41 protein-coding genes, 1 tRNA gene and 2 pseudogenes are annotated in these 43326 nt (G+C 65.2%); 7 read left to right on the top strand and 37 right to left on the bottom strand.

The features are described from left to right. Nucleotides 1-355: pseudogene (locus KHN96_RS21975) on the top strand (transposase); the annotation flags it as partial. A gap of 74 nt (nucleotides 356-429) precedes the next feature. Here the strand turns inward: KHN96_RS21975 and rpiA are convergent. Next, nucleotides 430-1116, bottom strand: a complete 687-nt coding sequence (gene rpiA / locus KHN96_RS21970; RefSeq protein ID WP_045786598.1) for a ribose-5-phosphate isomerase RpiA — start codon at nucleotides 1114-1116, stop codon at nucleotides 430-432. 155 nt (nucleotides 1117-1271) lie between these two features. On the opposite strand from rpiA, the gene tal reads away from it, so the two are divergent. Continuing rightward, complete coding sequence (gene tal / locus KHN96_RS21965) at nucleotides 1272-2231, top strand: transaldolase (protein WP_062739221.1); 960 nt, start codon at nucleotides 1272-1274, stop codon at nucleotides 2229-2231. A gap of 9 nt (nucleotides 2232-2240) precedes the next feature. Here tal and KHN96_RS21960 read toward each other — a convergent pair whose 3' ends face one another. From KHN96_RS21960 to rnr, 3 genes are read right to left on the bottom strand one after another with little or no spacing between them, the layout of a single operon-like run. Continuing rightward, complete coding sequence (locus tag KHN96_RS21960) at nucleotides 2241-2990, bottom strand: SIR2 family NAD-dependent protein deacylase (RefSeq protein ID WP_062739222.1); 750 nt, start codon at nucleotides 2988-2990, stop codon at nucleotides 2241-2243. After that, complete coding sequence (gene rlmB, locus KHN96_RS21955) at nucleotides 2990-3742, bottom strand: 23S rRNA (guanosine(2251)-2'-O)-methyltransferase RlmB (RefSeq protein ID WP_045786595.1); 753 nt, start codon at nucleotides 3740-3742, stop codon at nucleotides 2990-2992. The genes KHN96_RS21960 and rlmB overlap by 1 nt, the downstream gene beginning before the upstream one ends. Nucleotides 3743-3781: 39 nt before the next feature. After that, nucleotides 3782-6370 carry a ribonuclease R gene (gene rnr / locus KHN96_RS21950; protein ID WP_045786594.1) on the bottom strand — a complete coding sequence of 863 codons (2589 nt, stop codon included), beginning with the start codon at nucleotides 6368-6370 and terminating at the stop codon, nucleotides 3782-3784. Nucleotides 6371-6440: 70 nt separating this feature from the next. Between rnr and KHN96_RS21945 the strand changes: the two genes are divergently transcribed. Beyond that, nucleotides 6441-6525, top strand: a tRNA-Leu gene (locus KHN96_RS21945). Between the two features lie 368 nt (nucleotides 6526-6893). Here KHN96_RS21945 and KHN96_RS21940 read toward each other — a convergent pair. The 17 genes from KHN96_RS21940 to ndk all read right to left on the bottom strand — a co-directional run bounded on the left by KHN96_RS21940 (nucleotide 6894) and on the right by ndk (nucleotide 24371). Then, complete coding sequence (locus KHN96_RS21940) at nucleotides 6894-7466, bottom strand: phosphoribosyltransferase (RefSeq protein ID WP_062739223.1); 573 nt, start codon at nucleotides 7464-7466, stop codon at nucleotides 6894-6896. 129 nt (nucleotides 7467-7595) lie between these two features. Next, on the bottom strand, nucleotides 7596-8936 hold the full coding sequence (locus tag KHN96_RS21935; protein WP_062739224.1) for an adenylosuccinate synthase: 1341 nt from the start codon (nucleotides 8934-8936) through the stop codon (nucleotides 7596-7598). A 95-nt stretch (nucleotides 8937-9031) separates the two neighbouring features. Beyond that, nucleotides 9032-10195, bottom strand: a complete 1164-nt coding sequence (locus KHN96_RS21930) for an ATP phosphoribosyltransferase regulatory subunit (protein WP_045786591.1) — start codon at nucleotides 10193-10195, stop codon at nucleotides 9032-9034. 58 nt (nucleotides 10196-10253) lie between these two features. Then, a complete protein-coding gene (locus tag KHN96_RS21925) occupies nucleotides 10254-10454 on the bottom strand; it encodes a DUF2065 domain-containing protein (protein WP_045786590.1) in 201 nt (66 codons plus the stop codon). A 76-nt stretch (nucleotides 10455-10530) separates the two neighbouring features. After that, a complete protein-coding gene (hflC, locus tag KHN96_RS21920; protein WP_045786589.1) occupies nucleotides 10531-11442 on the bottom strand; it encodes a protease modulator HflC in 912 nt (303 codons plus the stop codon). 11 nt (nucleotides 11443-11453) lie between these two features. Then, nucleotides 11454-12824, bottom strand: a complete 1371-nt coding sequence (gene hflK / locus KHN96_RS21915; RefSeq protein WP_062739225.1) for an FtsH protease activity modulator HflK — start codon at nucleotides 12822-12824, stop codon at nucleotides 11454-11456. 55 nt (nucleotides 12825-12879) lie between these two features. After that, complete coding sequence (hflX, locus tag KHN96_RS21910; protein WP_062739226.1) at nucleotides 12880-14133, bottom strand: GTPase HflX; 1254 nt, start codon at nucleotides 14131-14133, stop codon at nucleotides 12880-12882. Nucleotides 14134-14208: 75 nt separating this feature from the next. After that, nucleotides 14209-14448, bottom strand: a complete 240-nt coding sequence (hfq, locus tag KHN96_RS21905) for an RNA chaperone Hfq (protein WP_003263868.1) — start codon at nucleotides 14446-14448, stop codon at nucleotides 14209-14211. A 286-nt stretch (nucleotides 14449-14734) separates the two neighbouring features. Further along, the gene (gene der, locus KHN96_RS21900; protein ID WP_045786586.1) at nucleotides 14735-16078 is read right to left on the bottom strand and encodes a ribosome biogenesis GTPase Der; all 1344 of its coding nucleotides are present in this window, start codon (nucleotides 16076-16078) and stop codon (nucleotides 14735-14737) included. 192 nt (nucleotides 16079-16270) lie between these two features. Further along, nucleotides 16271-17452: an outer membrane protein assembly factor BamB gene (gene bamB, locus KHN96_RS21895; RefSeq protein ID WP_062739227.1), complete on the bottom strand. Its 1182-nt coding sequence runs from the start codon at nucleotides 17450-17452 to the stop codon at nucleotides 16271-16273. 50 nt (nucleotides 17453-17502) lie between these two features. Beyond that, nucleotides 17503-18138, bottom strand: a complete 636-nt coding sequence (locus KHN96_RS21890; protein ID WP_062739228.1) for a YfgM family protein — start codon at nucleotides 18136-18138, stop codon at nucleotides 17503-17505. Between the two features lie 27 nt (nucleotides 18139-18165). Next, complete coding sequence (gene hisS, locus KHN96_RS21885) at nucleotides 18166-19488, bottom strand: histidine--tRNA ligase (RefSeq protein WP_062739229.1); 1323 nt, start codon at nucleotides 19486-19488, stop codon at nucleotides 18166-18168. A 60-nt stretch (nucleotides 19489-19548) separates the two neighbouring features. Continuing rightward, nucleotides 19549-20835, bottom strand: a complete 1287-nt coding sequence (gene ispG, locus KHN96_RS21880) for a flavodoxin-dependent (E)-4-hydroxy-3-methylbut-2-enyl-diphosphate synthase (RefSeq protein WP_045786582.1) — start codon at nucleotides 20833-20835, stop codon at nucleotides 19549-19551. 56 nt (nucleotides 20836-20891) lie between these two features. Further along, on the bottom strand, nucleotides 20892-21971 hold the full coding sequence (locus KHN96_RS21875; RefSeq protein WP_045786581.1) for a helix-turn-helix domain-containing protein: 1080 nt from the start codon (nucleotides 21969-21971) through the stop codon (nucleotides 20892-20894). Then, on the bottom strand, nucleotides 21964-22755 hold the full coding sequence (pilW, locus tag KHN96_RS21870; protein WP_045786580.1) for a type IV pilus biogenesis/stability protein PilW: 792 nt from the start codon (nucleotides 22753-22755) through the stop codon (nucleotides 21964-21966). The genes KHN96_RS21875 and pilW overlap by 8 nt, the downstream gene beginning before the upstream one ends. Continuing rightward, nucleotides 22752-23903 (bottom strand): dual-specificity RNA methyltransferase RlmN, encoded by a 1152-nt coding sequence (gene rlmN / locus KHN96_RS21865; RefSeq protein WP_062739230.1) that lies wholly within the window; start codon nucleotides 23901-23903, stop codon nucleotides 22752-22754. Before rlmN ends, pilW begins: the two co-directional genes overlap by 4 nt. A gap of 42 nt (nucleotides 23904-23945) precedes the next feature. Next, on the bottom strand, nucleotides 23946-24371 hold the full coding sequence (ndk, locus tag KHN96_RS21860) for a nucleoside-diphosphate kinase (RefSeq protein ID WP_045786578.1): 426 nt from the start codon (nucleotides 24369-24371) through the stop codon (nucleotides 23946-23948). Nucleotides 24372-24736: 365 nt separating this feature from the next. Between ndk and KHN96_RS21855 the strand changes: the two genes are divergently transcribed. Beyond that, nucleotides 24737-25438 (top strand): Bax inhibitor-1/YccA family protein, encoded by a 702-nt coding sequence (locus KHN96_RS21855; RefSeq protein WP_045786577.1) that lies wholly within the window; start codon nucleotides 24737-24739, stop codon nucleotides 25436-25438. A 72-nt stretch (nucleotides 25439-25510) separates the two neighbouring features. Here KHN96_RS21855 and rlmD read toward each other — a convergent pair whose 3' ends face one another. Further along, nucleotides 25511-26863 carry a 23S rRNA (uracil(1939)-C(5))-methyltransferase RlmD gene (gene rlmD / locus KHN96_RS21850; RefSeq protein WP_062739231.1) on the bottom strand — a complete coding sequence of 451 codons (1353 nt, stop codon included), beginning with the start codon at nucleotides 26861-26863 and terminating at the stop codon, nucleotides 25511-25513. Between the two features lie 151 nt (nucleotides 26864-27014). Between rlmD and KHN96_RS21845 the strand changes: the two genes are divergently transcribed. Beyond that, nucleotides 27015-27878 (top strand): endonuclease/exonuclease/phosphatase family protein, encoded by an 864-nt coding sequence (locus KHN96_RS21845; RefSeq protein ID WP_062739232.1) that lies wholly within the window; start codon nucleotides 27015-27017, stop codon nucleotides 27876-27878. 17 nt (nucleotides 27879-27895) lie between these two features. On the opposite strand, the gene rpoS is transcribed toward KHN96_RS21845, so the two are convergent. From rpoS to surE, 4 genes are read right to left on the bottom strand one after another with little or no spacing between them, the layout of a single operon-like run. Continuing rightward, complete coding sequence (rpoS, locus tag KHN96_RS21840) at nucleotides 27896-29029, bottom strand: RNA polymerase sigma factor RpoS (RefSeq protein WP_045786574.1); 1134 nt, start codon at nucleotides 29027-29029, stop codon at nucleotides 27896-27898. A gap of 8 nt (nucleotides 29030-29037) precedes the next feature. After that, nucleotides 29038-29865 (bottom strand): peptidoglycan DD-metalloendopeptidase family protein, encoded by an 828-nt coding sequence (locus KHN96_RS21835; protein WP_062739233.1) that lies wholly within the window; start codon nucleotides 29863-29865, stop codon nucleotides 29038-29040. 1 nt (nucleotide 29866) lies between these two features. Next, the gene (locus KHN96_RS21830; RefSeq protein WP_062739234.1) at nucleotides 29867-30817 is read right to left on the bottom strand and encodes a protein-L-isoaspartate(D-aspartate) O-methyltransferase; all 951 of its coding nucleotides are present in this window, start codon (nucleotides 30815-30817) and stop codon (nucleotides 29867-29869) included. A gap of 15 nt (nucleotides 30818-30832) precedes the next feature. Further along, nucleotides 30833-31588 carry a 5'/3'-nucleotidase SurE gene (gene surE / locus KHN96_RS21825; protein WP_045786571.1) on the bottom strand — a complete coding sequence of 252 codons (756 nt, stop codon included), beginning with the start codon at nucleotides 31586-31588 and terminating at the stop codon, nucleotides 30833-30835. Nucleotides 31589-31795: 207 nt separating this feature from the next. On the opposite strand from surE, the gene KHN96_RS21820 reads away from it, so the two are divergent. Further along, entirely contained in the window at nucleotides 31796-32770 is a 975-nt protein-coding gene (locus KHN96_RS21820) for an NADPH:quinone oxidoreductase family protein (RefSeq protein WP_045786570.1), read from the top strand. A 78-nt stretch (nucleotides 32771-32848) separates the two neighbouring features. Here KHN96_RS21820 and KHN96_RS21815 read toward each other — a convergent pair whose 3' ends face one another. The 7 genes from KHN96_RS21815 to KHN96_RS21785 all read right to left on the bottom strand — a co-directional run bounded on the left by KHN96_RS21815 (nucleotide 32849) and on the right by KHN96_RS21785 (nucleotide 39733). Then, nucleotides 32849-33955, bottom strand: a complete 1107-nt coding sequence (locus KHN96_RS21815; protein ID WP_062739235.1) for an alkene reductase — start codon at nucleotides 33953-33955, stop codon at nucleotides 32849-32851. Nucleotides 33956-34046: 91 nt separating this feature from the next. Continuing rightward, nucleotides 34047-34676, bottom strand: coding sequence for a TetR/AcrR family transcriptional regulator (locus KHN96_RS21810; protein ID WP_062739236.1), 630 nt, complete (start codon nucleotides 34674-34676; stop codon nucleotides 34047-34049). Nucleotides 34677-34754: 78 nt separating this feature from the next. Further along, nucleotides 34755-35546, bottom strand: coding sequence for an ABC transporter permease (locus tag KHN96_RS21805; RefSeq protein ID WP_045786567.1), 792 nt, complete (start codon nucleotides 35544-35546; stop codon nucleotides 34755-34757). A gap of 23 nt (nucleotides 35547-35569) precedes the next feature. Then, a complete protein-coding gene (locus KHN96_RS21800) occupies nucleotides 35570-36382 on the bottom strand; it encodes an ABC transporter ATP-binding protein (RefSeq protein WP_062739237.1) in 813 nt (270 codons plus the stop codon). Nucleotides 36383-36446: 64 nt separating this feature from the next. Further along, nucleotides 36447-37496: an ABC transporter substrate-binding protein gene (locus tag KHN96_RS21795; protein ID WP_062739238.1), complete on the bottom strand. Its 1050-nt coding sequence runs from the start codon at nucleotides 37494-37496 to the stop codon at nucleotides 36447-36449. An 89-nt stretch (nucleotides 37497-37585) separates the two neighbouring features. Beyond that, a complete protein-coding gene (locus KHN96_RS21790; protein WP_045786564.1) occupies nucleotides 37586-38794 on the bottom strand; it encodes a CaiB/BaiF CoA transferase family protein in 1209 nt (402 codons plus the stop codon). Nucleotides 38795-38818: 24 nt separating this feature from the next. Further along, complete coding sequence (locus KHN96_RS21785; RefSeq protein ID WP_062739239.1) at nucleotides 38819-39733, bottom strand: LysR substrate-binding domain-containing protein; 915 nt, start codon at nucleotides 39731-39733, stop codon at nucleotides 38819-38821. Between the two features lie 57 nt (nucleotides 39734-39790). Between KHN96_RS21785 and KHN96_RS21780 the strand changes: the two are divergent. Then, nucleotides 39791-41251 (top strand): annotated as a pseudogene (locus KHN96_RS21780) (carbohydrate porin). Nucleotides 41252-41266: 15 nt separating this feature from the next. On the opposite strand, the gene recR reads toward KHN96_RS21780, so the two are convergent. The 4 genes from recR to KHN96_RS21760 all read right to left on the bottom strand — a co-directional run. Beyond that, nucleotides 41267-41887 (bottom strand): recombination mediator RecR, encoded by a 621-nt coding sequence (gene recR, locus KHN96_RS21775; protein ID WP_045786561.1) that lies wholly within the window; start codon nucleotides 41885-41887, stop codon nucleotides 41267-41269. Further along, nucleotides 41887-42186, bottom strand: coding sequence for an antibiotic biosynthesis monooxygenase family protein (locus tag KHN96_RS21770; protein ID WP_045786560.1), 300 nt, complete (start codon nucleotides 42184-42186; stop codon nucleotides 41887-41889). The genes recR and KHN96_RS21770 overlap by 1 nt, the downstream gene beginning before the upstream one ends. 11 nt (nucleotides 42187-42197) lie before the next feature. Further along, nucleotides 42198-42545 carry a YbaB/EbfC family nucleoid-associated protein gene (locus KHN96_RS21765; protein ID WP_045786559.1) on the bottom strand — a complete coding sequence of 116 codons (348 nt, stop codon included), beginning with the start codon at nucleotides 42543-42545 and terminating at the stop codon, nucleotides 42198-42200. 84 nt (nucleotides 42546-42629) lie between these two features. Continuing rightward, on the bottom strand, nucleotides 42630-43326 hold a 697-nt coding region (locus KHN96_RS21760), incomplete at its 5' end, for a DNA polymerase III subunit gamma/tau C-terminal domain-containing protein (protein WP_280519186.1).

The raw sequence follows: 43326 nt of genomic DNA, 5'->3' as shown, positions 1-43326 counted from the left end.
CGAGAGCCTGCATGCCGAGTCGGTCAGCCGAGCACTGAAGATGGCGCTCAAGACGCGCCAGACCAAGCAGCAGCTGGTGCACCACTCGGATCGCGGCATCCAATATTGCTCGAGCGAGTATCAGCGCATCCACAAACGGCACGGCCTGACATGCTCGATGACCGACGGCTACGACTGCTATCAGAACGCCCTGGCCGAGCGCGTCAACGGAATCCTCAAGGGCCAGTCCTTGCTCAGCCGCCCCGCCGATCTGCAGCAGGCCGAGCGCATAGTGGCCCAGTCCGTGCACATCTGCAACCATGAGCGGCCGCATCAGGCCCTGAAATACAAAGCGCCCGATGCGGTGCATCGGGCGTCTAGTGGCTGAACTGAGTGTCAACCTATATCAGGACTTGACAGGCTGCGCCGTGTCAGCGCTGCATGCGGGCCCTAGAAATCGCGGCGCTGCACGCCCGCTTCCGTACCGAGCAGCAGCACATTGGCGCCGCGCTTGGCGAACAGGCCGACCGTCACTACGCCCGGGATGTCGTTGACGGTGCATTCCAACGCCTTCGGATCGGCAATCCGCAGGCCTGCCACATCCAGGATCACATTGCCGTTGTCGGTCTTGTAGATCTGGCCTTCCTTGGTCATGCGCAGGCGCGGCTGGCCGCCCAGCGCCGCAAGCTGACGCGCAACGGCCGCACGTGCCATCGGCACCACCTCCACGGGCAGCGGGAACGCGCCCATCGTCTCGACGAGCTTGCTGCCGTCGGCGATGCAGACAAAGACATCGGCCACCGAAGCGACGATCTTCTCCCGCGTGAGCGCACCGCCACCGCCCTTGATCATCGCGCCGGAGGCATCGATTTCGTCCGCACCGTCCACATACACGGGAATAGCGTCGACCTCATTCAGATCGAGCACCGTGAACCCATGGCCCTGCAGGCGACGCGTCGAGGCCTCCGAGCTCGACACCGCGCCGGCAAAGCGCGCCTTGTGCGGTGCCATCGCATCGATGAACAGATTGGCCGTCGAACCCGTGCCGACACCCAGCACGGCGCCCGCGGGCACGTTGGCCAATACGTAATCTGCGGCGGCCTGCGCCACCAACGCTTTCAGTTCATCCTGCGTCATCGCAAATACCCCAAGAAACCGGTCCGGATCGGAAAACCCGGTAGTGTACCGGATCGCCTGGGCGGCCCTCCCCGGCTGGCGCAGCGAAACGTGCGGAGTACAATCGATTCATCCCTCCACCTCCAGTGCTTCGCTGGCATGCACTTCGTCGGATCATGAATCAGCTCGATCAACTTAAGCAGTTCACCACCGTCGTCGCCGACACGGGCGATTTCCAGGCCATGCGCGCCTACGCGCCGCACGACGCGACGACCAACCCGTCGCTGATTCTCAAGGCCGTGCAGAAGGCCGAATATCGTCCGTTGCTGGAGAAGGCCGTGCGCGATGCCCGCAGCGACAGCGTGGAAGACATCACCGATGCCGTGCTGGTGACCTTCGGATGCGAGATCCTGTCGATCATCCCGGGCCGTGTGTCGACCGAGGTCGATGCGCGCCTGTCGTTCGACACCGAAGCCACTGTCGCAAAGGCCAAGCACCTGATCGCACTGTACGAAGCGCGCGGCGTGGCGCGCGAGCGCGTGCTGATCAAGATTGCGTCGACCTGGGAAGGCATCCGCGCGGCGGACCTGCTTCGCGCCGAAGGCATCCGCTGCAACATGACGCTGCTGTTCTCGCTCGCGCAGGCGGTGGCGTGCGCGGAAGCAGGCGTGCAACTCATCTCGCCCTTCGTCGGCCGCATCTACGACTGGTACAAGAAAGACGCCGGCGCCAACTGGGACCCGGTCGCCCAAGGCGGGGCAAACGACCCGGGCGTGCAATCCGTGCTGCGCATCTACAACTACTACAAGAAATTCGACTACCCGACCGAGGTGATGGGCGCCAGCTTCCGCAACACCTCGCAGATCATCGAACTGGCCGGCTGCGACCTGCTGACCATCAGCCCCGAGCTGCTCGCGCAACTGCAGCAATCGGATGCGCCGGTCGAGCGCAAGCTGTCGCCCGAACACGCCAACGCGGCCAACATCGCGCGTCTGCCGGCCGACGAGAAATCGTTCCGCTGGCACATGAACGCCGACGCGATGGCAACGGAAAAGCTCGCCGAGGGCATCCGCCTGTTTGCCGCGGACGCGATCAAGCTCGAAGCCCTGATTGAACCGCTGCGTGCGGCAGCGTAAGGAACCGGCTCAAGCCAGCATGGCGGGCAGGCACACGCCCGCCGGCTGGTGGATCACCAGATTGGCCGTCTCATCGAGGGCGCTCGGCTCGGGATTCACGACGATGACCTTGGCGCCGTGATCCTTCGCCAGCCCGGGCAACCCTGCCGCCGGATACACGAGGCCGGACGTCCCCACCACGAGGCATACGTCGCACGTGCTGGCCGCCTCTTCCGCACGGTAGTTCGCCACGAGCGGCAGCGGCTCGCCAAACCACACCACCCCCGGGCGCAGCATCGCACCGCACGTTGCGCAGCGCGGTGGCCTGCCAGGCTCAGCCGTGGCGATATCGCACTTGCCGCAGCCGCCCAGCCATTTGTCGGCGAACAGGTTGCCGTGCAGCTCGACCACACCGACGCTGCCCGCGCGCTGGTGCAGACCGTCCACGTTCTGCGTGACGAGCGTCACCGTCTTGCGCTTGGCCAGTGCGGCGATCGCCAAATGCGCGGGGTTCGGCTGCGCCTGCAGCACGCGCTCTCGCCGCTGCTGGTACCAGTCCCACACCATGCGCGGGTGCTTCCGGTACGCGGCCTCGGTCGCCAGGTCTTCCGGGTTGAAGCGGGACCACAGCCCGGTCAGCGCATCGCGAAAGGTGGGAACACCGGATTCCGCCGACACGCCCGCACCCGTCAGCACCATGACGTGTTCGGCCGCACCGATCCAGGCCTGCGCCTGGGCCAGCGCGGCCGCGTCGCGTGCGGCCGGCAAGTCTGCGCGCATCACTTCCTGGCAGATGCCGCCGCGCGCTGACGTACGGCCTCGAACAGGCACACGCCGCTGGCGACCGAGACGTTCAGGCTCTCCACGCTGCCCGCCATCGGGATGCTGACCAGCGTGTCGCACGTTTCGCGCGTGAGGCGACGCATGCCTTCGCCCTCGGCGCCCATCACGATCGCGATGGGGCCCTTGAAGTCCGCCTGGTAGAGATCCTGTTCAGCTTCGTCAGCCGTGCCGATCACCCACACGCCGCGCTCCTGCAGCTCGCGCAGCGTGCGCGCCAGGTTCGTCACGGTGATGTAGGGGACGGTCTCGGCAGCACCGCTCGCCACCTTGGCCACCGTAGCGTTGATGCCGACGCTGCGGTCCTTCGGCGCAATCACGGCATGGGCACCCGCCGCATCGGCCACGCGCAGGCACGCGCCGAGATTGTGCGGATCCGTCACGCCATCCAGCACGAGCAGCAGCGGCGTGCCTTCGATGCCGTCAAGCAGTTCATCGAGATTGAGCGCCAGCGACAGCGCCTCGGCCTTCGCCACCACGCCCTGGTGGCGATCGGTGCCGGCAATGCCGTGCAGACGATTGTTGTCTGCGGGAATCAGCCGCACGCCCGCAGCTTCCGCCGCCTTCAGGAAATCCTGCATGCGGCGGTCGCGGCGGTTGGCCTCGAAGTAGATTTCGTCGATCGACTTCGCGTCGTGGCGCAGCCGGGCAGTGACGGCGTGAAAGCCGATGAGGAGTTTGGATTTAGACATGGCGCGATTGTACCCGTCCGCCCTCACTCCCCGGCCGTTTTAGCGCCCCCTCGTCTTGCGCGCAGACTTGGCCGCGGCCTTGCGCGGCGCGGCGGTCTTGCCCTTGGACTTGGCGGGGCGTGCTGCCTGCTTCTTGCGCGCGGGCTTGGCATGCGCATGGCCCGGCGGCAACGCGCGTGCGCCCGGCTCGAATACCGGCTGCTCTTCGAACACGCGGTCGAGCGTCTCGTCAAACGACTCCTCGGGCTTGGCCGTCCCGCCCAGCAGCGCCGCGAGCTGGCGCGGCTTCTTGCGGCCAACCGGCGGCGCCGGCGTGGCCACGGCAGGCTGACGCGTCGCGACGCCTTCGGCCGCTCCCGTCACCTTGGCCGGGCGCAGCGCCTTGGTCGAAGGTTCCTGAATCAGACGGAAATCCATCTTGCGGGCATCGAGGTCCACACGCAGGAGTTGCACGCGCACGCGGTCTGTGAGCCGATAGCGGATGCCGGTCCGCTCGCCGCGCAGTTCGTTGCGTGCCTCGTCGTACTGGAAGTAGTCGCTGCCGAGTTCCGTCACGTGGACCAGGCCTTCCACATACAGCTCGTCGAGCTGCACGAAGATACCAAACGACGTGACGGCGCTGACGGTGCCCGAGAACTCGTTGCCGAGCTTGTCGCGCATGAAGTAGCACTTGAGCCATGCTTCCACATCGCGCGAAGCCTCGTCGGCGCGGCGCTCGTTGGCCGAGCAGTGGACGCCGAGCTCGTGCCAGATCGCCTCCGCTTTGGCCTTGTTCACGACGGCGGCCGGCATGCCCTTCTCGGCCTCGGCCTGCAGGCGGCGCGCCTTGGGCGAGAGCGCACTGTTCAGCTGCACGCCGGGCGCCAGCGACGGCACATAGCGCGTGTGATGCAGGATCGCCTTGATGGCACGGTGCACGAGCAAATCGGGGTAGCGCCGGATCGGACTGGTGAAGTGCGCGTAGGCCGGGTATGCCAGGCCAAAGTGGCCGATATTGTCCGGGCTGTAGACGGCCTGCTGCATCGAGCGCAGCAGCATGGTCTGCAGCATCGGCGCGTCGGGGCGCGCGGCGATCTTCTCCATCAGCTCCGCATAGTCGGCCGCCTCGGGCTTATCGCCGCCGCCGAGCGTCAGACCGCTCGTCTTCAGGAAGGCACGCAGCGCCTGCAGCTTTTCTTCCGTCGGACCCGCATGCACGCGGTACAGCGCAGAGTGCTTGTACTTCTCGAGCATTTCAGCGGCGCAGACGTTGGCCGTCAGCATGCACTCTTCGATCAGCCGGTGCGCGTCGTTGCGCGTGCGCGGCAGGATCTGCTCGATCTTGCCCTGCGCGTTGCAGACGATGTACGTCTCGGTCGTGTCGAAGTCGATCGCGCCACGCTCGCGTCGCGCCTTGAGCAGCGTCTGATACAGCTCGTACAGGTCTTGCAGATGCGGAACCAGCGGCGCCCGCTTGGCAGCCTCGGGGCCCTTCACGTTCGACAGGATCGACCAGACCTCGTTGTAGGTCAGGCGCGCCTTCGAATGCATCACCGCCGGATAGAACTGGAATGCCTTGATCTGCCCCTTGGCCGTGATGACCGCATCGCACACCATGCACAGGCGGTCGACCTCCGGGTTCAGCGAGCACAGGCCGTTGGAGAGCTTCTCGGGCAGCATCGGGATCACGCGGCGCGGGAAGTAGACCGAAGTCGCGCGGTCAATCGCATCGGCGTCCAGCGGATGCCCCGGCCGGACGTAATGCGACACGTCCGCAATCGCCACGATCAGGCGCCAGCCCTTGCCGCGGCCGATCTTGATGGGCTCTGCATAGACGGCATCGTCAAAGTCGCGCGCGTCTTCACCGTCGATGGTCACCAGCGGAACGTCGCGCAGGTCGATGCGGCCGGCCAGATCGGATTCGCGCACCACGTCGGGCAGTGCCTCTGCCTCGCGTTGCGCCGGCTCGGAGAATTCGTGCGGCACGCCGTACTTGCGCACGGCGATTTCGATCTCCATGCCCGGGTCGTCGATCTCGCCGAGCACCTCGACCACGCGGCCGATCGGCTGCACGTAGCGATCCGGATATTCCAGGATCTCAACGCTCACGACCTGGCCCACCTTGGCCTTGCCCTGCCCCTTGGGAGCGATCAGGATGTCGCGGCCCAGGCGTTTGTCTTCAGGCGCCACCACCAGCGTGCCGTTCTCGGAAAGCAAGCGGCCGATGATGCGCTTGTTCGCCCGCTGCAGGATCTCGACGATCTGGCCTTCGGAACGGCCACGGCGGTCGTAGCCAACGGCCCGCACGAGGGCGCGGTCACCGTGCATGGCCTTCTGCATCTCGCGCTCGGGCAGGAAGATGTCGGGCTCGCCATCGTCGCGAACGAAGAAGCCGTAGCCGTCGCGGTGGCCGATCACGCGGCCTTCGATGAAGTTGGGCTGGTGCGCCAGTTCGTAGTGTCCCTTGCGGTTGAGTTCGATCTGACCATCCCGCTCCATGGCGGTCAGACGCTTGATGAAGCCGTCGTGCTCCTTGCGCGTGACCGACAGCGCCTTGGCAATATCGGTGGCAGACAGCGGAGATCCCGACGTGCGCAGCACACCGAGGATTTCCTCGCGGCTCGGGATCGGATAAGTCGGTTGATTCAATTTCTTCTTCTAGAGTGTTGACAGGTTCGCTAAAACCCGTAATAATTGCAGCTTCGGTACACGCACACCGGCCCAGGTGGCGGAATTGGTAGACGCACTAGTTTCAGGTACTAGCGGGTAACTCCGTGGAGGTTCGAGTCCTCTCCTGGGCACCAGAGTTTAGGAACGGCGCAACGCAAGTTGCGCCGTTTTTCTTTTCCGAAGCCAGATCGTTGTTCAGTAGCTGACGCGGCATTCCGCGAAGGGCGAGAGGCATTGTGTCTCGGCTATCGTGCCGGGGCCCGGCCGGATGCACCGGTCTCAGCAGCCCCAGACGCTGGGTGGGTTCGACGCCTGGCGCATCGATCAAGGCACGCCACGCTTCAACTGACCGCGCACGCTGCAATTGGCGATACTGCAAAGCCAATCCGTGCGCGGGTTTCGAGCCAATGTTGCAGCCCGTGACGTGAGGTTACCGAAGTGGCACGCACGACGCAAGCCGCACAACCCTCCCGCTCCAACCTCACATCCACCGAATGCCGAATCAAACCGGGGGCGCCTCTCCATTGCCGGCCGTACGCGCCTTGCCGCGCTTGATCCAGGCGGCGAGGTTGTGTGGGCGCAGCGTGTCGTATTCCTCGAACGGCTGGTGGATCCACGGGTTGGTCGGCAGGAACTGCACGGCGTAATCCGGTTTGATCTTTGAGCATGCCTTGTGCCACAGCACGGCGGTACGCACCTCCGTCACCGCCGGATAACGCTCCTTCAGGTGACGCCCGACGCGCTCCAGCGTGACGCCAGAATCGACCAGGTCGTCGACCAGCAGCACGCGGCCGGACAATTCACCGCGCGTCATCGTGATGTACTGGGCAATGTCCAGGTCGCCCTGCTGCGTGCCCGCCGCCTCCCGATAGCTGCTCGTCGCCAGGATCGCCAGCGGCAGGTCGTAGATGCGCGAGAGCTGGTCGCCCACGCGCAACCCGCCACGTGCCAGGCACAGGATCTTGTCGAACTTCCAGCCCGACTCGTGCACGACCAGCGCCAGACGTTCAATCAGGCCATGGTAGTCATCCCAGGACACCCACAGGTGCGCGTCGTCGTTGATCGGCTGGTTCATCGTGTTCCTCTTCCTAACGTAAAGGCGGCATGCATGCCGCTGTCGTGTTCTCTATGTTCAACAAAAGCGCGCCGCCCAATGCAAATTCGCCCGGCGAATCACCGGGCGAATCTGGACGGTACGCGCGCGTCAGTCCTTGTACGGATGACGCAGCAGGATGGTCTCGTCGCGATCGGGGCCCGTCGAGATCATGGCAATGGGAATGCCGGCCACTTCTTCGACGCGCTTCAGGTAGGCCTGCGCGGTTTCGGGCAGCGCGCTCCATTCCTTCAGGCCGAAGGTGGAGGTGTTCCAGCCCGGGAACTCTTCGTAGATCGGCTGGCAGCGCGCCACGGCGTCCGACCCGCGCGGGAGGATGTCGACCTCCTTGCCGTCGAGCGTGTAGCCGACACACAGCTTGATGGTTTCCAGGCCGTCGAGCACGTCGAGCTTGGTGATGCACAGGCCCGACACACCGTTGATCTGGATCGCGCGGCGCAGCGCAGCGGCATCGAGCCAGCCGGTGCGGCGCGGGCGGCCCGTGACGGAGCCGAACTCCTTGCCGACATTGGCCAGGCGCACGCCGATCGGGTCCTGACGCGCCGGGTTGTCAGCGTCATACAGTTCGCTCGGGAACGGGCCGGAGCCCACGCGCGTGCAGTACGCCTTTGTGATGCCAAGGATGTAATGCAGTTGGCCCGGACCCACGCCGGCGCCGGCAGCGGCGTTGCCCGCCACGCAGTTGCTCGAGGTGACGAACGGATACGTACCGTGGTCGATATCGAGCAGCGTGCCTTGCGCGCCTTCGAACATCAGGTTCTTGCCGGCGGCGTTGGCAGCGAACAGCTCAGCCGACACGTCAGCCACCATCGGCTTCAGACGTTCCGCGTACGACAGCATTTCGTCCAGCGTCTGCTGGAAGTCCAGTGCCGGATGGTTCAGGTATTGCGTGAGAACGAAGTTGTGGAAGTCCAGGTTCTCGCGCAGGCGCTCAGCAAAATAGCCCGGGTCGAACAGATCCTGCACACGCAGCGCGCGGCGCGCAACCTTGTCCTCGTATGCCGGGCCGATACCGCGGCCGGTCGTGCCGATCTTGCTCGCGCCGCGCTTGAGTTCGCGCGCCTTGTCGATGGCAACGTGGTACGGGAGGATCAGGTTGGTCGCTTCGGAAATGCGCAGGCGGTTCTGCACCTGCACACCGGCCGATTCCAGCTCGTCGATTTCCTTGAACAGCGCCTCGGGCGAGAGCACGACGCCGTTACCGATATAGCACGCAACACCATCGCGCATGATGCCCGATGGAATCAGACGCAGAATCGTCTTCTTGCCGCCGATGATGAGGGTGTGGCCTGCGTTATGTCCGCCCTGGAAACGAACCACGCCTTGCGCATGATCGGTCAGCCAATCGACGATTTTCCCTTTACCTTCGTCACCCCACTGGGTGCCGATGACGACGACGTTGCGTCCTTGGCTCACTGCTGGTGCGGACATGTTGAATTTGCAGATGGGTTAAAAACGTATTCTACCCTTGTTGCCGGGGGCTTCCCCGAAATTGCAGGGTACTTACAGAACGTTATGCAACACCTTCAGGCTGAAGCGTTGCGGGGCTTGACGATCCAGCGGCCACCCTCGTCCACCAGTTGGCGGTCGTAGGCGAACTCATCCAGATCCTCAGGATGACCTGGGAGCGACTGGATGACGATCTCGCCGGCCGCACGCAACGCGGCAATCGCCTCGCGCAGCTTGGCGTCGCCAGACCAGGGTGCGTGGATGGCGGCGGCGCGCGCCTCGACGGGGGAAATTCCGGCGACTTCGCGCAAGTCCAGCGAGAAGCCGGTTGCCGGGCGGGCACGGCCGAATGCCTGGCCCACCTTGTCGTAGCGGCCGCCGCGCGCCACGGCGTTCGGCACACCGGCGACGTAGGCCGTGAACATCACACCGCTGTGGTAGTGGTAACCGCGCAGGTCGGCCAGGTCGATGTTGACCGTAGCTCCGCCGGCGCGCTCGGCCAGCGTCGCCAGATCGTCCAGCGCACGGCTGATCGCCGGGAGGGGCGGCAGCCGCTTACGTGCCAGATCGAGCACATCGAGCCCGCCGTACAGGGACGGCAGCAGGTTGATCGCATCGCGTTGCGCGACCGGCAACTCCGCCGTAACGGCACGCAGCGCCGGCGCGTCCTTGGACGCGAGCGCGGCGAACAGATCATCCCGCATGCTGGACGCCACGGGAGATTGCTCGAGCAAGGCCGCGACCACACCCACATGGCACAGATCCAGACGCACGTCCGCCAAGCCGGCCGCCGACAGCGCGGCCAGCATCAGATCCTGGATTTCCAGGTCGGCTTCCAGACCGGCGTGCCCGTAGATTTCGGCGCCGATCTGCAGCGGCTCGCGCGTGACGTGGAAGCCGCTCGGACGCGTATGGAGCACGGACCCTGCATAGCAGAGGCGCGTCACGCCGGCGCGGTTCAGTAGGTGGGCATCGATACGGGCGACCTGCGGCGTGATGTCGGCGCGCAAGCCAATCGTGCGTCCCGAAAGCTGATCGACGAGCTTGAAGGTCTTCAGATCCAGATCGTGGCCGGTGCCCGAGAGCAGCGACTCGATGTACTCCAGCATCGGTGGCATGACGAGCTCGTAGCCGTAGGTGCGGAACAGGTCGAGCATGCGGCGGCGCAACTCTTCAATCTTGCGCGCCTCGGAAGGCAGCACGTCGGCAATGGATTCAGGCAGCAACCAATTGGTCGGCATGGCGGTCTCGCTCGGGAATCGAGGGTCAGCGGAAATTCGTGAAAAGGCAGGAAGTTGGCTAGCGATGCAGCAGCCGCAGCAGGATCAGCCCCGCCGCCATCGACACCAGGCCAACCACGCGCAGCTTTTCATCGGGCAGCTCGGTCAGCATCTGGAAAGCACGGCGCCAGGCCTGCGGCGCCACGAACGGCAGGATGCCCTCGAACACGAGCACCAGCGCGCAGGCAGCCAGCAAGACGGAGGGGAGTGACTCTTCCATGGGATACAGGGGGCGAACGAACAAAACCCCGGCAAGCCGGGGTCTGTCCGCCTCAATCGATCAACAGCGCATTGTACTAGCGATGGCGCCCCGTCTGGGCAGCCGGCGCCGCCGCGTTGCCGCCGTTGGGGCTGCGCATGTACTTGAAGAAATCGCTGTTCGGCTGCAGCACCATCACGTCCTTACGATCGCGGAACGATGCGCGGTACGCCTCCATGCTCCGCCAGAACGCGGCGAACTGCGGGTCGCGGCCGAAAGCCTCGGCATAGATGTCGGCGGCGCGCGCATCGCCTTCACCCTTGATCTTCTGGGCATCCCGGTACGCATCGGCAAGCACGACCTCGCGCTGGCGATCGGCATCGGCGCGGATCTTCTCGCCTTCGGCGGCGCCCGTGGAGCGCAGCTCGTTGGCCACGCGCTTGCGCTCCGCCTCCATGCGGCGGTAGACGGATTCGGTCACGCTCGCCAGCAGGTCGACGCGCTTGAGCCGCACGTCGATGATGTCCACGCCGACCGACTTTCCATACTCCTGCACGCCCTTGAGGATGCTCTGCATCACGGCTTCGCGGTCTGTGGAGACCACGTCGGACACCGTGCGCCGCGCAAACTCATCGCGCGCGATGGAGTTGATCTTCTGCGTCATGCTGTCCTGCGCGAGGCGGTTGTCGCCCTTGAAGCTGACATAGAACAGCCGCGGATCCGACACTCGCCACTTGACGAACCAATCCACCAGCAGGTTCTTCTTCTCGGCCGTGATGAAGCGGTCGGCCCCGGCCACATCGATGGTCTGCAGGCGCTTGTCCATGAACACCACGTTCTGCAACGGCGGTGGCAGCTTGAAGTGCAGGCCCGGCTCCTTGATGACCTGCTTGATCTCACCAAAGGCGAACACGACGGCGTAGCGCCGTTGATCCACCACGAATACCACCGACGACAATATCGCCAGGGCAATGACCAGCGCCACGAAGGCGGAAATCAGACGGTTCATGTGCCCTCCTCTCAGCGCGAATCGCGGTCACGGTTGCGCAGCGCCTCGCGCGAGCGCGAGTCGGCGTCGGTTGCCGGTGACGGATTGGAAGGCGTCGGCACACTCTGCGCCGAGCCGCTGTCCTGCGGCGAAGCCCCGGGTGTCGTGGGCGGATGCGAGCCACCCTGCGTCTGCGCGATGAGCTTGTCCAGCGGCAGATACAGCAGGCTGCCATTGCTCTGGTCGACCATCACCTTGGTCGCGTTGGCGTAGATGTCCTGCATGGTCTCCAGATAGATGCGGTCGCGCGTCACTTGCGGCGCCTTCGCGTACTCGCGCTGCACTGAGGCAAAGCGCGCGGCATCGCCTTCGGCACGCGCGGTCACACGGGCCTTGTAACCCTGCGCTTCCTCAACGAGCCGCGCAGCCGTACCCTTGGCACGCGGCACGACGTCGTTGGCGTACGCCTGGCCTTCGGAAATCGCGCGCTCGCGATCCTGTCCGGCCTTGGTCACATCGTCGAACGCGGCCTGCACCTGTTCAGGCGGCTGCACGCTCTGCACGTTCACGCTGAGAATGCGGATGCCAGTCTTGTAGGCCGACAGGATGCGCTGGATCGACTCCGCCAGATTGCGGCTCACGGCATCGCGCCCCTCGTACAGCACGGCGTCCATCTTGTTGCGACCGACGATCTCGCGCACGGAGGTTTCGGCGGCCTGCGTCACCAGTTCCTCATCGCCGCCGCGATCGGTACGGTTGTAGAACAGGTATTCGACCGGATCGGCAATGTTGTACTGCACGGAGAAACGCACGTCGACGATGTTCTCGTCCTGCGTGAGCATCGAGGAATCCTTCAGATTCGTGTCCTTGATCTGCGTGGTGCGGCCGATCTCGAGCGTACGCACGCCCGACAGGTTGACGATCTCGTGCGACTCGATCGGATACGGCAGGCGCCAGTTGATACCCGGCGTCGCCAGGTACTTGAACCGGCCGAACTGCAGGATCACGCCCGTCTGGCCTTCCTGCACGATGAAGAAGCCGCTCGCGAGCCACAGGCCCACGAGCACCGCCACCAGCACACCGATGCCCAGGCCGGAGGTACCGCGCCCGCTACCCGGGCGAAGCGGCGTCGGACCGCCGTTGCCGTTGCCGCCTTCCTTGCGGCCGAACAGGTTGTTCAGCCGGCGGTTGAAGTCGCGCCACAGCTCGTCGAGGTCAGGCGGGCCATCCTGGGGCGGCTTGCTTTGACGCTTCGGTTCGTCCTTGTCTTCGCGCTCGGCATTGTCGTCGCCGCGACCCCAGCGGGGATCATTCAGCGAAAGCAGCACGCGCAAGCGGTGCCACAAGCCTCGCACCGGCTTGGGCGGGACCATGGAAGAAAGCTGGGTCGAAATCTCGGGCATGAGCGGTCGGGCTTGTCCTGATTGTCTGACTGCGAAAGAGTAACGGGGCATTCTATCAGCCCTGTTCGTCACCTTCGGCGGAAGCGCCGTGGCGCCGCAAGCTTTGCGACAGTTCGTCACGCTGCTCCGAAGACGCATCGCGACGGCTGTCGAAGCGCGGATCGAATTCACCACCGTCGGGCGCCGGATGCTCGCGCAGGCGAATGGCGGTTTCCACCAGCGCTTCGCGCAGCAGATCCAGCCCCGCGCCCTCGATGGCAGACACGAACACGCGGCGCACCGCCCCCGCTTCGTTGCGTTCGATGCGTGGGCCCTGGGCGCGCAGTTCCTCGGCGGCGTCGATCTTGTTCATCACCAGGATCTGCGGAATGCCGCTGGCGTCGATTTCTTCGAGCACGCGGTTCACCTGCTCCATCTGCTCATGCTTGACGGCGCTGGCAGCATCCACCACATGCAGCAGCACATCGGCGTGCACGGTTTCTTCCAGCGTGGCGCGGAAGGCCGCGACCAGCTGCGTGGGCAGATCGCGAATGAACCCCACCGTGTCCGACAGCACCACGTTGCCGAGCCCTTCCAGATAGAGCCGCCGGGACGTCGTGTCGAGCGTGGCGAACAACTGGTTGGCGGCATAGGCGCGCGCCTTGGTCAGCGCATTGAAGAGCGTCGACTTTCCTGCGTTGGTATAGCCGACCAGCGAAACCGAAAACGCATCGTTGCGGCTGCGCGCGCGGCGCTGCGTATCGTGTTGGCGTTGCAGCTTGTCGAGCTCTGCCGAGAGCCGCTTGGCACGTTCGTCCAGCATCCGGCGGTCGAGTTCGAGCTGACGCTCGCCGGGGCCGCCACGTATGCCGATCCCGCCCTTCTGGCGCTCCAGGTGGCTCCAAGCCCGCACCAGCCGCGAGGCCTGATAGCGCACGCTCGCGAGCTCCACCTGCACCTTGCCGACGTGGCTCTGGGCGCGCTGGCTGAAGATGTCGAGGATCAGGCCGGTCCGGTCCACGACGTGGCGACCGAAGAAGCGCTCAAGATTGCGCTGCTGGGCCGGGCTCAGGGCATGGTTGAAGATGACGATCTCGGCATCTTCTTCGTCTGCGGCGATCTTGACCTCTTCCGCCTTGCCGGCGCCGATGAACAGTGCGGCATCGGGCCGGGAACGTTTGCCCGTGACCGCGCGCACCGGGTCAGAGCCGGCCGTGGACGCCAGCAGCGCCAGTTCACTCAGACTTTCCTGGAAATCGTGTTTGCCGAAATCGACGGCGACCAGAATGGCGCGTGTCGGCTCCGAGCTGGAGGTGGGATGAGATGCCAAGCGGGGAAATGAAGTACGGGAGAAGCAGGGATGGGAGCGTCCCGCCGCGCGGACGGCGGCGGGAGCGAGGCAGAATCAGGCGTCGGACGCTTCGTCCACGCGGAAATTCACGGCACGAGCCGGCACCACGGTGGAGATCGCATGCTTGTACACCATCTGCGTCACGGTGTTGCGCAGGAGGACGACATACTGGTCGAACGACTCGATATTGCCTTGCAGCTTGATACCGTTGACGAGATAGATCGACACCGGCACATGCTCCTTACGCAGCGCATTCAGAAACGGGTCTTGTAGCAATTGCCCTTTGTTGCTCATGGCACACTCCAGATTTATAGGTTTAGTGATGGGTTATGGGGCTCGGAAGCCCTGGTTCAAGCAGGCGACGCAAAAAAAGTTCGTCAAAAGAGTCGGCCAGACGCGTCCAAACGACGCCGATGGCGCCTGAGGCGCCATGTCTCGAGAATTTAGCCTTAGAAATCAGGGAAAGCAAACGGAAAACCGGCGACTCCGCCATGTGAAATGGCTCAGCCGGTCGGCGGGTCCCCCTTTTGATCGCCCCTTCGTCACACGCTCCTCTTGTCGAGCGCCTCCTGCCCGGTGCTCAATCCTTGGATTGGGCGTAGGGGTTTTTGTTCGTGCGGAATTCAATTCGCAGCGGGGTGCCCTTCAGCTGGAACGCATCGCGGAAGCGGCCCTCGAGGTAGCGTCGATAGGTTTCCGGGATGTTCGACAGCGCATTGCCGTGGATCACCACGATCGGCGGATTGGAGCCGCCCTGGTGCGCATAGCGCAGCTTCGGGCGCGAAACGCCTGCGCGGCGCGGTTGCTGGAACTCGACCGCCTCCTGCAGCACGCGCGTGAGCTTGGGCGTCGGCAGCTTGATCATGGCGGCCGCATAGGCGTCGTCCACCGACTTCATCAACGCGCCGATGCCCGTGCGCTGCTTGGCGGAAATGTAATGGACGTTGGCAAACGACAGGAACTGCAGCTTGCGCTCCAGATCGTGCTTGATGCGGTCACGCGCATGGCCGGACAGGCCGTCCCACTTGTTCACCCCGATCACCAGCGCGCGGCCCGATTCGACGATGAACCCGGCGATGTGCGCGTCCTGGTCGGAGATGTCCTGCTGCGCGTCGAGCAGCAGCACGACTACATTCGCGTCTGCAATGGATTGCAGCGTCTTGACCACCGAGAACTTCTCGATCGCCTCGAAGACCTTGCCGCGCTTTCTCAGCCCTGCCGTGTCGATCAGCGTATAGGGCTTGCCGTTGCGTTCGAACTCGACGTAGATGGCATCGCGCGTGGTGCCGGGCATGTCGAAGGCGATCACCCGCTCTTCGCCGATCAGCGCGTTCACCAATGTCGACTTGCCCACGTTCGGGCGGCCGACGATGGCGATGCGCGTGCCGTGATCGTGCGCGTCCGCTGCCTCGGCAAGCTCGGGGCGCTCAGCGAACGCGAGATCCAACGCTTCGTCCACGAGATCACGCACACCGTCGCCATGCGCCGACGAAATCGCGTGCGGATCGCCCAGGCCCAGCTCATAGAAGTCCGTGGCCACGGCGGTGTACTTCATGCCCTCCGCCTTGTTCACGGCCAGGAGGATACGGCGGCCGGTCTTGCGCAGGTAGTCGGCAATCACGCGGTCCTGCGGCGCGAGGCCCAATCGGCCGTCGACCAGGAAGATGACCACGTCGGCCTCGACCACGGCCTGGCGCGTCTGCTTGGCCATCTCCGCCACGATGCCTTCCTTGGCGACGGGCTCGAAGCCGCCGGTATCGATGACAATGAACGGACGTTCGCCTACGCGGCCCTCACCGTAGTGGCGGTCGCGCGTCAGGCCCGGCATGTCCGCGACGAGCGCGTCACGCGAACGCGTCAGGCGGTTGAACAGGGTCGATTTGCCGACATTCGGCCGCCCCACGAGGGCAATGACTGGTTTCATGCTTGTGTGCCGCGCGCGAATGGCGCCACGGCAAATTCGGGTTGTTGCAACTGCGGTTGGCACCTGCGCGGCCGACGGCACGGATGGCACAGATGCAAGACGCCCGCGGGACACGCGGGCGCAGATCCGAGGCGGCATCGCCGCCCCATGTGATTCGCTTGCCGCCGCCGCGCCATGCAGCGACGGCCGGCATCACTTCGGCAGGTAACCGTACACGCCGCCGCCGCGCGTCTGCACGACCAGCGTCTGCCCGGCCACCACAGGCGCCGCACTGATGGCGCTGCCATCGGTCTTCACGCGGGCCACAAACTTGCCATCATCGGCCGACAGGAAGTGCAGCCAGCCTTCCGAATCGCCGACGATGACCGTGTGCCCGAAAGCCAGCGGCGCACCCAGATCACGCCACAGCAGCGCGTCGTTCTTCCAGAGGTCTGCGCCATTCTGAGCGTTGAAGCCGTACACGACCGACTTCTCATCGGCCGCGAACAGCCCGCGGTCCGCCTGCGTCACACCGGTCGGCGACGAGAAATCGCGTGCCCACTGCGGTGCCCCGTTGCTGAGATCAAAGCAGGCCACGCGGCCCTGGAAGCTGGCGGCACACACCTGCTGCTGGCCGTTGATGGACGGCGCACCCGTCACGTCGTTCAGGCGCTCGATTTCCGACACACCACGAGGATAGGACACCGCAGCCTCCCAGCGCAGGGCACCGTTGCTTGCGCCCAGCGCACCCAGCTTGCCACCCGGGAAGCCGAGAATGATGCTGTCGCCGGCAAAGACCATGGGCAGGCTGCTGCGCAGGTTCAGCGCAGACGGAGAGCGTTGATAGATCCACTTGCGCTCGCCATTGGCCGGATCCAGCCCCAGGATGCGGCCGTCGGTCGTACGCACGACCACGAGGCCCTGCCCGACCAGCGGTGCGGTGAGGATTTCGCCGTTGACGGCGATCTTCCACTTCTGCGCTCCCTTCTCGTCGAACGCGATCACGGCGCCCTTCTCACCTGCCACGGCGGTCAACGTGCCATCGCTGCCGGGGCCGGAAGTCAGGTCGACGTCGGCCTTGCCCTGCCACAACGTGCGCCCGCTCGCCCCATCCAGCGCCGTCACCGTGCCCCCCGCAGACGACACGTAGACGTTGCCGCCAGCCACCACCGGTTGCATGACATAGCGCCCGCTCTTGCCGACGCTGACGCTCCACACCTGACGCACGGCGAGCACCTGCTGGACTTCCTGCAGCTTGGCAGGCTCATGCTTGTTCTTGCTGCTGAACAGTGAACAGCCGCCAAGGACAGCCGTGGCTGCCAGTGCCAGCACTGCAACGCGCGCCGAATGCGCGACACCGCGCGCGACACCACCCTGCTCAAGTGCGTAAGTCATGAAATCGGAATCCTTGTGTTATGCGTTGAAATGCGCGTTGGTCAGGCCGATCAGGCACCGCCCAGGGCATCGAGCTTGAACTGAACGATCTGGCGCGCAGCCGCGTCGGCCGGACCGAACTTCTCGAGCGCCAGCTTGTATGCCGTGCGCGCGTCTTCGATCTTGTTCTGTGCCGTCAGCAGGTCGCCACGGCGGTCTGCATACAGCCCTGCAAACGCGGGGGCCGCCTCACCCGACACCAACGCGAGGCCCTGATCGTAGGCCTTCTCATCGAGCAGCAGGCCCGCCAGGCGAAGCTTGGCGAGCGCCTTGTACTCGTCGTCGCGCGCATGGTCGACGGCCCACTGCAGCTGGGCCTTGGCTGCGGCGACGTCGTTCGCTTCGTACAGCGCCTTGGCAGCCGCCAGCGCCGTCATCTCGGCATACGCAGTGCCACCGAACTTGTCTTCCATGTCGGCGGCGGCGCGCTTGATCTTCTCGGCGTCCTTGCCTTCGACAGCCTTCTGCACTTGCTCGTACAGCACGGAAGCCTCGCCCGCCTGCTTGCGCTGCCAGTTCTTCCACCCAAACCACGCGGCCACGGCCAGCAGCACCACGATGGCGATCCACGTCACCATGTTGCCGTTGTCGCGCCACCAGTGCTTGAGGCTCTCTAATTGTTCCTGTTCTTCGAGATCGTAGGCCATGCTTCGCAGAGCTTGAGGGATTGTGGGTTAGTCGCTATTCGCCACCATGGCGTCAATCAGGCGGTCGACCAGCTGGTCCGACGGCACGGTCTGCTGGGCATCGGTGGCAGGATCGCCGCGCAGCGGCTTGATCTGTGCCACGCCTTGAGCGACTTCGTCGTCGCCAATGATAACCGCATAGGATGCGCCACTCGCGTCTGCGCGCTTGAACTGCGACTTGAAGCTGCCGTTGCGCCCTTCCGGCGAGGCATGCAGGATGACGTCGAGTCCGGCATCACGCAGCCGCTCGGCCGCCACCAGGGCCTGGACCTGCGCCTCGTCGCCCTGGTGGACGATGTAGACGTCGCAGCCCTGCGCTTCAGGCTCGAGCTTCTCCTCGCGCAGCAGTTCGATGATGCGCTCGACGCCCATGGCCCAGCCGCATGCCGGGGTCGGCTTGCCGCCGATCTGCTCGATCAGCGGATCGTATCGCCCGCCACCTGCGACCGTGCCTTGGGCCCCCAGCTTGTCCGTCGTCCACTCGAAGACGGTCAGGTTGTAGTAATCGAGCCCGCGCACCAGGCGCGGATTGATCGTGAACGGAATGTTGTTGGCCTTGAGCAGTTTCTGCACGCCCTCGAAGTGCGCGCGCGAGGCTTCGCCCAGGTAATCGATCAGCTTGGGAGCACCGGCAGCCATGTCCTGCAGCGCAGGGTTCTTGGTATCGAGCACGCGCAGCGGATTGGTGTACAGACGCCGCTTGCCGTCTTCGTCAAGGATGTCCTGGAAGCCTTCCAGATACTTGATGAGATCGGCGCGGTGCGCGGCGCGCTCTTCCGCCTGACCAAGCGAGTTCAGCTCGAGCTTCAGCCCCACCAGGCCGAGGTCGTCCCACAGACGCTGGCACATGAGGATGACTTCGGCGTCGATGTCCGGACCCGCAAAACCGAGCGCTTCCACACCGACCTGATGGAACTGGCGATAGCGGCCGCGCTGGGGCCGCTCGTGGCGGAACATCGGGCCGGTGTACCAGAGGCGCTTGGGGCCGTCGTACAGCAGGTTGTGTTCAATGACCGCGCGCACGGCCGCAGCCGTCCCCTCCGGGCGCAGCGTCAAGTGCTCACCATTGAGCGCATCGGTAAAGGAATACATCTCCTTCTCGACGATATCGGTCACCTCGCCGATCCCGCGCACGAACAATTGCGTGTGCTCGACGATCGGGGTTCGGATCTGTTGATAGCCATAGGCGCGCAGCATGCTGCGCACGGCGTTGTCGAAGTGCTCCCACAGCGGCGCGTCGCTGGGCAGCAGGTCGTTCATGCCCTTGACGCCCGCGATCTTCTGCGCGCGTTGTTGTTTGGTATCGCTCATGATGTCACGTTAAAAGCCGGCGCCTCTGCGGTGCCGGCCAGTCGATTGTGCTGTGGGCGCTTATGCCGCCGTCACAGCCTGCGCCCCGTAATGGGTGCGCACATATTCGTCGACGATGATCTGGAACTCTTCGGCGATGCGTTCGCCGCGCAGCGTCTTCACCTTCACGCCGTCGACGAACACCGGCGCTGCCGGAGACTCGCCCGTGCCCGGCAGTGAAATGCCGATATTGGCGTGCTTGCTCTCGCCCGGGCCATTGACGATGCAGCCCATCACGGCCACGGTCATCTCTTCGACACCGGGGTACTGCACCTTCCACATCGGCATCTGCTCGCGCAGGTACGACTGGATGCGCGCGGCCAGTTCCTGGAACACGGTACTGGTTGTACGGCCGCACCCGGGGCATGCGATGACCATCGGCGTGAAGTTGCGCAGCCCCATGGTCTGCAGGATCTCCTGTGCCACGATGACTTCCTTCTCGCGCGGCGCACCGGGCTCCGGTGTCAGCGAAACCCGGATCGTGTCGCCAATGCCTTCCTGCAGCAGCACCGCCAGCGCCGCGGTCGAAGCGACGATGCCCTTGCTGCCCATCCCGGCCTCCGTCAGACCCAGATGCAGCGCGTAATTGCAACGGCGCGCCAGCTCGCGGTAGACCGCAATCAGATCCTGCACCGCCGAAACCTTGCACGACAGGATGATCTGGTTGCCCGGCAACCCGAGCTCTTCCGCCTTGCGTGCAGACTGGATCGCCGAGGTGATCAGCGCCTCGACCATCACGGCTCGGGCGTCCCAGGGCACGGTGCGCTTGGCGTTCTCGTCCATGATCCGGGCGAGCAGATCCTGATCGAGACTGCCCCAGTTCACGCCGATACGCACCGGCTTTTCATAGCGGCACGCGATCTCGATCATCTGCGCGAACTGTGTATCGCGCTTGGCGCCCTGCCCCACGTTGCCCGGGTTGATGCGGTATTTCGACAGCGCCTGCGCACACTCGGGGAAATCCTGCAGCAGCTTGTGCCCGTTGTAGTGGAAGTCGCCCACCAGCGGCACATCGACGCCCATGCGATCGAGCTGCTCGCGAATGGCCGGCACGGCTGCGGCTGCGGCCGGCGTATCCACCGTGATGCGGACGAGTTCCGACCCCGCGCGCGCGAGCTCCTTCACCTGGATTGCCGTGCCGATGGCATCCGAGGTGTCGGTATTCGTCATGGATTGCACGCAGACCGGCGCATCGCCGCCCACACGCACAATGCGATCACCCCAGCGGATTTCTGCCGGGCGCGAATTCCGGCGCGGCAACGGGCCGGCCAAGGCGGGAGCGCAATCGAGAGGCGTGGAGATTTCCATGGTCAGACAAAGCGCGCCGCCGACTCAGGCGACGCACCGTTCAAACATAAAACGGTTCAGGGCAACGTAGCCCGCGCCACGCGGTTGCGGGCGTACTTCTGGATATCGATCGGCGCGCCGCCAACCGTCAAGGACTCGACCGCCTCGGCATTGCCGAAGACGACCTTGAACGGCGGCGTCCCCGTCAGTTCGCGTGCATCGCCCTCTTTGGAGAGCCCGCTGCCGATCGTCTTGCCGGACTTGTCCTTGATCTCATACCACGACGCGCCCGAAAAGCGGACCGACACCGTGCCATTGCCAGCCGGTTGATCGGCGGCTTTGGCAGCCTCGCTCGCCGGCCCGGACACCGGTGCATCGACATTGACAACTGCCGCCTTGACGACGCCGGCAGCCGCTGCCGGCGCGGCACCATTGTCCGAGCGCGGCAGCGAGGGCGGTGGCGCAAGCGGCGCCGTCACAACACCGGAGGCCGGCGCGGCCGGTGCAGCGGGCGCCAGCGGCGTGGGCATCGAAGCGGTCGGCGTTTCTGGTGCAGCAGCGGGCGCAGGGGCCTCACCCGCCCGCGTCGGTGCAGGCTGGTCGCCGGCCGGCGCTTCCTTTTCGCCGGACTGCGCGCTCTGCGTTGCAGCGGTCTGCGTGGCGAGCCACGCCTTGAGCTTGTCCATGCCGGCCAGCGCGCCGCCAGCTACCAGTACCGCGAGGAGCACGCCAATGAGCCAGCGGCCACCCCCGCGGCGTCTGGCGAAGCTCGGCTTGTCGGAAAACGACTCGCCCAGGCCACCCTCCGGTCGCAAGCCGATGTTGGCTACCGACGCCCGCGCATTCAGGCGGGTGAGTTGATCGTCGACGTCGACCTGCAATGCACGCGCGTAGGCGCGGATCAGCCCCTTGGCAAACGTCATGTCCGGCAAGGCTGCAAGATCTGCCGACTCCACCGCGTACAGCTTGGCAGGCGCCACCTTGAGGCGCGTCGCCAGGTCTTCGACCGTCTGGCGCTGGCGCTCGCGGCCAGCGCGCAGCCGCTCGGCAATCTCACGCAATGCCTCGTCACGCTCCGGTGATGCGGCAGGGGGATTCGAGGCAGGCGCCGTACCGTAAGAGAGATCGGCTGCACCTGCCGCGTCGCGTTCAGTCATCCCATGCTCCTCGTTCGAAAGCCGCCTCTTCGGGCGCATTTGGGAAGCGGCGCTGCAACTGCGCGCTCCATGCGTTCTGCTGCGAGATGTCACCGAGGCGGCGGGCGATGCGCGCGCCCAACCACAGGCTCTCGGCCGTCGGGTTGCCGCGGCCGTTGACGCGTTCGATGAACGGCATGGCGCGCGCGTATTCGCGGCGCTTGTAATAGAGCTGTGCCAACGTGAGGTTGGTCAGCGGATTGTTGGCGTCGATATAGGTGGCGCGCGTGAGGCTTTTCTCTGCGCCATCCAGATCGCCCTGTCGCATCTGGCAGACACCGAGGTTGGTCCATGGTTTGGCGGGGCTGCCCGCCGCGGGTGCCTCGATCGCCCGGCGAAGCATCGCCATGCCCTGCTCGGGCTTGCCGCCCTGCGAGCACAGGAACCACCCGTAGTTATTCAGCAAGTCGCCATCCTGGGGTGCGGCCGCCAACGCCCGTCGGAAACTGTCGTCGGCCAGCTCGTGTTGCCCGAGGTTCATGTAAGCCAGCGCCCGGATGTGATACGCGCCTGGCACGTTCGGATCGATGGCGATGGCGTTCTTGATTTCATCAAGAGCCGTCGCCGCCTGGCCCGCCTCGAGATATTGCGTCGCCAACTGCAGCCGGATCGCGGCACGCCGGCTGGTGTTATCGGTCTGATCGGAGAGCGTCTTGACGTCTTGCGTCTGGGCCGGCGGCGGCAATGCGCACCCGGCGGCTGCCAGCGTGAAGACCAGACTGACAGCAGTCGACCAACGCTTCATGCGGTACCCATACGTTCAGTGGAGTCGGCTCCGACCACGGGAACCGGGACGATCTTGCCGAACTTGCCGCGCTCCGCGAGGCGCGTACGGTCCTTAACCTCACCCGCCAGCTGACCGCAGGCGGCATCGATGTCGTCGCCACGTGTCTTGCGAATGGTGGTCACGATGCCGGCATCCAGCAGCACCTGGGCAAAGCGACGGATCTGCTCGTTGTTCGAACGCTTCAACCCGGACTCCGGGAACGGGTTGAACGGAATGAGGTTGAACTTGCACGGCACGTCGGCCACGACGCGCAGCAGTTCGCGGGCGTGCTCGACCGTGTCATTGACGCCGTCGAGCATGCAGTATTCGAAGGTGATGAAGTCGCGCGGCGCGAACTCGAGATAGCGCCGGCAGGCAGCCATCAGTTCGGCCAGCGGATACTTCTTGTTGAGCGGCACGAGCACGTCGCGCAGCGCGTCGTTGGACGCATGCAGCGACACAGCCAGCGCCACCGGCAAATCGCGTGACAGGCGATCCATCATCGGCACCACGCCGGACGTGGACACCGTCACCCGACGGCGCGAAAGGCCGTATGCATTGTCGTCGAGCATCAGCGACAGCGCCGGCACCACCGCGTCATAGTTCAGCAGCGGCTCGCCCATGCCCATCATCACGACGTTGGTGATGACACGGTCATCCTTGGGACCGCGGCCGAGCTGCTTGCGCATGGCAAATTCAGCCATCCAGAGCTGCCCGATGATCTCGCCCGTGGTGAGGTTGCGTGAAAACCCCTGCTTGCCGGTCGAACAGAACCGGCAGTTGACGGCGCACCCGGCCTGAGACGACACGCACAGTGTGCCGCGCGTCTCTTCCGGGATGTAGACCGTCTCGACGGCATTGCCCTGCCCCACGTCGACCAACCACTTGCGGGTGCCGTCCGACGAGAGGTGATCGGAAATGACCGCCGGCGCCTGGATGACGGCCCGGGTTGCCAACTTTTCGCGCAGCGACTTGGCGAGATCGGTCATCTCGGCAAAGTCAGACGCGCCGGACTGGTGAATCCAGCGCTGCAATTGCTTGGCGCGGAACGACTTCTCGCCCAGGCCCTCGCAGTACGCGAGAAGGCCCTGTGCGTCGAAATCGAGGAGATTCACCACATCGCTCATGAGTTGCAACCCAAAACCGCCAATCCAGTCTAGCGTTGACGCTTAGCGGCTGTAAATGTTCAGGCCCGGGAAGAAGAAAGCCACTTCCACGGCAGCCGTTTCAGCAGCGTCCGAGCCGTGCACGGCGTTGGCGTCAATGCTGTCGGCAAAATCGGCGCGGATCGTGCCCTTCTCAGCCTTCTTCGGGTCCGTTGCGCCCATCAGGTCGCGGTTCTTGGCAATGGCGTTTTCGCCTTCCAGCACCTGAACCATCACGGGGCCCGAGATCATGAAGTCGACCAGATCCTTGAAGAACGGACGCTCCTTGTGCACGGCGTAGAACTGCTCGGCTTCAGCGCGCGACAGGTGGACCATCTTGGCCGCGACGATCTTCAGGCCAGCGCCTTCGAAACGGGCATAGATCTGGCCGATGACGTTCTTGGCCACGGCGTCCGGCTTGATAATCGAGAGGGTGCGTTCGATCGCCATCAAAAACTCCAAAAAATGAAGGTGTTACATCAAAGATAAACGTTAGATTCTAGCACGCGAGCGGCAGGGTTGGATGGCAAACGGTGCAACCGTCCCTTGCCAGAGCAGCATTCGCGAGAGCCTCGTTAATCACTCAAGCCGTCTGCGGTCGGGCGGGAGGGTGCAGGCTTAGCATCGCCTTACCGTGCGCCCAGAAAAGCACCTCCGCCGGCCGTCCTGCGACGTCAGGATCGCCCGAATGCTGGAACCGCGTGGCATGCTCTTTCCTCCAAGTAGGGACGATGCGGCTTGCAAAAGCTCACCTCGGATGCCACATTCGGTGCGTCGTCGCATTGTCTGCAATGTCATTTACCCAAGGAGTTCGCATGGACAACCAACTCAACACGTACGGTTTTGGCGCTTCCGGCACCGCCGGCGCGTTGGCCGTCCGCAACCGCGTGCTGCGCAATACCTATTGGCTGCTCGCACTTTCCATGATTCCCACCATCCTCGGTGCGTGGATCGGCGTCGCCACCGGTTTCAACCTGATGGGGCGTAACCCACTGATCGGCTTCGTCGTCTTCATGGCGGTGGCTTTCGGCTTCTTCTATGCGATCGAGCGCTTCAAGAACAGCGGCGTGGGCGTCGCCCTGCTGCTCGGCTTCACGTTCTTCATGGGGCTGATGCTCTCGCGCCTGATCGGCATGATCCTGGGCTTTTCGAACGGCGCGTCGCTGATCATGACGGCGTTTGGCGGCACGGCGATCATCTTTGGCGTGATGGCGACGGTGGCCACGGTCAGCAAACGCGACTTCTCGGGCCTGGGCAAGTGGCTGTTCATGGGCGTGCTGGTGCTGATCGTCGGTTCGGTGGCCAATATCTGGCTGCAGTTGCCGGCGATGATGCTGACGATCTCGGTGCTGGCCATTGCGATCTTCTCGGCCTACATCCTGTTTGACGTGCAGCGCATCGTGAACGGCGGCGAAACGAACTACGTCACCGCCACCTTGGCGATCTATCTGGACGTCTACAACATCTTCACGAACCTGCTGGCGATCCTCGGCATCTTCGGCGGCAATCGCGACTGAACCTCGTCGCAGTCAATAGCGAAAAAAAACCGGCGCCCGGTGCGCCGGTTTTTCTTTGTCCGTGCCTGGGGGTCAGCCCCGCTCGAATACAGCGATCGACTCCACGTGGGACGTGTGCGGGAACATGTTCACCACGCCCGCCCCCGCAAGCCGATAGCCGGCCTCGTGCACCAGCAAACCCGCATCGCGCGCCAAGGTGGACGGATTGCACGACACATAGACGATCCGCTTCGGCAGGAGGTCGGCCGCATCGGCGCCGCGTTGCGACAACTCGGCCAGCGCCTTGGACACCGCCAGCGCCCCCTCCCGAGGCGGGTCGATCAGCCAGCGATCAAACTTGCCCAGCGCAGCGATATCATCGGCCGTCACTTCGAACAGGTTGCGGCAGGCAAATGAGGTCTTCGCGTCCAAACCGTTGTGTTTGGCGTTGGCCAGAGCGCGGGTGGTCAGGGCTTCGCTGCCTTCGATGCCCATGACCTCGCGGGCGCGCGTGGCCATCGGGAGCGTGAAATTTCCGATCCCGCAGAAGAGGTCGAGCAGCCGATCCCCAGGCTGCGCGTCGAGCAGTTTCAACGCCCGCGACATCAGCACCCGGTTGATCTGGTGATTGACCTGCGTGAAATCCGTCGGCTTGAACGGCATCGTGATACCGAACTCCGGCAGCGTGTACGTCAGCGCGCGATCCAGCGGATAGAACGGGTAGACCGTGTCAGGGCCCTTCGGCTGCAGCCAGAACTGGACGTTATGCCGGTCGGCAAAGGCACGCAGTTCGGCTTCGTCGGCGGACGTGAGTGGCTCCAGAACGCGCAGCACCAGCGCGGTCACATCCTGCCCGACCGCCAGCTCGATCTGGGGCATGCGCTGGACGATGGACAAGCGCCCCACCAGTTCGCGCAACGGCACCAGCAGCGCCGAGACGTGCGGCGGCAGAATCTCGCACGACGTCATGTCAGCCACATAGCTGCTCTTGCGCTCATGAAACCCCACCAGCACGCCGCCTTTGGCGGCAACGTGGCGCACCGTCAGACGCGCACGATAGCGATAGCCCCAATCCGGTCCGGCAATCGGCCGGAAGACAACGTCCGGACGCAGCTTGGCCAGGTGCCACAGATCGTCCTCAAGCACGCGCTGTTTGATGGCGACCTGCGCGCGCGCGTCCAGATGCTGCATCGAGCAACCGCCGCACACGCCAAAGAACTGGCATTGCGGCGTCACGCGCGTCGGCGATGCGCGCAGAATGCTCACCACGCTCGCCTGCTCGTACGACGGCTTCACGCGATGGCTGCGGTACGTTACCTGCTCGCCCGGCAGCGCGCCCTCTACGAACACGACCTTGCCGGGCGTGCCGTCTTCATTGGCCAGACGTCCGATGCCCCGCGCCTCGTTGTCCAGCGAGACGACGTCCAGCGGGCCAGCCACCGGCATATCGGGCTTCCTTCGGCCACGCGGCGCCTTGGCGGGCGCACCGGTTGCCGGATCAGGAGACGAAGGCGTGACGTTGGGTGCAGCTTGAGACACGGGCGAGCCTGGGCGGATAAAAGGACAAGGGCGGCATTGTAAGATACCGGAGGACACCATGAGCACCGTCATCCTGACGTGGAACATCCAGTGGGGCCGCGGCGTGGACGGGCATGTCGATCTTGCGCGCCAGTTGGACGAGGCTCACCGCATGAGCCGCTTTGACGTCCTATGCCTGCAGGAACTGACATCCGGGTTCACCGCCCTGCCCGGCCAGCCGGGTCCGGATCAATGGGGCGAGCTCACGGATGCGTTGGGCAGGGAGTACAGCGTCATCGGCGGCTTCGCCCTGGAGCGGCACGACGGCCAGCACGTGCAACGCTTCGGCAACGCGATCGCTTCCCGCCTGCCGGTGCTCCACGTCGTCCGGCACGCGCTGCCTTGCCCGCCCGACGCTACGCCGTTCATGCCCCGCATGGCCATCGAGACGATCCTGCTAGCACCTTTCGGTCCGTTGCGCATCGTGACTACGCACCTGGAGTACTACTCCGAGCTTCAGCGCCTGGCACAGGTTGATGCGCTGCGCGCCGTTCACGCCGAGGGCTGCGCGCGCGCAAGCGAGGCGCAGCAGCTCGGCCCCGAGTCGGCCATCGGCCCGTTCCGCCCGCTGGCACAAACCATGTCGACCGTCATCTGCGGCGATTTCAACTGCAAACCGGATTCCACCCCCAAGCGGCTCGCCACCGTGCCGCTCACACAAGCGCCAGCGTTGCATGACGCCTGGGAAATTGCCCATGGCGCGACACCGCAACCGCCCACCTTCGGCGTCTACGATCGCACCGGCTGGACGGAACCGGCCTACGCATGCGATTTCATGCTGATCAGCGACCCGCTGAAGGCGCGCGTGCTGCGCGTTGAGGTCAATAGCGCCACACGGGCATCAGACCACCAGCCGATGCTGCTGGAGCTGCGAAACGATTGAGGGAGAGAGAGGCGGTCTTACAGCACCGCGTCTTTGCGCACGCCCTGCGAGGCGAAGTGGCGCTTGAGCTTGACCAGCGCTTCTTGCTGGATCTGGCGCACGCGTTCGCGGGTCAGCCCCATTTCAGCGGCGAGCTCTTCCAGCGTGGCGGGCTCGATATGGTTCAGGCCGAAGCGGCGCTCCACCACATAGCGATGCTTGTCGGAGAGGCGAGCCAGCCACGACTTCATCAGCTGCGACAACTCGCGATGCGCGACTTCCTGGTCCGGCGACGCGCCGTGTTCGTCCGACAGAAAGTCGAGCAGGCTGGTGCCAGGATCGAGGTCAAACGGCGTATCCAGCGAAGTCGTGTGCTCGTTGAGGGACAGCACATCCTGGACTTCTTCCGTCGTCTTGCCGAGCAGGTGGGCGATATCTTCAAGGCTCGCGTCGCGGCCGTCGATCCCGCCCTTCTCAAGATGGCGCTTGGCGCGCAGCACCTGGTTGAGTTCGCGGATCACGTGCACCGGCAAGCGGACGGTGCGCGCCTGGTTCATGATCGCGCGCTCGATGCTCTGGCGGATCCACCATGTCGCGTAGGTCGAAAAGCGGAAACCGCGTTCCGGATCGAACTTCTCGATGGCATGCATCAAGCCGAGGTTGCCCTCTTCGATCAGGTCGAGAAGCGGAACGCCGCGGTTCAGATAACCCTTTGCAATGCTCACGACCAAGCGCAGATTGCGCTCGATCATGACCTGGCGGGCGGTGAACTCGCCAGCCTTGGCCAGCGTCGAGAAATGGAGTTCCTCGGCCGGCGTCAGCAGCGGCTTGATGCTGATGCGATTCAGGTAGTGCTGGACCGTGTCAGCAGCCAGCTCTGCCTGCAGCACCTTGCGGAAATCCTCTTCCGGCGCCGCCTCCTCGGCTTCGCCAGACTCTTCCTCGTCTTCCTCGGGCTCGTCGATGCTGTCGGACACATCGGCAAGGTCGGCCGATTCAGCGCCAGGCGCCTCGTCGACCAGCGTCTCGGCGACTTCAATGTCTTCCGTCGGAGGTTGCGCCGCACCGCGAGCACGCCGCCCCCCGCGCCCGTTACGGGTGCTTTGGCCCTCTACAGCATCGACGTTTTCATCGACGGGGGTGGCGGGCGTGGCGGCTTTCTGGCGCGGCATGCATTCCTCTATTGAGGCGGAAGGAAACGCATCGGATCGACCGGCTTGCCGTTGCGGCGCACTTCAAAGTGAAGTTTCACGCGGTCCGCATCGGTACTGCCCATTTCAGCGATCTTCTGCCCTTTCTTGACCGTGGATTGCTCGGTGACCAGAACCTTGTCGTTGTTGCCGTAGGCGGTCAGGAACGTGTCGTTGTGTTTGATGATGACAAGATTCCCGTACCCACGCAAGGGTCCAACGTGGATCACTTTTCCGTCGCCGGCAGCGAGCACCGGATCACCCCGCTTGCCGCCGATGTCGATGCCCTTGTTGGCCTTGTCGTCGAAGCGGTTGACGAGCGGACCGTGCGCCGGCCATACCAATGCGATGGGGCTGTCGCTTGCCCCGGCAGCAGGCGGGCTCGACGTGGCCGGCGGCGGCGTGACCGGGCCCGAGTCGCTCGGTTGCGTGGTCGTGGTACCCGGGCGGACCGGCGTGACCACGGCGCCCGTGCTGCTCACGTCGGCATTGGGCGGCACCACGCGAATCAGCTGATCGACCTCGATCTGGTTGGGATTCGCGATGTTGTTCCATGCGACAAGATCGCGCGGGGCCTGGCCATTGCGCAGGGCGATGCTGTACAGCGTGTCGCCGCGTTTGACGCGGTAGTAGCCGGGAGGCGGCGGCTCCTGCGATGCGGCGCCGCTGGTGCCGGCACGCGAAGTGCGGTCGAGGACAGGGGCTTGATTGCCGGAGGATGCGCAAGCCGCCAGCAGTGCGGCCGACACCATCGCCACAGCGAGCCGGCCGGCGCGTGCGGGGCTTGGACGGTTCATGGAGCTCCGGGAAGTGAACATGCTAAACAGTTCCTGATTTTAACGGGACAAAGAAAACGCCTTCAAGCGCGGTACTGTGAAACTGGAAGCGGCTGCGGCGCTCGATGAGTATGAGTTGCTGCGCGGGGCCGCCATTGCGCTCAGTTGCCACCGGCGCGATCAGGCGGCCGCCGACAGCGAGCTGGTCGAGCAGCGCCTGCGGCACCTCCAACCCCGCCGCGGCCAGGATGATGGCGTCAAACGGCGCGGCCTTCGGCAGCCCCAGCATGCCGTCGCCGTAATGCAGACGGATGTTTGGCACACGGAGTGGTCGCAAGTTCGCTTTGGCTCTTTCGTGCAGCGGTCGGACGCGTTCGATCGAGTAGACCTCGTCGGCCAGTTGCGCGAGCACCGCGGCCTGATAACCGCAGCCGGTTCCGACTTCGAGCACCCGTGCCAGCGGTGCGCCGTCGCGCCGGGGCCGCTCGCGCACCAGCAGCTCAATCATCCGGCCGACCACCGAAGGCTTCGAGATCGTTTGCTGATGCCCGATCGGCAAGGCGGAATCCTCATACGCCTGAGACGCCAGACCGGCATCGACGAACAGGTGCCGGGGCACCGTGCCGATGGCGGCAAGCACGCGTGCATCGGTCACGCCGCCGGCACGAACGCGGCCGACCAGCGCCTGCCGCGCGCGATCCGACGCCATCCCCCCCGCCGCTGCATTCGCGGCTTGAGTGCGCGCCTGCACCGCACTGGCGGCGACCGCACCGACCACCGCATCCACGCCCGCCACGCGTTGGGGCGCAGGCGACGGTGCCTGCGGCGCCCGCTCGGCCGACACCGTACGTGCCGGCGCCGGTCGCGATCCGGCATTCGACATGGCGCTCACGCCGGAGGAGATCCGCGTCTCGCGCTGACGGCCCGCAGGCTTGCGTTCGACGACGGCGTCGAGCGTCAACGGAAAGCGCCGATCACGCGGGCGTTCAGACATGGGGCACCGTCTCTCTCAGGGCGTCTGCCAGCGGCGCACGCTGCGCAGCTGCGCCGTATCGGTCAGATCGAGCTGCAGCGGCGTCAACGAAACGAACCCGTGGGCAACGGCATGGAAATCGGTGCCTTCGCTGGCATCCTTGGCGTCGCCGGCGGCGCCCACCCAGTAAATGGGCTCACCGCGCGGGTTGGCTTGCCGGATCACCGGCTGCGACTGGTGCCGCTTACCCAGGCGCGTCGCGCGCCAGCCTGCCAGCTCGCCGTACGGTACGTTGGGAATGTTGACATTGAGCAGGACCGATCCCTCCAGCGGGTCGGAGAGATATCGCTCGACGACTTCACGCGCGACGCGCTCGGCGGCATCGAGATGTGTCCATCCCTTGTCGACCTGCGAAAACGCGATCGACGGGATGCCAAACAGATAACCCTCGATGGCGGCCGCGACGGTGCCGGAGTACAGCACGTCTTCGCCCATGTTCTGGCCCTGGTTGATGCCGGACACCACCAGGTCGGGCTTCTCTTCGATCATGCCGGTGAGCGCGATGTGCACGCAGTCCGTCGGCGTGCCGTTGACGAAGCGGAAGCCCTTCTGCGCGCCTTCGGTCGCTTCAAACACCGAGAGCGGCCGCTGCAGCGTGAGCGAGTTGGATGCGCCGCTATGGTTCTGTTCCGGCGCCACCACGGTCACGCGGCCCAGCGGACGAAGCGCGCGGGCGAGCGCCGCGAGACCAGGCGCGAGGTAACCGTCGTCATTGGCAATGAGAATATGCATGGCGCGGATTGTAACCGAGCGGCGTGCGTGGTTCGCGCTCCGGGAACGTTGTACACATCCGCAAAAATGCATCTGCACGCCGAGTCGGCAGGCGCCCCGATCAAATCGAACGATCGTGCTTTTATTCGGTTACACTGCCAGACGGAATCGCGTGCGATGCATGCGAGATGGCGAACAATCCAACGCAAGACTGTCGAGGAGACACTCATGAAAGCCGTCGTCTGCAAGACCTGGGGCCCGCCCGAATCGCTGGTCATTGAAACCCTGCCCGATCTCACGCCGGGCGCCGGAGAGGTCGTCATCGATGTGAAGGCCGCGGGAGTGAATTTTCCCGACGTGCTGATCATCCAGAACAAGTACCAGTTCAAGCCCGAACTGCCCTTCACGCCGGGCTCTGAGGTCGCGGGCGTGGTGCATTCGGTGGGCGAAGGCGTGTCGCATGTGAAGGCCGGCGACCATGTGATCGCCTTCCTGGGCCAGGGCGCGTTTGCTTCGCAGGTGAAGGCGTCGGCCAAGGTCGTCATGCCGATGCCGCCCGGCATGGCGTTCGACACCGCTGCCGCCTTCACCCTGACCTATGGCACGTCGCACCACGCCGTGGTGGACCGCGGGCAGTTGAAGGCCGGCGAAACGATGCTGGTGCTGGGCGCCGCCGGCGGCGTCGGACTGGCCGCCATCGAGATCGGCAAGGCCATCGGCGCACGCGTGATCGCCGCGGCATCGAGCGACGAAAAGCTCGCCGTGTGCAAAGAGCACGGCGCCGATGAACTCATCAACTATTCGACAGAAGACCTGCGCGAGCGCATCAAGGCACTGACCGACGGCAAGGGCCCCGACGTGATCTACGACCCGGTCGGCGGCATCTATGCGGAGCCGGCGTTCCGCTCCATCGCCTGGCGCGGCCGCTATCTCGTGGTCGGCTTTGCGAACGGCGAGATTCCGAAGATGCCGCTGAACCTGGCGTTGCTCAAGGGCGCATCGCTGGTGGGCGTGTTCTGGGGTGAATTCGCGCGCCGCGAGCCGAAGGCGAATCTGGCCAACATGACGCAGATGCTCGGGTGGATGGGCGAAGGCAAGATCCGCCCGCACATCTCGGCGCGCTACCCGCTGGAGCAGACCACGCAGGCGCTGCTCGACATGGCGGCGCGCAAGGTGACAGGCAAGGTCGTGATCCAACCCTGAGCGTTCGCACCGCAGACGGAACAAGGGCCGCGCTGGGTTCGTTGCCCAGCGCGGTTTTGTCTTTGCGGCGATACCGGATCAGGCGGCTTCTTCCAGCGTGGGGTAATCGGTGTAGCCCTTTTCCCGACCGCCGTAGAAGGTCGAGCGGTCCGGCTTGTTGAGCTCCGCACCGGCGCGGAAGCGTGCGACCAGATCGGGGTTGGCGATGAACGGCCGGCCAAATGCCACCGCATCGGCCAGGCCGGAAGCGATCATCTGCTCGCCCTCTTGCGCGGTGTAGTTGCCGCAAACGATGAGCGTTCCCTTGAACGCATCGCGCAACTGGCGACGGAAGTCGGTGGACAGCTCGGGGCCGCCTGCCCAGTCGGGCTCGGCGATGTGCAGATAAGCGATGCCGCGCTTGGTAAGTTCGCGCGCGAGATACAGGGCGCTGGCCTCGGCTTGCGCATCGGCGATGTCATGCGCGACAAAGTGCGGCGACAGGCGAATGCCCACGCGATCGGCGCCGATTTCCGCGATGGCGGTGTCGACCACTTCGAGGATCAGCCGCGCGCGGTTCTCGAGTGAGCCGCCGTACTGATCGGTGCGCTGGTTGCTGTTGGTCGACAGGAACTGATGAAGCAGGTAGCCGTTGGCGGCATGGATTTCGACGAAATCGAAACCCACGCGCCGCGCGCGCAGCACAGCCTGACGGTACTGGGCAATGATGCCCGGGATCTCTTCCGTGGCCAGGGCGCGGGGCTCGCTGGTCTGCACGTTGGCGGCTGTGCCGTCGGGCTGCACAACGAAGCTCTGGGCGCCTTTGGCGACAATGGCCGACGGCGCGACCGGCGCCTGCCCGTTCTCCTGCAGCAGCGTGTGCGAAATGCGGCCCACGTGCCAAAGCTGCTGTGAAATGCGGCCGCCCTTGGCGTGCACGGCGTCCACCACCGCCTTCCAGCCGGCTTCCTGCGCGTCGGTGTACATGCCGGGCGTCCAGGCATAGCCCTGGCCCTGGCGGGAAATCTGCGTCGCTTCCGTTACGATGAGGCCGGCCGTGGCGCGCTGCGCGTAGTACGTCACGTTCAACTCGGTGGGCACATCGCCAGGCTGGCCTGCGCGGGACCGCGTGAGCGGCGCCATCACGACGCGATTGGCCAGGGTCGTGCGACCGACCTGGATGGGGGACAGCAATTGTTGAGGCATCTCGGCTCCTACAAAAAGGACAGCAGGGTTTGACTATTCGACCGGTCATCTAGAACCGGACGTTTAAAAAAGCGAGGAACGTGCCTCGCGATCAATGCGTCGGGGGCGCCAGCAGTGCTTCGGTCTGCGCCAGGCAACTCCTGAAGGGGGACGTGGACCGGTGAGCCTTTGCCTGAAGCGCGCCGCCCATCCACATGCCGTACAGGCTCTCGGCCAGTGCATGCGCATCGGCCACGGGCGGGAGCGAGCCATCGGCCACACCGGCGCAGATGACCGCCTCGATCCGCGCGACCATGCGCTTCATGCCCGCGGAGAGCACCTTGCGCATCGGCTCCGACAGATCCGACACCTCACCGGAAAGCTTGACGGCCAGGCAGGTGAGTTCACACGCACTGCGCTCGTGCAAGTCGATCCAGGCGGTGAAGTAGCGCAGGAGGCGTTCGCGTGCAGTCAGCCGCGTGTCGTTGAAGAGGCTGACGACACCCGCGTCGTAATCCTGGAAGTAACGCTCGAGCATCGCCGCGCCAAAGTCTTCCTTCGACGCGAAGTAGTAATAGAACGAGCCCTTGGGCACCTGGGCACGCCCGAGGATCTCCGCCAGCCCGACCGCCGAGAACCCGCGGCCGAGGATCAGCTCGGCGCCGGCGGCCAGAATGCGGTCGCGCGTGTCGTGCCGGGCTTCGGCGCCTTCTGCGGTGGCGGGTTCAGGGTGCTTGCTCATGATGGGTTGGATTATAGTAGACCGACCGTCTAGCTGCATGACCCTGCTTTCTGCAGGGTCGATGGGATGTGCGGACGGTCAGAGTTTTTCGGTCTCGCCCGTCTTCGGCTGCCAGCGCATCAGGCGTTTTTCCACCAGGCCCACCAGCCAGTCGAGCACGAGCGCAAATACGGTCAGCACGACGATGCCCGCAAATACGGTGTTGATGTCGAACGTGCCCTCGGCCTGAAGAATGAGATAGCCCACGCCGCGCGCCGAGCCGAGGTACTCGCCCACCACCGCACCCACAAACGCGAGGCCCACCGACGTATGCAGGGACGAGAACACCCAGCTCGTGGCACTCGGCAGATAGACGAAACGCAGCAGCTGCCGCTGCGACGCTCCGAGCATGCGTGCGTTGGCCAGCACCACCGGGCTCACCTCCTTCACGCCCTGGTAGACGTTGAAGAAGACGATGAAGAACACCAGCGTCACCGCCAGCGCCACCTTTGACCAGATGCCCAAGCCGAACCACACGCCGAAGATCGGCGCCAGTATCACGCGCGGCATCGAATTGGCAGCCTTGATGTACGGGTCCAGCACGGCAGACGCCGCCGGGCTCAGAGCCAGCCAGAGCCCTGCGCCGAGGCCTGTCGCCGTGCCGATGGCGAAGGCCAGCACCGTCTCGGCCAGCGTCACGCCGAGGTGCAGGTAGATATCGCCCTCGGTCACGAACCACGCCCAGATGCGCTGGGCCACGATGATCGGCTCGCCAAAGAAGAACGCGACCTGTTGCGAACGCGTAGCGAAATGCCAGACAGCCAGCGTGGCGACCAGCAGGCCAAGCTGCCACGCACGCAGCGAGAAAGAGGAAAGCGGACGATTTGCCATGAGTACGATCGATCGGATTCGGTTCACGCCACGCGGCGATGCTGCGCGTAGCCCTTGAGCACTTCTTCACGCAGCACATCCCAGATGCGCGCGTGCAGGTCGACAAAACCCGCCTGGTCGCGAATCTCTGCCACGTCGCGCGGGCGCGGCAGATCGATCACGAATTCGCCAATCGGATGCGTACCAGGCCCTGCGGCCAGCACGACGACGCGGTCGCTCATCGCAATCGCCTCGTCCAGATCGTGCGTGATGAACAGCACCGCCTTGCGCTTGGCGGCCCAGAGGTCCAGCACCTCGTTCTCCATCAATTGGCGCGTCTGGATGTCGAGCGCGGAGAACGGCTCGTCCATGAGGATGATGTCGGGGTCGAGTACGAGCGTCTGCGCCAGGCTCACGCGCTTGCGCATGCCCCCCGACAGTTGATGCGGATAACGGTCTTCAAACCCGCCCAGGCCGACGCGTGCCAGCCATGACATCGCCAGATCGCGTGCTTCCTTGTCCGGGGTGCCGCGAAATTCCAGCCCCGCCAGCACGTTGTCGAGCGCGCTGCGCCAAGGCATCAGGGCCTCGGACTGGAACATGTAGCCCGCGCGGCGGTTGATACCGACCAGCGGCTCGCCAAACACGCGCACCTGCCCGGACGACGGCTGCAGCAGCCCCGCCGCGAGATTCAGCAACGTGGATTTGCCGCAACCGGTGGGTCCGACGACGGAGACGAACTCGCCGGCCTCCACATCGAGCGTGGTGTCCTTGACGGCGGTGTAGCGCTGGCCCGGTTTGTCGGGTGAGATGAAGGTGCAGGTGATCCGATCGAACGAAAGCGCTGGATGGGACATGATGTGTGGTCCAAAAACAATGCGCCCGGCAGAAACCGGGCGCGTTGCCGAAAGCCTGTGAGGCTTACTTGTACTTGGCGTTGGCCTTCTGCACGAAGGCGTTGGTGAAGGTCTGGTCAAGTTTGATCGCCTTGCCCTTCACCTCTGCATCGAATTCGGACAACGTGCGCAGCGCCGTCGCGGGGCCGTCGGCAGGCATCGTGCCGTCGGGCGAGATGGCCTCGCGCACCTTGTCCCACGCTGCCAGATACAGCGCGCGGTCACCCAGCAGGTACGACTCCGGTACGGTCTTGACGATGTCCGACGGGCCCGCCTTCTGCAGCCACTTGAGCGCCCGCACCATGGCGTTGGTCAGCGCCTGCGTGGTGTTGGGGTTTTTCTGGATGAACGCGGTGGACGCATACAGGCAGCCTGCCGGCATGTTGCCGCCGAACACCGCCTTGGTGTCCGCCAGCGTGCGGGTATCGGACACCACGCGCACCTCGTTCTTCTGCGTGAGCATCGACATGACCGGGTCCAGGTTCGCCAGCGCGTCGATCTGGCCGGCGCGCACGGCGGCGATGGCGCCGTTGCTTGCCCCCACGCCGATGATCGACACCTCGTTCGGCTTGATGCCGGCGCGCGCCAGCACGTAATTCACCATGATGTTGGTCGACGAGCCCGGTGCCGTCACGCCGATCTTCTTGCCCTTCAGGTCAACAATCGACTTGTAGTTGGGCATGGTCTTGTTGTTGACCGCCAGCACGATCTGCGGGGCGCGACCCTGCAGCACGAATTCCTGGTACGCCTGGCCCTTGGCCTGCAGCACCAGCGTGTGCTCATACGCGCCGCTCACCACATCGGCGCTGCCGCCAACCACCGCCTGCAACGCCTTCGCGCCGCCGGCAAAGTCGACGATCTCCACGTCCAGGCCTTCATCCTTGAAGTAGCCGAGGCGTTCGGCGATCGTCAGCGGCAGGTAGTAGAACAACGCCTTGCCGCCCACCGCGATGGTGACCTTGCTCCTCTCAGGCTTGCCCTGCGCCAGGACGGCGGGGCTGGCTGCCAGCAGGCTCGCTGCGCACCACGCCGCGCCAATCCACTTCGTCCAACGGCCGATGCCTCGTGTCCCCATGCTCGTCTCCTGTTCTGCGGCGTTCACTGCCCTGGCGGCGATATTACCGTAATGGCTTGCAACCCAATATGCGGGATCGTCCTAGCTGTTTAACCGTTCGCCTCAGCCACGATGCCTTGCGAGACCAGCGCGTCGATCTGCGCGTCGGTCAGGCCGTGGCCGCGCAGCACGTCGCGCGTGTGCTGGCCCAGGCGCGGAGCGCTGGCCTGCACGACCCCTGGCGTCGCCGAGAGCTTCGGGACGACCCCAGGCATTTCGACGTCGATGCCGGACTGCGTGCGCACAGTCTCGATCACGCCACGTGCGCGGTAATGCGGGTCGGCGGCAATGTCGGCGACGGTGTAGATCGGGCCACTCGGCACCTCGGCCTCATGCAGCGCGGCGAGGACGTCGCCGATGGCCAATGTGGCCGTCCAGGCGTTGATGGCGGCATCGATCTCCTCGGCGCGCGCGGCACGGCCGTCGTTGCGGGCAAGGGAAGGATCGTCAGCGAGATCAGGCCGCCCCATCTTGAGCATCAGGCGGCGGAAGATGTTGTCGCCATTGGCGGCGATCAGCACGTACTCCCCGCCGGCACAGCGATACGCGTTGGACGGCGCAATGCCCGGCAGCGCGCCGCCTGCGGGCTGGCGGATGGCGCCGAAGACCGAATACTCGGGCAGCAGGCTCTCGGTCAGATTGAAGACCGACTCGTACAGGGCCACGTCGATCATCTGCCCCTTGCCGCCGCGCGCGTCACGCTCGTACAGGGCCAGCAGCACCCCCAGCGCACCATGCAGGCCGGCGATCGTGTCGCCCAATGACAGGCCGGCACGTGAGGGCGGGCGGCCCGGCTCGCCGGTCAGGTAGCGCAGGCCTGCCATGGCCTCGGCAATCGCGGCAAACCCGGGCTCGTCGCGCTTCGGTCCGGTCTGGCCGTAGCCCGACACGCGCAGCATGATGAGCTTCGGGTTGATGGCGGACAGCGCTTCGTACGACAGCCCCCACTTCTCCATCGTGCCGGGGCGGAAGTTCTCGATGAGCACGTCGGCCTCTGCGGCGAGCTTGCGCACCACGTCCTGCCCCTGCGGCACGCGCAGGTCCACGCAGACGGACTGCTTGTTGCGCGACTGCGCTTCCCACCAGACCGAGGTGCCCTCATGCAGCATCCGCCATTTTCGCAGCGGATCGCCCTGCCCCGGCGGCTCGATCTTGATGACCTGCGCGCCAAAATCGGCGAGCGTCTTGGCGGCGAACGGCCCGGCGATGAGTTGCCCGAGTTCCAGCACGCGGATGTTCTGCAAAACCTGAGTCGACATGGATCGGTATGGAAAGCGTTGAATTCAGAGCGCAGCAGGGTTGCCGAGCAGATGCGTCATCAGAAGACGCGCGGAACTGGTCAGCGCACCGGGGTCGCGCACGCCCACGAGCAGACGGCGATGCGCCCATTCGTCCTGCAGCGGCACCAGCGCGAGGCCCGCGCCCGGCAGGCTCGACACGTGCCCCTGCGCGGCAATGCGCGGCAGCACGCCCACGCCCAGCCCGGAGGCGACCATGCGGCAGACGGCCTCAAAGCTGCGCACCTGGATGCGCAGGCGCAGCGGCTTGCCCATGCGCTGGCTTTCCTCCAGCAATTGCGCCGCGAGCGACGTGCCGGGCGGCAGGCTGACGAAATCGAAGTCCACCGCATCGGCAAAATGCACGTGCTTGCGGCCGGCCAGCGGATGGTTGCGCGGCGTCACGAGGGCGAGGTCGTCCTCGCGGTAGTCGAACCATTGCAGCCCCTCGCATGGCGTGCCGGCCGCGAAGATGCCAAGGTCTGCGCGGTTCTCGCGCAGCGCCGCGACGATATCGCCGCTGTCCTGCTCCTCCAGCGCGATGCGAATGGCGGGGTTGGCCAGCATGAAGGCAGCCAGGTCGTCGGCCAGGAACTGCGTGATCGAGGAGGTATTGGCCCACACGCGCACCAGCCCGCGCGTGCCAGCCGCAAAGTCCGACAGCGCGCCCGCCATGCGCTCGACGTCCTGGAGGATGCCCACGGCATGGCGGAAGCACGCCTGGCCGGCCTCGGTCAGCTCCACGCCCGCTGCGTGGCGATACAGCAGCGGCGCGCCCACGGCCGCTTCGAGGTCGGAAATCCGCTTGCTGGCCGCCGCTACCGCCAGATGCGACTGCCGTGCGCCGGCCGAGATACTGCCCAGCCGGGCCACCGCCACAAACAGGCCGAGGGTGACGAGATCAAAGCGGGCGAGGTTCATCGTGGGAGCTGGAGGTGGAAAAGATGCAACATCAGACGTCAGATCGCGGCACGTTCCATGCTGTTTCATGCGGCCGTCACCCGCCCGTGGTTAACATGGCGGACTTTGGCCGTTCACAGACCGTCTGATTGCAGAAGGATTCTAACGGCGTTCTCACCGCTTCCTGCCATGCTGCTGTTCCCATCACGCCTGCTTTGCCTGACCGCCCTGCCCACCTTGATGCTCTGCGCCAGCCCGGCCTTTGCGGACGACGACGCAACGCATTGGGCGATCAGCGATCCGGACCGTTTCGCCGTGCATGGCCAGGCCACGTACGTGTGGCAGCACGACCTGTCGTTCCATTCGCCGTACAGCGGCCCCAACAGCCTGTCGGGCCGATCGACTGCCAGCTATTCGGTCACGACCACGCTCGACCTCGGCATGCGCCTGTGGAAGGGCGCGGACGTCCACATCAACCCGGAAATCGCGTTCGGACAGCCTTTCTCCGGCCTGCACGGGCTGGCCGGCTTCAGCAACGGCGAGCTGGCCAAGACGGCCGGGCCCGACCCGACCGTGTATCGGGCACGCGCGTTCTTCCGCCAGACCGTGGGCCTGGGCGGCGGCAGCGAAGACCAAGAGCCCGACATGAACCAGTTTGCCGGCCCCGTCGACAAGCGGCGGCTCGTCTTCACGGCAGGCAATTTCTCGGTGCTCGATGTATTCGACAGCGTGACGTACGCCCATGACCCGCGCACGCAGTTCCTGAACTGGTCGTTCCTTACGCATGGCGCGTTCGACTATGCCGCAGACGCCCGTGGCTACACCTGGGGCGCCGCGCTGGAGTATTACGACGGCGACTGGGCCTACCGCCTGGGCCGCTTCATCCAGCCGGCCGAATCGAACGGCCTGGCGCTCGATACGCGTATCGGCCGGCACTACGGCGACGTCTTCGAAGTGGAACGCAGCCACACGCTGGCCGGGCAGCCGGGCAAGCTGCGCGTCATGCTCTTCCGCAACAAGGCCGACATGGCGCGCTATGACGACGCCATCGCCCTTGGCCAATCGACCGGCAGCGCACCGGACGTCAACCTCGTGCGGCGCGGGCACGCCAAGGTCGGCATCGGCGTCGGCGCCGAACAGCAGATCAACGACGACATCGGCGTATTCGCACGTGCGTCGTGGGCGGATGGCAAAACGGAAACCTATGCGTTTACGGAAATCGACCGCTCGGTGTCATTCGGCACACTGGTCAAAGGCAGCAAGTAGGGCCGCACGGACGATACGGTCGGCGTAGCGGCCGCCATCAACATGCTGTCGCCGGATCATCGCCGCTACCTGCAGCGAGGCGGCATGGGCGTCTTTCTGGGCGATGGCAAGCTGAACTACGCGCCCGAGCAGATCGTCGAGGCGTTCTACAGCTTCCAGGCGGCCAAGCACCTGTGGATCAGCGCCGACGTGCAGTGGATCCGCAACCCCGGCTACAACGCGGACCGCGGCCCGGCGGTCTTCTTCGGCACGCGCCTGCATACCGAATTCTGACGGCCGGGCGTCAGCCTAGAGCTGGCGCCGATCCAGCACCGCGCGGGCGATGGTGCCCGCATCCACATATTCGAGTTCACCACCGACAGGCACGCCGCGCGCCAGCCGCGTCGCCCTGATGCCGCGCGCCTTGAGCATCTCGCCGATGTAGTGCGCGGTGGCCTCGCCCTCGCTGGTGAAGTTCGTCGCGAGAATGACCTCGGAGCACGGACCGCCCAGCGCCGGGTCGGTCGCGCGGGCGAGCAGGCGTTCGAGATGGATTTCCTTGGGGCCGATGTTGTCCAGCGGCGAGAGCCGCCCCATCAGCACGAAATACTGTCCGCGATAGGTCAGTGTCTGCTCGATCATCATCTGGTCGGCAGGCGTTTCGACCACGCAGAGCAACGATGCATCGCGGCGCGGATCGAGGCAGGTCTCGCAGACTTCCTGCTCGGTAAAGGTGTTGCAGCGGCTGCAGTGGTGAATGGCCTCCGTTGCCTCGGCCAACGCCTGCGCCAGCCGCGAAGCCCCTTCGCGGTCATGCTGCAGGAGGTGGTAGGCCATGCGCTGCGCCGACTTCGGGCCCACGCCCGGCAGCACGCGCAAGGCTTCCACCAGCATCTGCAACGCCGAGGGCGTACCCGGACCCGCGCGCATCACGGATGCTCCGTCACGGCCGTGTAGTGCAGCACTTCCGGCATCGGCTCATAGAAGTGATGCAGCAGCGCGCGCCAGCGCTGGTACTCGGCGGACTGCCGGAAACCGACGGTGTGGTCTTCCAGTGTCTGCCACTGCACGAGCAACAGGTAGTCGCCCGGCTTTTCCAGGCAGCGCGACAGCGTGAGCGAAACAAAGCCCCGCATCGCGCCGATGATGTGGCGCGCCTCGTCAAAGGCCGCCTCGAAGGCAGCCTCCTGACCCGGTTTGACGTGCAGCAGCGCAGACTCCAGCACCATGGCGCAGCGGCTTAGAACGGCAGCTTGAAGCCCGGCGGCAGCATGCCCGCCATGCCGCCCAGGCCCGACGTGACGGAGCCCATTTTCTCCTGCGTGGTGGCCTCGGCCTTGCGCACGGCATCGTTGAAGGCGGCGGCAATCAGGTCTTCCAGCAGGTCCTTGTCTTCGCCCTCGGCCAGCAGGCTCGGGTCGATGGACACGCGCTTCACGTCGTTCTTGCAGGTCATCACCACCTTCACGAGGCCGGCGCCGGACACGCCTTCCACCTCGATCTGGCCGAGCTGTTCCTGCATCTTCTTCATGTTTTCCTGCATCTGCTGGGCCTGCTTCATCAGCCCGGCGATCTGGCCTTTCATCATGGTCGTTGCTCCTTGGAATGGGTCATGCAGGGCGTGCCGCTCGTGCAGGCGCGCCGGTGTTGGGTGTGGAATCCTGAATGCGGGTCAGTGCGCGTGCGGTTGAATCGAACCGGGGATCACCTGAGCGGCAAAATCCCGGACGAGCGCCTGCACGAACGGGTTGGCGGCAATCGCCTCTTCTGCGTCCCGCTGACGCTGGGCACGCTGCTCGGCGTCCACAGCGGCGGCGGTCGCGCGTGCGGCACCGATGTCGCACGCCACGCGCACGGGCGTACCGAAATGCTCGCTCAGCGCAGCCTCGAGCCGTTCGACGACACCGGCCTCGGTCAACGCAGGCAGGGGTACGCGCAGGCGCATCGTCGCGCCCTCCACGGCCACGAGTTCGCTTTGATACGCCAGCTGTTGGGCCAGGCCGCGCATCGGCAGGCGCGCGGCCAGCGCGGGCCAATTGCCATCGAATGCGGGCAGCCCGCTTGCGCTCAGATCCGGGGGCGTCGCCTCCGCCACGGGCTCCGCAACCTTGGCCCGGGCAGGAGCCGATACAACCGCCGGCGCCTGAATCTGCGCCGGACGTGCAGGCTCGGGCGTGCCGGGCCGCGCGCTGGAGGCCGCGTCCCAACCTGCAAAGGCCGCGTCGATGTCCTCCAGAGACGGCGACGCGAATTCGCCCGGCATCTCATCCCACGGCGGTGGGCCATCGTCGGCGGCTGGGGCCGCCGGGGCGGCCGGCGCGCGGGACTCACGGCGCGGTGGCGGCGATGCCGGTGCCGCGACGGGGTTC

Source organism: Ralstonia mannitolilytica (genome assembly GCF_905397375.1).
Taxonomy (GTDB): domain Bacteria; phylum Pseudomonadota; class Gammaproteobacteria; order Burkholderiales; family Burkholderiaceae; genus Ralstonia; species Ralstonia mannitolilytica.
Note: the sequence above shows the minus strand (reverse complement) of the source record. Positions and strands in the feature narration are given on the sequence as shown.

What these genes read in the sequence shown, in the direction of transcription:
- rpiA (WP_045786598.1), bottom strand. Translation starts at nt 1,116, where the DNA reads ATGACGCAGGATGAACTGAAAGCGTTGGTGGCGCAGGCCGCCGCAGAT.
- tal (WP_062739221.1), top strand. Translation starts at nt 1,272, where the DNA reads ATGAATCAGCTCGATCAACTTAAGCAGTTCACCACCGTCGTCGCCGAC.
- KHN96_RS21960 (WP_062739222.1), bottom strand. Translation starts at nt 2,990, where the DNA reads ATGCGCGCAGACTTGCCGGCCGCACGCGACGCGGCCGCGCTGGCCCAG.
- rlmB (WP_045786595.1), bottom strand. Translation starts at nt 3,742, where the DNA reads ATGTCTAAATCCAAACTCCTCATCGGCTTTCACGCCGTCACTGCCCGG.
- KHN96_RS21940 (WP_062739223.1), bottom strand. Translation starts at nt 7,466, where the DNA reads ATGAACCAGCCGATCAACGACGACGCGCACCTGTGGGTGTCCTGGGAT.
- KHN96_RS21935 (WP_062739224.1), bottom strand. Translation starts at nt 8,936, where the DNA reads ATGTCCGCACCAGCAGTGAGCCAAGGACGCAACGTCGTCGTCATCGGC.
- KHN96_RS21930 (WP_045786591.1), bottom strand. Translation starts at nt 10,195, where the DNA reads ATGCCGACCAATTGGTTGCTGCCTGAATCCATTGCCGACGTGCTGCCT.
- KHN96_RS21925 (WP_045786590.1), bottom strand. Translation starts at nt 10,454, where the DNA reads ATGGAAGAGTCACTCCCCTCCGTCTTGCTGGCTGCCTGCGCGCTGGTG.
- hflC (WP_045786589.1), bottom strand. Translation starts at nt 11,442, where the DNA reads ATGAACCGTCTGATTTCCGCCTTCGTGGCGCTGGTCATTGCCCTGGCG.
- hflK (WP_062739225.1), bottom strand. Translation starts at nt 12,824, where the DNA reads ATGCCCGAGATTTCGACCCAGCTTTCTTCCATGGTCCCGCCCAAGCCG.
- hfq (WP_003263868.1), bottom strand. Translation starts at nt 14,448, where the DNA reads ATGAGCAACAAAGGGCAATTGCTACAAGACCCGTTTCTGAATGCGCTG.
- der (WP_045786586.1), bottom strand. Translation starts at nt 16,078, where the DNA reads ATGAAACCAGTCATTGCCCTCGTGGGGCGGCCGAATGTCGGCAAATCG.
- bamB (WP_062739227.1), bottom strand. Translation starts at nt 17,452, where the DNA reads ATGACTTACGCACTTGAGCAGGGTGGTGTCGCGCGCGGTGTCGCGCAT.
- KHN96_RS21890 (WP_062739228.1), bottom strand. Translation starts at nt 18,138, where the DNA reads ATGGCCTACGATCTCGAAGAACAGGAACAATTAGAGAGCCTCAAGCAC.
- hisS (WP_062739229.1), bottom strand. Translation starts at nt 19,488, where the DNA reads ATGAGCGATACCAAACAACAACGCGCGCAGAAGATCGCGGGCGTCAAG.
- ispG (WP_045786582.1), bottom strand. Translation starts at nt 20,835, where the DNA reads ATGGAAATCTCCACGCCTCTCGATTGCGCTCCCGCCTTGGCCGGCCCG.
- KHN96_RS21875 (WP_045786581.1), bottom strand. Translation starts at nt 21,971, where the DNA reads ATGACTGAACGCGACGCGGCAGGTGCAGCCGATCTCTCTTACGGTACG.
- pilW (WP_045786580.1), bottom strand. Translation starts at nt 22,755, where the DNA reads ATGAAGCGTTGGTCGACTGCTGTCAGTCTGGTCTTCACGCTGGCAGCC.
- rlmN (WP_062739230.1), bottom strand. Translation starts at nt 23,903, where the DNA reads ATGAGCGATGTGGTGAATCTCCTCGATTTCGACGCACAGGGCCTTCTC.
- ndk (WP_045786578.1), bottom strand. Translation starts at nt 24,371, where the DNA reads ATGGCGATCGAACGCACCCTCTCGATTATCAAGCCGGACGCCGTGGCC.
- KHN96_RS21855 (WP_045786577.1), top strand. Translation starts at nt 24,737, where the DNA reads ATGGACAACCAACTCAACACGTACGGTTTTGGCGCTTCCGGCACCGCC.
- rlmD (WP_062739231.1), bottom strand. Translation starts at nt 26,863, where the DNA reads ATGCCGGTGGCTGGCCCGCTGGACGTCGTCTCGCTGGACAACGAGGCG.
- KHN96_RS21845 (WP_062739232.1), top strand. Translation starts at nt 27,015, where the DNA reads ATGAGCACCGTCATCCTGACGTGGAACATCCAGTGGGGCCGCGGCGTG.
- rpoS (WP_045786574.1), bottom strand. Translation starts at nt 29,029, where the DNA reads ATGCCGCGCCAGAAAGCCGCCACGCCCGCCACCCCCGTCGATGAAAAC.
- KHN96_RS21835 (WP_062739233.1), bottom strand. Translation starts at nt 29,865, where the DNA reads ATGTTCACTTCCCGGAGCTCCATGAACCGTCCAAGCCCCGCACGCGCC.
- KHN96_RS21830 (WP_062739234.1), bottom strand. Translation starts at nt 30,817, where the DNA reads ATGTCTGAACGCCCGCGTGATCGGCGCTTTCCGTTGACGCTCGACGCC.
- surE (WP_045786571.1), bottom strand. Translation starts at nt 31,588, where the DNA reads ATGCATATTCTCATTGCCAATGACGACGGTTACCTCGCGCCTGGTCTC.
- KHN96_RS21820 (WP_045786570.1), top strand. Translation starts at nt 31,796, where the DNA reads ATGAAAGCCGTCGTCTGCAAGACCTGGGGCCCGCCCGAATCGCTGGTC.
- KHN96_RS21815 (WP_062739235.1), bottom strand. Translation starts at nt 33,955, where the DNA reads ATGCCTCAACAATTGCTGTCCCCCATCCAGGTCGGTCGCACGACCCTG.
- KHN96_RS21810 (WP_062739236.1), bottom strand. Translation starts at nt 34,676, where the DNA reads ATGAGCAAGCACCCTGAACCCGCCACCGCAGAAGGCGCCGAAGCCCGG.
- KHN96_RS21805 (WP_045786567.1), bottom strand. Translation starts at nt 35,546, where the DNA reads ATGGCAAATCGTCCGCTTTCCTCTTTCTCGCTGCGTGCGTGGCAGCTT.
- KHN96_RS21800 (WP_062739237.1), bottom strand. Translation starts at nt 36,382, where the DNA reads ATGTCCCATCCAGCGCTTTCGTTCGATCGGATCACCTGCACCTTCATC.
- KHN96_RS21795 (WP_062739238.1), bottom strand. Translation starts at nt 37,496, where the DNA reads ATGGGGACACGAGGCATCGGCCGTTGGACGAAGTGGATTGGCGCGGCG.
- KHN96_RS21790 (WP_045786564.1), bottom strand. Translation starts at nt 38,794, where the DNA reads ATGTCGACTCAGGTTTTGCAGAACATCCGCGTGCTGGAACTCGGGCAA.
- KHN96_RS21785 (WP_062739239.1), bottom strand. Translation starts at nt 39,733, where the DNA reads ATGAACCTCGCCCGCTTTGATCTCGTCACCCTCGGCCTGTTTGTGGCG.
- recR (WP_045786561.1), bottom strand. Translation starts at nt 41,887, where the DNA reads ATGCGCGCGGGTCCGGGTACGCCCTCGGCGTTGCAGATGCTGGTGGAA.
- KHN96_RS21770 (WP_045786560.1), bottom strand. Translation starts at nt 42,186, where the DNA reads ATGGTGCTGGAGTCTGCGCTGCTGCACGTCAAACCGGGTCAGGAGGCT.
- KHN96_RS21765 (WP_045786559.1), bottom strand. Translation starts at nt 42,545, where the DNA reads ATGATGAAAGGCCAGATCGCCGGGCTGATGAAGCAGGCCCAGCAGATG.